The sequence below is a fragment of the Rhodoferax sp. GW821-FHT07F03 genome (assembly GCF_059418745.1).
Map to the genome: position 1 here is coordinate 226,453 of NZ_JBWKQM010000008.1, position 56,348 is coordinate 282,800.

Sequence of the window (56,348 nt, forward strand, 5' to 3'; positions counted from 1 at the left end):
GGCGCAGTTTGTAGATGTGGTGAACCGCCAGGCCTATGCCACCTTGGACCCGGCGGGCTTGGCTGCGCTGGCGGGTTGCACGCTGGACGATCTGCTGGCGCTGTGCCCCAGCTGGAATGATTTGCCGCCTGACGAATACCTGAAGGACGGCGGCCGCTACCGCCGCCGGCGCCATTCCTGCTTTGTGCTGCAGGCCGATACGCTGCAGCAGGTTCCGCACCGAGCGCACTGGCAGCCGGTGGAGTACAACGCTCTGCACGGCGGCATGGAGCGCTGGTTTGCGCCCATGCTGGACGCCGATGTGGCCCAGCCTGTGTGGTCGCAGCTGCTGTTGGCCCTGGGCCGTGCATGCACCGCCTTGCGTGGCGGGGCTCAGGCCGGTGGCCCACCGCCCTGGTATGTGGAAGCTCACCAGTTTCGCATCGACACCACCGACGGCATAGGCCGGCCCACCCCCGAAGGCGCGCACCGTGACGGCGTGGACTTTGTGGCCGTGCTGCTGGTGGGGCGTTCGGGCATCAAGGGCGGTGAAACCCGGGTCTTTGAGGCAGACGGCCCGAACGGCCAGCGCTTCACGCTGACCGAACCCTGGAGCCTGTTGTTCTTGGACGATGCGCGCGTGGTGCACGAGTCCACCCCCATCCAGCCCCTGGCACCGGGCGGCTACCGGGATACGCTGGTCCTGACCTTCAGGGCCCGCAGCTTCCAGAGTAGCTAAGAACGTGTTTACGTTCTAAGGTGCATTCCCACAACAATCAGGAGACAAAATGCAACTTCTCAACCATGACCTGGCCCATGAATACCCCCAACTGGTGGGCAAGATCCGCAGCCTGAAGCTCAGCAGTGTGCGCTTCCAGCACTTGTTTGAAGCCTATGACGAGGTGAACCATGCCGTGACCCAGCTGGAGCAGGACGGCGGTGCCATCTCCGATGTAGCCATGGAAGATATGAAGAAAAAGCGGCTGAAGATCAAGGACGACATCTACCAGATGCTGATAGCGCCCTGAGCACTGGGGCCTGCGTGGCCCTTTGAGCATGGAATATTATTGTTACAAGAGGATGGTCGCTCCGGTCCTCCTGCGGCTGTGTTGTCGCGTTTAATCGCTAGTCCTTTTTTCGAATGAGAGTCTTTTATGGCATATCCGCTTGTTGTGGTTTCCCGGTTGCTGGCTGCTAAGCAGCTGCGCAAGGCCGGTCTGGTGCTGGGTTTGTTGGGGGCTGTGGGGGCGCTTGGTACGGGTTCGGCACAGGCGCAGGAGCTGTATTTGAACGCCACCGTGGGCGGTGCCTTTGCCCCCGGGGTGTATGGCCAGATCAGCTTTGGTAGCCAGCCACCACCACCTGTGCTGTATGCCCAGCCGGTCTGGATACAGCGTGCGCCGGTACAGCCACCGCCTTTGTATCTGTATGTTCCGCCGGGGCATTCGAAACACTGGGCAAAGCATTGTGCCGAGTACAACGCCTGCGGTCGTCCGGTGTATTTCGTCAGGGTGAATGATTCCAACCGATGGTGGGAGCGTGGCCGCGATGGCGGGCGTGGCCCGGAGCGCCACGAAGAGCGCCGTGACGATCGGCGCCAGGACTTCCGCCAGAACGACCAAGGTGACCGCGGCCCAGGTCACGGCCATGGCCACGGCAATCGCAAATTCGACGATTAAGCCCTCGCCTGGCTGGGGGCACGCCTGGTGCTCCCCTTTTTTTCCTTTCTTGTCTGGCTGGTGACTGGATTTTTGCCCACTGGATCATGTAAGGTGATGAGAGCGCGTTGCTGGGCCAGTCCCTACCAAAATCAGACCATGCGGTGCAGGCCATGCAAGCTCTCTGCACACGGCTTGCTTTCAATTTGATACACGTATGCCGCGCGGTGCGATACTTGCTAATGCATTTGGGGCAGCCCTAGCCCATCGCAGGTGAAAGGCCCTCGTGGGCAGAGCTTTGTTTCACTCCTATTTCCTTGGTGGAGACGTATGCAGGCAAGGGGCACATGACAAGAGTCGAAGACTCGGTGGTTTTGGCACAAAGCGACTTGAGTACGCTTAGCGATGACGCGGGTCTGGCCTGGGTGCTATTGGGCAAGGGGCTCGACTTGTACCAGGATGGTGTGTTCATCGTGGGCGAGGAAAGGCGCTTCGTTTATGCAAACGATGCCGCCGTACGGGTCCTTGGATACGACCGCAAAACCTTACTGACCATGGGGCCGCCAGACATCGATCCGAATATTTCATGGGAGCAATGCCTGGAAATATTGCAGAAGCCGCAGGGACAGGCCTTCGTCATTGAAACCGTACACAAGACGCAAAGCGGCAACCTGATTCCGGTGCGGGTGCATGGTGTGACTTTGCGGATGGGCGAGCACTTGTTTGCCGTGTCCATCGTTCATGACATGTCGGAATCCAAGCAACTGCAAGCGGCTCTGCTGCAACGCCAGCAGTATTGGCGAACCCTGCTGGACGAGTTTCCATTTTTTGTCTGGCTCAAGGACACGCAAAGCCGTCTGCTGGCAGCCAACACAGCGTATGCCAGGGTGGCGCGCGTGGGTTCTACGGCGGAGCTGGAAGGTCGTACTGAGTTTGATTTCTTTCCGCAGGACTTGGCGGAGATCTATATTTCCGATGACAAAGCCGTCATGGCGTCCGGGCAGGCCCATTACGTGGAGGAGATCTACGTCGACGAGCATGGCCAACGGCGCTGGATGGAGGTCTGGAAGTCACCGTTGCATGAACATGGCAAGGTGGTGGGCACAGTTGGCTATTCCAGAGACATCACGGATCGCAAGCATACGGAGAGCGAGCTCCAGAAGGCGCTGGCCTTCACGCAGGGCGTCATTGATGCCATACCGGACCTGCTGTTTGAAACAGACCGAAATGGCTGTTACCTGAACGTTTGGACGCGCAGCCCCGAGCTCCTGGCGGCAAACCGGGAGAGCTTGCTGGGGCGAACATTGGGGGATGTGCTTTCGCCCGAAAGCGTTGCCATCGCCGAGCTTGCCTACATTGAGGCAGAGCAGTCGGGCGTTTCTTTGGGCCACGTCATCTCGGTCATGACTCCGCTGGGCTTGCGCCATTTTGAATTGTCGGTGTCACAGATGCGTAGCGTGGGGGACTCGGGCCCACGCTTCATTACCGTTTCACGTGATGTGACGCAGCGGCTGGAGTTACAACAGGAGTTGACCAACCGTGAGCGCGAATACCGCACCCTGGTGGAGCATTCGCCAGATGTTATTGCCCGTTTTGACCTGCAGTGCTGCTGCCGTTATGCCAACCCGGTGTTGCTCCGGGCCTTGGATCGACTCAATACGGGTGCGCTGGGGTGTTCGCCAGCGGCGCTATGGGGCGCATCGGCAGGACAGGCTTTGACGCAGCGCCTGGTGTGCGTGGTGGACAGCAAAGAGTCGCTTGAGTTTGAGCTGCACTGGTCCGACGCCCAGGGCCGTAGCATTTGTAGCCTGGTGAGCCTGACGCCCGAGGTGGGTGTCGATGGCCGGGTGGCCAGCATCTTGATGGTGGGGCGCGACATTACCGAGCTCAAAGCCTACCAGGACCAGATCCACCAGATGGCGTTTTACGATCCGCTGACGGGCATGCCAAACCGGGTTTTGTTCAACGACCGTCTGGCCCAAATGCTGAACGATGCAGCCTACCACCGCTACCAGGCCGGGGTGATGGTGGTGGACCTGGATCGCTTCAAGCAGATCAATGACAGCATGGGCCATGCCGCGGGAGACGCCTTGCTCAAAGAGGTGGCCATGCGCCTGCGTGCCAGTGTGCGCAGCTATGACACTATCGCCAGGCTGGGCGGTGATGAGTTCGGCATTCTGCTGCCAAAAATGCATGCGGGGCCAGATCTCACGCGCGTGGCGGGCAAGGTGCGGGCAGCCTTCAACCAAAGCTTTTGGTTAGAGGGGCGGGAGATATTTGTGTCCTGCAGCATGGGCATTTCGGTCTATCCGTCAGACAGTGCGGTGGCGCAAGAGCTGCTCAAATACGCGGACTCCGCGATGTACTCTGCCAAACACAGCGGGCGCAACAGCTTCCGGTTCTACTCCAAGGATTTGACGACCCGGGCCCAGGAGCGGCTGACGCTCGAATCCGATCTGCGCCACGCGTTTGAGCGCGGTGAGTTGGCGCTGCACTACCAGCCCAAGGTGCTGCTGGAGTCGTGTGCAGTCGTGGGATGCGAGGCGCTGCTGCGCTGGACACATCCTCGCCTGGGCATGGTTTCGCCCAGCCTGTTCATCCCGGTGGCGGAAGACTCTGGTTTGATCAATGAACTGGGCGCCTGGGTGTTGCGCGAATCCTGCTGCACCGCCGTTGTGTGGAATTCCCAGGCAGTCGTGCCGCGCAAGGTGGCGGTCAACCTATCGGCCCGCCAGATCCAGACACCGGGTCTGGTGGAGCAGGTGGCGGGCATTCTGTTGGAGACCGGTTGCCGGCCCCAGTGGTTGGAGCTGGAAATCACGGAAAGCCTGCTGCTCGACGAAGATGGCCCCGTGCTCAGTACCTTGCAGGCGCTGCGCGGCATGGGGGTGACGATAGCCATTGACGACTTTGGTACCGGCTATTCGGCCCTGGCCTATCTGGCCCGCTTTCCCATCGACACGCTCAAGATCGACCGTTCATTCATCCATTCTGTGACCACCGATTTTCGAACCGAACTGGTGCGGGCCATCTTGTCCATCGCCCGCTCCTTGAACCAACAAGTGGTGGCCGAAGGTGTGGAAACGCGGGAGCAGGCCGACTTTTTGGCAGCCGAGGGCTGTCAGCTGGTACAAGGCTTTCTTTTCAGCAAAGCCGTGCCTCGCGAGCAGCTCCTGGCTTTATCGGAGGTATGTCTTGCCCCCGACGGCATGGCATTCACGCTGACTTCCAAGTAGTGGATCGGTCTCCGGTGTTGCATGCCGTCCGGGTTTACATGCGCTCGAAAATCGCCGCAATCCCCTGGCCGCCGCCGATGCACATGGTCACTAGTGCATAACGGCCCTGGATGCGTTGCAGCTCGTACAAGGCCTTGACGGTGATCACCGCCCCTGTGGCGCCTATCGGGTGGCCTAGCGAGATGCCTGAACCGTTGGGGTTCACCTTGGCCGGGTCCAGCCCCAGGTCCTGGGTTACGGCGCAGGCCTGGGCGGCAAAGGCTTCGTTGGCCTCGATCACGTCCAGGTCCTGCACCGTCAGCCCGGCCAGTTTCAGCGCCTTCTGGCTCGCCGGCACCGGGCCTATGCCCATGTACTGCGGGTCGACACCGGCGTGCGCATAGGCCACCAGGCGAGCCAGCGGCTTCAGGCCACGCGCTTCGGCCTGGGACTTTTCCATCAGCAGCACGGCGGCAGCCGCGTCGTTCAGACCGGAGGCATTGCCTGCGGTGACGGTGCCGTTCTCCTTGATGAAGACAGGCTTGAGCTTGGCCATGTCGGCCAGGGTGCAGTTGGGGCGGAAATGTTCATCGTCGGCAAAAGCCACATCGCCTTTCTTGCTTTTCAGGACGATGGGCAGGATCTGCTCTTTGAAGTAGCCGGCCTGCGTGGCGCGTTCGGCGCGGTTATGGCTTTCTACCGCCAGCGCATCCTGCGTCTCGCGGCTGATGCCCCATTTCTTGGCGATGTTCTCGGCGGTCACGCCCATGTGGATGTTCTGAAATGGGTCGTGCAGCGCGCCGACCATCATGTCCACCATTTGCGTGTCGCCCATGCGTGCTCCCCAGCGGGTGTTAAGCGAGGCGTAGGGCGCGCGGCTCATGCTCTCGGCACCGCCGCCGATGGCGATGTCGGTATCGCCGAGCAAAATCGACTGGGCCGCCGACACGATGGCCTGCAGGCCGGAGCCGCACAGGCGGTTCACGTTAAAGGCCGGCGTTTCCTGGCTGCAGCCGCCCTGGATGGCCGCCACGCGCGACAAATACATGTCCTTGGGCTCGGTGTTGACCACATGGCCGAACACCACGTGGCCTACATCGGCACCGTCCACGCCGGCGCGCAGCAGCGCTTCACGCAGCACCTGGCCGCCCAAGGCGCTGGGCGCCTGGTCTTTCAGGCTGCCGCCAAAGGTACCAATGGCGGTGCGCACACCGCTGACTACAACAACTTCACGGGGCATGGGAGTCTCCTTTTTGGAAATGGAAAGCGGAGTATGGTGCCTGTTGCCCGGCACCAGGCTTACACGGTTTTGTCACATAGTTGACATGGATCAAAGCTAAGGTCTTGGGCTATACCTAGCCTAGATCCATGGATAACGCCTTGAACGCCTATACCGATGAAATGATGCAACGCGTGCACCGCGACCTGCTCGACAGCTATGACGAAGAGCTGGAGATGGAGATCGAAGACCGCCAGCTGGTCGGTCTGGACGGCATGCCGGTCGAAGAGGACAGCCCCAGCCAGAAGGAAGCGCGCCGCCAGTATTTTCGCGAGCTGTTCCGTTTGCAGGCCGAGCTGGTCAAGCTGCAGGACTGGGTGGTGGCCACCGGCCACAAGGTGGTGATTTTGTTCGAGGGCCGCGACGCGGCTGGCAAGGGTGGTGTCATCAAGCGCATTACCCAGCGCTTGAACCCGCGCGTCTGCCGCGTGGCCGCGCTGCCCGCACCGAACGACCGCGAACGCACGCAGTGGTACTTCCAGCGCTATGTATCGCACCTGCCGGCGGCCGGCGAGATCGTGCTGTTCGACCGCAGCTGGTACAACCGCGCGGGGGTGGAGCGGGTCATGGGCTTTTGCACCGACGACCAGTACGAGGAGTTCTTCCGCACCGTACCCGAGTTTGAGCGCATGCTGGTGCGCAGCGGCATCCAGCTGGTGAAGTACTGGTTCTCGATTTCCGACCAAGAGCAGCATCTGCGCTTCCTGGGCCGCATTCACGACCCGCTGAAGCAGTGGAAGCTCAGCCCCATGGACCTGGAGTCGCGCCGCCGCTGGGAGGAATACACCAAGGCCAAGGAAGTGATGCTGGACCGCACCCACATCCCCGAGGCGCCCTGGTGGGTAGTGCAGGCCGTGGACAAGAAGAAAGCCCGCCTGAACTGCATCCACCACCTGCTTCAGCAAATGCCTTACCAGGATGTACCACACCCGGCGATCCAGTTGCCCGAGCGCGAGCGGCATGACGACTACATCCGCCAGCCCGTGCCGAACGAGATCGTCGTTCCAGAAATCTATTGAACACCTTAGGGGTGTTTCAGGCCGTTGGCGCATATATATGCTGCGCAGACTGCTATTAAATAAATAGCAATCAGGCCCGTACGTCAGCTACCGGCTGGCTGCCAAAGTCGGGCCGCTCCAGATATGCCAGCACGCGGGCAGCCGCCTCCTGCGGCGAGGTCAGCTGGCCCTGGCTATACAGGCGTTCAAAAGACGTCTGGTCGGCAAAGCTGCGGGCATCTGCGCCGCGCAGCTGGGCTTGCATATCGGTATCAATGACGCCCGGCGCCAGCGAGCACAGCTTGGCGCCATTCGGCAGGCGGGCTTCTTCCAGCACCACACAGCGCGTGAAATGGTCCAGCCCGGCCTTGGCCGCGCAGTAGGCTGCCGACGAGGCCATGGCGCGCTGGCCCAGTCCGGATGAGATGTTCAGCACCCGGCGCCTGCCTGGCCAGCCGCGCGTTGCGCCCAAGAACGCGGCGGTCAGCAGCATCGGAGCTTCCAATCCCACGCGCAGTGCTTGCGCCAGGTCTGCCGACTCTGCGTCTTGCAGGGGTGTGAGCTGGGCTAGCGTGCCGGCGTTGTTGATCAGCGTGACCGATGCCCACTGCGTGCCGTCGTGCTGCTGCAGCCATTGCCCCAGGCGCGCCGCCACGGGTGCAGTGTCGCTCAGGTCGTGCTGCCACTGCGCCACCGCGGCATGTGAGGCGAGGGCCGGGTTGGCCTTGCGTGCAATGCACACCAGATGGTGGCCGGCCTGTGCCAGCTGCTGCGCCATGGCCAGGCCCATGCCGCGCGAGGCGCCCGTCAGTATGGTGAGATGTTGGGCAGATGTCTCAGGCATAAAATAGGGCTCCAGCGCAGGTGGCTGCTGCGGTAGCAGCTATGGATACTGTAGTGAACCTGTTGTGAATCGGGTCAACCGCCCAGGCCGGCGAAGATGTTTTGCACATCGTCGTTGGCGTCAATCGCGGCCAGGAAGGCCTCGACTTCCTCCAACTGCTCGGCGCTCAGGCTGGCCGGGTCGATCGGGTTCTTGGCCTTGTAGCCCAGCTTGGCCGACAGCACGGTAAAGCCCTGGGCGGGTAGGGCGCGGCTCACCAGGTCCAGGTCGGCCGGGTCGGTCAGAAACAGGGTGTTGCCTTCGTCCTCGCCGGGCTCGAAGTCTTGCGCACCGGCTTCGATGGCGGCCAGCTCGGCATCTGCGTCCTTATTGGCGGGCTCGGCTTCGATCATGCCCACGTGGTCGAAGTCCCAGGCGACGGAGCCGGAGGTGCCCAGCTGGCCCTTGCGGAACAGCACGCGCATTTCGGGGGCGGTGCGGTTCACGTTGTCCGTCAGGCATTCAACCATCAGCGGCACGCGGTGCGGTGCGAAGCCTTCGTAGATCACGTGTTCGAAGTTGACGGCCTCACCGGTCAGGCCGGCGCCTTTCTTGATCGCACGGTCTAGGGTGTCCTTGGGCATGGAGACCTTGCGGGCCTGTTCCACCAGCAGGCGCAGGCGGGCATTGGCTGCCGGGTCGGCTCCGCTGCGTGCGGCGACCATGATGTCTTTAGACAGTTTTCCGAAGGCACGGCCGCGGGCATTTGCCGCCAGTTCCTTGCCTTTTGCTTTCCACTGTGCGCCCATGTTTATTTGTCCTTGCTGTTGCTGCGCTGTTGTGCGCGGAGATTCGGGTGTGTGCTGGCATGCGCGCGGCGCCAAAGGCCGGGTACATGACCGGAGGGGCTTGGTTATACACCCATCCGTTCCCGGAGGGGAGCCTGCCTCCACTTGCATGAAAAATACGGCTTCGGCGCAGCTAGTACCTGCGCTGCCAGCTATCAATAGTGTAGTAGATCGTGCCTTGGCCCAGGCCAGGGGTACGACTGCGACGGGCGAGACCGCTAGAACGGCGCGGCATTCTCGAACAGCAGTGCCTCGCCTGTGGCTGGGTGCTGCAGCGCCAACCTGCAGGCATGTAACAGCAGGCGCGGGGCCTGGGCTTGTACGGCGGGCGGGGCGTATAGCGCGTCGCCCAGTATCGGATGGCCGATGGCCGCCAGGTGCACGCGCAGCTGGTGTGAACGGCCGGTGACGGGCTCCAGCAGTAGCCGTGTGCTGTGCTCCGTGGTGGATAGGGGCTGCCAGCGCGTGCAGCTGGGTTTGCCTTCTGCGGGGTCAATCATGCGCAGCGGCCGGTTCGGCCAGTCCACGCGGATTGCCAGGTCGATTTGGCCCCAGCCGTCGGCACTGGCCGGCGCGGGCAGCTGACCAGCCACCACGGCGGTATAGCGTTTGTCCACCGTGCGGCCGGCGAAGGCGGCGTTCAATAGGCGTTGCATCTCCGGCCCGCGCGCCATCAGCAGCAGGCCGGAGGTGGACATGTCCAGGCGGTGAACTATGAGCGCATCCGGGTACAGCTGCTGCGCGCGGGCGCTCAGGCAGTCCTGCTTGTCCTCGCCCCGGCCGGGCACGGACAGCAGGCCGCTGGGTTTGCTGAATACGAGGAGATACGGGTCGGCGTAGACCGTGTCCAGGCCGGGGCCAGGGAGGTTAGAGCCGTCCACGGCGTTGTTCACGCTGCATGAAGAGGAACAGGCTTTCGACCTTTTCGCGCGCCCAGGGCGTCTTGCGCAGGAACTTCAGGCTGGAGTTGACGCTGGGGTCGCTGGTGAAGCAGCGGATATTGATCTGCCGGCCCAGTTCGTCCCAACCGTAGGCGGCCACCAGCTGGGTGAGTATGGATTCCAGCGTGACGCCGTGCAGCGGGTTGCGGGCCTGGCTTTGGGGCGGGGTGGGGGTGAAGTCGGCAGTCATGAAGAGGCGTTGTCCAGAATCAGGCGCTGCACGGTAGCACACAGCTCTTCCACGTCGTTCGGCTTGTGGATCAGTGCCTTTACGCCCTCGGCGATGGCGCTTTGCTCGATTTCGGCGGTGATGTAGCCGGATGCCAGCGCCACCGGCAGGTCCGGGCGTATGCGCTGGGCTTCGCGCACCAGGTCCACGCCGCAGTAGCCGGGCATGTTGAAGTCGGTGACCAGCAGGTCGTATTCGGCGGCATTGGCGCGCAGCTCCGCCGCGGCCTTGTTGGGGTCGGAGAAGCCATTCACGCGCAGGCCGCGCCGGCGCAGCAGGCGCTCCACCAGGAACACCAGGGCGTGGTCGTCGTCCACATACATCACGTGCTTGCCCTGCACGCCGGCGCTGGGCGCGGCGGGTGTGGCCGGGGCGGCCGGCGGCGGAGCGGTGACAGTTTCCGAGGCCGGGAAGTACAGGGTGAAGCGGCTGCCCAGGCCGGGCGCGCTTTGCACATCGACAGCGCCCGCATGGCTGCGCATCACACCGTGCACCACGGCCAGGCCCAGGCCCGTGCCCTGGCCCACCTCTTTGGTGGTGAAGAAGGGTTCAAAAATACGCCGCAAGGTCACGTCGTCCATGCCTTTGCCGCTGTCCAGCACGGCCAGCATGGCGTGGGGACCGGGTGCCAGGCCGAGACGGGTGCACAGCCGCGCATCGGGTACCACGCCGGACAGCTCGATGCTGACCACGCCACGCGGTTCCACCGAGGCCTGGATGGCATTGGTACACAGGTTCAGCACGGCCTGCTGCACCTGCACCGGGTCGGCCAGCACCACCGGCGTGTCGGGGTTGATATGCATGTGCAGCTCTACCGCGGGCGGCAGGGTCACGCGCAGCAGGCGTTCGGTTTCCACCACCACCTCGGCCAGCGACACGGGGCTGCGCCGGGGCGCCTCGTTGCGGCTGAAGGTAAGGATCTGGCGCACCAGGTCACGCGCGCGGCGACCGGCTTTTTCTATCTCGTGCAGGCTGACCTGGGCCGGCGAATTCGGGCCGGCGTCTTCCTTGGCCAACTCCACATTGCCGAGAATGGCACTGAGGATGTTGTTGAAATCATGCGCGATGCCGCCGGCCATGGTGCCCACGGCCTGCATTTTTTGTGATTCGCGCAGCTGGGCTTCGAGTACGCCGCGCTGGGCTTCGGCGCGCTTGCGGCTGGTCAGGTCGCGGGCGAAGACGGTGGTGGTTTCGCCGGTGGGGTGGCGCTCGAACGACACGCTGACCTCGACCGACAAGGTGCGGCCGCTGGCCGTCAGGGCCTGCATTTCACCCAGAAAGGCCTGGGTGGAGATCTGGTTCAGGGCCAGGGCGTGCTCGGCGTCCGGGAAGAAGCGCGCCAGCGCACTGCCCAGCGCCTGCTCGGACGGGCACTGGAACAGGGCCGCCGCCGTGGGGTTGAAGACGGTGATGCGCTGGTCTTTGTCGATGCAGATGATGGCGTCCAGCGCGGAGTTGATCACCGCCTCCAGCCGGCTTTCGCTCATGCGCAACTGCCCGTTGCGTTGGCGCAGGGCGGTGGCGCTGAGTTGCAGGGCGCGGCGCTCGGCCAGCAGCGGGCCCTGGTCCACCACCGCGCAGATGTAGTGCACCAGGGATTCCTGGGCGCTTTCCAGGCGGGCAATGTGCAGGTCACCCGACATGGTGCCCGTGGGGCCGATGTTGAACACCACCTCCGTGGCTTCACAGTGGCCGTCCACCCGCGCTTCGCGGAAGGCCTGGCGTACCTGCTCGGTACAGCCGGGGCTGACGAAGGGCATCAAAAAGTGCAGCGGCCGGTCGCGCTCGGTGGGTTGGAACAGGCGCTGCGCCATGGCATTGCTTTGCACCACCATATCGTGGTCGTCCACCACCATCAGGGCCAGGGGCACGCCGGAGAAAAGGGTTTCAAAACGCTCGGACGCGGCTTCGGCCGCAGCCTGGCTGAAGCGCAGCACCTTGTTCTGGCTTTCCAGTTCTGCCTGGTAGGCGCGCAGGTCGCGCACAACTTGCGGCAGTGGGTGGTCCTCAGGCGAGCGGTCTTGCGGCATGGCGTTAGGGGCAATGTACACCCCGGCCGGGGTGGGCGCAGGGCGGTGGTAGCGGGCGGGTCTGCAGGGGATTTCTGTCCCACATTTTGACGACTTCCCAGCGTGAAATGTAACAAAGAAGCTGAAGTGGCTTTGCGGATTCCGCTATTTCAGGTTATTGCAAATCGATGCGGTTTATAGAGCACATCCGGTTACGATAGCGGGCAATCTATTTTCCAAGGTTATTTTGTATACGATTCATGCTGCCCTACACCAGTGACGTTGTTCTTTATTCGCTTCTGGTGAATGCAGTTGTGAACCTGACGATGGGCCTGGCTCTGCTATGGGTATGGCTGGGTCGTCGTAACCAGCTGTTCGCGCGTGACATGGGGGCCGCGCAGCTGGCCCAGTTCCTCGTACCCTGGGGTTACATCTTTGGACAAAGGGCCCAGCCTGCATGGGCCGGTGCCGGCCTGGCGCTGGTGGTCATCAGCCAGACGGCCAGCATCCTGCTGATGCTGCGCGGCAGTACCCGCTTTGTTGACTGGAAGCTCAGCCGCCGCGAGTGGCAGAGATTCCTTTCCTTATTTCTATTGGCGGACCTGGCGGTGCTGGGATTCCAGCAGCAGCTAGCCCTGGCGTGGCTGGTTCCGGCATTTCTGGTGTGGGCCGGCCTGATGGTGAGCCACGGCCTGCACCGCAGTGGCAGCACCGAACGAGCCGTCGGCCCGTTGATGCTGCTGCTGGGTGTGCTCGGTGTGGGCCAGGCGCTGCTGGCGCAGGACGGCATGGCCGTGCTGCAGACAAATCTGGCCTCGGTGCTGCGCTTGGCCCTGGGTCTGGTGCTGATGTATGTGGCGCTGGAGCGCTCCATCCTGGAGTCGCGCCGTCTGCACAACCGCTTCCAGCGCCTGGTGGAGCGTTCGCACCAGGGCATCATGGTGTGTGCCGGCCCGCATGTACTGTTTGCCAACCCAGCCTTGATGGCCATCTACGGTTTTACCGACCTGGCCAAGGTGGCCCCCGCATCGCTGCTGCAAGGCATTCCGTCGGACGAGGTGGAACAGGTGCACGGCCATCTGCGCCAGTTGAATTCCGGCCGCGCCGACCATGTGCAATGGGAAGGCCTGCGGTACCGGCAGGACGGCTCGGCCGTGTGGCTGCGCTTTTCGGCCTGGCGCACGCGCTGGGACGATGTGAAGGCCATCCAGTTTCTGGTGACGGACCAGACCCGGCGCCGTGAGGTCACGCAGGCCTTGCAGCTGCAAGCCATGTATGACGACCTGACCGGCCTGCCGAACCGGCGCGCCTTGCTGCAGGCGCTGCGTGAGCGCTGTGGCAACCAGCCGCAAGGGGGGCCCACAAGCCCTTCTTTTGGCCTGGTGCTGCTGGGCATAGACCGCTTCAAGCTGTTCAACGAAGCCCACGGCCTGACGGTGGGTGACGAGGTGTTGCAGGCCCTGGTGGCCATGCTGTTGCACGAGATGGGCGAAGGCTGCGGCCTGATGCGTCTGGGTGCAGACGAGTTCGCCTTCGTGGTGTCCTGCGACGACGACCTGGATCGCCCACAGGCCTTGGCGCGCCAGGTGCAGGCTTTGCTGCAACGCCCGTTGTTGCTGTCGCAGCATGATTTCTTCATCGACGTGTCCATGGGCATCGCACTCTTCCCGGAGCACGCGCAGGACGCCGAATCCATGCTGCGTGCCGCCAATACCGCCATGCATGTGGCCAAGCGCACACCGGGCACCTCGGTGGCGCTGGCGGAGGCGCGCTTCGAGCAGGGCTCCAGCGACGTGCTGGAGCAGGAGCAGGCCTTGCGGACGGCCATCGAGCGGCGCGAGTTCAAGCTCTTCTACCAACCCAAGGTGGACGCGCATACCGGCAGCCTGACCAGCTTCGAGGCCCTGGCCCGCTGGGACAGCCCCATGCGCGGCTGGGTCAGTCCCATGGAGTTCATTGCCGTGGCCGAGCGCACTGGGTTGATAGACGACCTGGGCCAGTTGCTGCTGATGCAGGCCTGCGAACAGGTGGCGGACTGGCGTACCCGTTTTGACGATGTGGTGCCGGTGGCCATCAATGTCTCGCCGCTGCAGATGCTGGGCGGTGGCTTTCCGGCGCTGGTGGAAGGCCTGCTGCAGCGCTACGACCTGCCGGCCAAGGCCTTGCTGCTGGAGCTGACCGAGAGTGCAGCGGTGTCCAACCAGGCCGAGGTGCGCGATCAGATCTTGCGCTTGCGTGCCTTGGGTGTTGGCGTGGGCCTAGACGACTTCGGCACCGGCTTCTCGTCGCTGAACATGCTGCGCAGCCTGCCCGTGCAGTCGGTCAAGATAGACCGTGGCCTGATCGAGCCCCTGCCGGCACCCGATGCCACGGCCGTGGTGCGCGCCGTTTGCCAACTGGCCGTGGCGCTGGACTTGAACGTGGTGGCCGAAGGCATTGAAACCGAGGCCCAGGCCGTGGTGGCGCGCGCCGCGGGCTGCCATGAGCTGCAGGGCTTTTTGTTCGCCCAGCCGCTGACGCCGGACGAAGCCAGCCAGTGGCTGGGCTACGCACCTGTTGCGGTAGAAGTCTGATGTTTATAAGAAATATGCCGCTAGCGCAGGTAGTTCCTGCGCAGGCAGCTATTTAAACTGTAGCGCCAGCCGTATCAGGCGCGGTGCGAAATCTCTACCACCACGGCGCGCGCGGCCAGGGTCTGCACCAGGTTTTCGGCGGCTGCGCGGTTGCGCGCATCCAGGTTGGCGTCCCACTCGTCCAGCAGATAGACCGGGCTGCTGGTTTTGTCGGTGATCTCCTGGAGTGCGCGCAGCTGGCGTTCGCCGGATGAAAAGCCGCTGTTGCTGGGGGCATCCTCACCATCGCCATCTTCTTCGGCATCGTCTGCTTCATTTCCCTGGGCAAATGCAAATGCCAGCTTGTCGTGCGTAGGCCAGTAAAAAGCCTGCTGGCCCAGCGCTACCTTCAGTGCCGCCAGCAGAGTGGACTTGCCCGAGCCATTGCCGCCGCGCACCATCAGTCGCCCGGCGGGTTGGGCATGCACGGCCTGCAGCACCCCGTCCAGCGCGGTACAGGGCAGGGTGGGGCCGCCCGCTGCCCATTGCAGTTTCAACTCTTCATACGCAATGCGCTGCGTGAAGGCCGCGTCGGGCGCTGGGCGCATGGCGTTGCAGGCGCCGCCTATGCGCGTCCACACGGCGGCCAGGTCGTTCCAGCCCGAGGCCAGGTCGTGCATATCGCTGGACAGGGCAATCTGCCGTGGCAGGGTGGCCGCCAGGGCCACCAGCAGGCTGGTATTGCCGGCGTTGTCTCCCGCCACCCAGGCCAGATAGGCGAACAGCGCGGCCAGCGAGACGATGCCATTGATGGTGGCCAGGCCTTCGCGCGCCAGGATGGCGCGGATCTGTGCCGCCAGCGCATCGCGCAGCCGGGTCTTGAAGCCTGTGTGCCATAGGCGAAAGTTGTAGCGGTTGCCGCTGAAGATGTTGTCCCAGGCGCTGTAGGTGTGCGCCGTCATGCGGTTGGTGCTGCGTTGGTGCGCCAGATAGGCTGCGGCCACCGGTTTGCGCAGCAGCCATTGCATTAGCAGCAAGGTGGCAAACACCGCCGCGTAGACCAGGGGCAGCCCGCCGTCTATGGCCACACCCAGCACGGCAGCGTTGAACAGCAGGCCGAACAGCAGCTTCAGGTCGGCTTCCAGTTCATAGACCAGCTCGAAGAAGATGTGGAAGGCCTCGTTGGTTAGAAACGGCTCCACCTCTTCACGCTGGTCCTTGTCGCCCAGCAGGCTGGCCTGGCCCCGGTTGTCGCGGGCGAAGCGCAGCATGTAGCGGCCAAAGGCGCCAAAGCCGGCGCGCTCGGCAAAAATCCAGCTGCTGGCGCCCAGCACATAGGACGCAGATTGCACGCCTACGATCCACACGAAGTCGGACACTAGAAACACCTTGTCCACCACGTCGCGCCCGGCTTCGATGATTAGCCACGTGGTGCTGGCCGCCAGCGCGGCCTCGGCCATCAGGAACAGCAGCATCCAGAAGAACGGAGCGCAGACCAGAAAGCGCAAAAAGTCACGGTTTTGGTAGGGCGGCAGTGCGGATCGGGGCGTCAGAAGGGCGTGCATAGAGGAGGGCGATGGTACATGGCCGGCATTTACACGGGCTTCGTCACAAAAGCCACGGGCCGTAGCCTTAGAATTCGCACCCAATAGAGGGCGTTAGGGAGGCGCAGGTTTTTTTCTAAGACTTGTCAACCGCCCGTACAGCGCTGCGTTCTAGAGGTGTCTGCAGGTAAATGTGAATTGAATGACAGACGTTTTTATTTTTTCACTCCGAAAGAAGACCATGGCAAAGAAGAAGCACAGCAAGAAACCAGCTAAGAAGTCGGTTGCCAAGTAATTCTTGGGTAGACTTTGGAAAAAACCCGCCTCTGGCGGGTTTTTTTCTGCGCGCTCATTTATCCTCTTCGGCCTATGCAAACTCTCTTGATACGCAACGCCGAGTGTCTTGCCACCATGGACGCCCAGGGCCAGGAATGGCGCAATGCCTATGTGTTCATTCGCGGCGGTTATATTGAATTGCTAGGGCCCATGGCCGACATGCCACCCGGCCTGGCGGACAGTGCCGATGAGGTGATAGACGCCAGCGGCCACCTGGTGCTGCCCGGCCTGGTCAACACCCACCACCACATGTACCAGAGCCTGACCCGGGCCATCCCCCAGGTGCAAAACGCCGAGCTGTTTGGCTGGCTGCGCGGGCTGTACCCTCTCTGGGCCGGGCTGACGCCCGAGATGGTCCATGTGTCCACCCAGATCGCCATGGCCGAGTTGCTGCTCAGCGGCTGCACCACCAGCAGCGACCATCTCTACATCTACCCCAACGGCGTGCGCCTGGACGACAGCATCCACGCGGCCCGCGAAATCGGCATGCGCTTCACTGCCGCCCGGGGCAGCATGAGCGTGGGCGCGTCCCAGGGCGGCCTGCCGCCCGACAGCGTGGTCGAGAATGAAAACGCCATCCTGCAAGATACGCAGCGCCTGGTGCAGCAGTACCACGACGCCAGCCATGGCTCCATGCTGCAGGTGGCGGTGGCCCCGTGCTCGCCGTTCAGCGTCAGCCGTGACCTGATGCGTGAGTCGGCCCGTCTCGCGCGCAGCCTGGGTGTGCGCATGCACACCCACCTGGCCGAGAACGACCACGACATCGCCTACAGCCGCGAAAAGTTCAACTGCACGCCCGCCCAGTACGCGCAAGAGCTGGGCTGGCTGGGCGACGACGTGTGGCACGCCCACTGCGTGAAGCTGGATGCCGAGGGCATCAGCCTGTACGCCGCCACACGCACCGGCGTGGCCCATTGCCCCTGCAGCAATATGCGCCTGGCCAGCGGTATTGCGCCCATCCGCAAGATGCTGGACGCCGGCGTGCCCGTCGGCCTGGGCGTGGATGGCAGCGCCAGCAACGACGGCGCCCACATGGTGGCCGAAGCGCGCCAGGCCTTGCTGCTGGCCCGCGTGGGCAAGTCGCTGGAAGCTTTCGGTTGTGATAGTGGGCCAGCCGAAATGACGGCCCGCGACGCGCTGGCCATGGCCACGCGGGGCGGCGCCCAGGTGCTGGGTCGGCAAGACATCGGCCATCTGGCGCCCGGCATGTGCGCCGACCTGGCCCTGTTCGACCTGCGCACCCTGGGCTTTGCCGGCGGTGCAGTGCACGACCCGCTGGGCAGCCTGCTGCTGTGCGCCAGCCCGCAGGCCGCCTACACCGTGGTTAATGGCCGCGTCGTGGTGCGCCAGGGCCAGCTCACCACCGTGGACCTGGGGCCGCTGGTGGAGCGGCACAACCGCCTGGCCCTGCAGCTGGCCCAGGCCTGATTTTTCATTGCTTCAATTTTGATAGCTGCTAGCGTAGGTAAATCCTGCGCCAGAACCATTTTTTTCATATAAACCTGGGCCGGTGCAGCCGCTCCGTTAAACTGTAAGCCCATACAGCCCTGCATTTGTCCACCCATGTCGCCCGAAAACCTCGCCCAGTCCGCTCTTGACGCTTTTGACCAGGTGGTGGGCGCAGCGGGCGGCTTTCGCAGCCGACCCGGCCAGCGGCTGATGGCCGAGCGCGTGGCCCAGACCTTTGCCGAGGCTACGCTGGGCAAGCTGGAGGATGAAGACGCCATACCCCAGCGCTCCATAGCGGTGATACAGGCCGGTACCGGCGTGGGCAAATCCCTGGCTTACTGCGTGCCGGCCATTGCCCTGGCGCTGTCCCGCAAGACCCGGGTGCTGATCTCCACCGCCACCGTGGCCCTGCAGGAGCAGTTGGTCAGCAAGGATCTGCCTGCACTGGCGGCCCTGATGCCCGAGCCTTTTCGCTTTGGCCTGGCCAAGGGGCGGGGCCGTTATGTGTGCAAGCTCAAGCTGGCGCGCCTGGCCGGCGAGGGCGGTGCGCTGGACGAAGATGATTTTTTCGCCGACGAGTTGGCCGCCGCCGGTGCCCCCCTGGTGCGCCACGACGAAGAGGCCCGCATGCTGCAGTACGCCGGCCTGGCACGCGATCTGGCCAGCGCCACCTGGGATGGTGACCGCGACAACCTGGCCCAGCAGCCCGATGCCGACATCTGGCAACCCATTGCCGCCGAAGCCAGCAGCTGCACCGGCAAGCACTGCCCGGTGTTCAACGGCTGCACGTATTTTGAAAAACGCAAGGAGCTGGTCGGCGCCCAGGTGATCGTGGCCAACCACGACCTGCTGCTGTCCACCCTGGGCACGCGCACCTTGCCCGAGCTGGACAACTGCCTGCTGGTGCTGGACGAGGGCCACCACCTGCCCGCCGTGGCGCTGGACAAATTCTCGTGCTCCATGGACCTGAGCCGGCTGGGCTGGATAGACACCCTGGCCAGCCGCTCCAAGCGCATAGGCTCGCTGATGGCCGTGTCCGAGGTGGCCGAAGTCGGCCGCTATGCATCCCAGCTCAAGCAGACGCTGGAGGAGATCGCCCGCAGCGTGGCCGAGCTGTATGCCCCGGTGCTGAACGAGCCGGCCGGCGCCTACGGCCCGCCGCGCGTGCGCCTACCCAAGGGCGAGCTGCCGCTGATGTTGGTTGAGCCGCTGGGCATGGTCAGCGTGCTGGCCGAGAGCTTTCTGGACGTGCTGAACGCCATCGCCAAGGCCTTGCGCGCCGAGATGAAGGACAACCCCAACGAGGCGCGTCGCCTGTCGGTGCTGTATGCGCAGCTGGGCACGCTGTCACCCCGGCTGGAGTCGGTACACGCCACGGCACAGCTGCTGTTGCAGGAGGTTCCAGCCAACCCATCGGGCCCGACCCGCGCTCCGGTGGCCAAATGGTTCACCCTGGCGAATAACGACGGCCGGGTGCAGATCAAGGCCTACGCCAGCCCCATCTTGCCCGGCTCGGCCCTGCGCGGCCAACTGTGGGCCGGTGTGCGGGCGGCGGTGGTGACATCGGCCACGCTGACCAGTTGCGGCGAGTTTGATTTCTTCCTGCGCGAAACCGGTTTGAAAGAAGACGACGCCACCACCACGCTGGAGGTAGCCAGCCCCTTTGACTACGCCAGCCAGGGCCAGTTTGTCACCGTGCAGACCCTGGCCGACCCGCGCAATGCCAGCGCATTCACCTCCGAGATGGTGCTGGCCCTGGTGCGCGACCTGGCCGATGTGCAGCATGGCGCGCTATGCCTGTTTACCTCACGCGACCAGATGCGCCGGGCCGTGCTGGCCTTGCCCGAGGCACTGCGCAGCCTGGTGCTGGTGCAGGGTGACCTGCCGCGCATGCGCCTGATGCAGCAGCACCGTGAACGCGTGCAGGCCGGCCTGGTGTCCATCATCTTTGGCATGCAAAGCTTTGGCGAAGGCCTGGACTTGCCGGGGCAGCTGTGCGAAACCGTGTTCATCGCCAAGCTGCCCTTCGCTCCGCCCGACGACCCGGTGGGCGAAGCCCGGGCCGAATGGCTGCGCGGCGTGGGCCGCGACCCGTTTTCTGAGCTGGTGGTGCCGGCCACGGCCATCAAGTTGGCCCAGTGGGCAGGCCGCGCCATCCGCACCGAAACGGACAAGTCCTTCGTCTACTGCTACGACCGGCGCCTGTCCGACACCTCGTACGGCCAGCGCTTGCTGCAAGGCCTGCCGCCGTTTGCCCGCAAGCGCCTGGACGCGCAAGGTAAAACATTGGCGTAAATTACAAAAATACCAGAGGAGACAACCATGCGTTTCGGACTCATTGCCCACCGCCTGCACCGCCAGGGCTCCGACAGTGGCTTGCTGCGCTGGCTGCGCGCCGCCGAACCCTCGGTACGCGGACTCAACCTGGGCCTGCATGCCGTCGGCGGCACCTATGACGCGGTGGAACGCTACGGCCTGCTGGACAGCTTCCCCGGCCTGGTGCGCTACCCGAATGGTTTTGAAGGCGGGCTGACGCGCCTGGTCTCGCACATCGTGGGTGGCGTGAACCCCGCGCATGCGCTGGATGGCGTGATCTTCCTGATCGACCCGGTAGACCCTTCCTCGATGTACCCTGAGGCCCTGGCCCTGAAGCGCCAGTGCGTGACCCACGGCAAGCCCTTTCTGGCCACCGAAGCCGCGGCGCTGGAATGGCTGGAGATCGAGGGCCTGCACGCCGGCCTGGCACCAGCCCAAACGTCCGGCAAGGCCCTGCTGGACGCCATGCCGTCCCAGGTGGTGGCGCTGATTGCCCACGATGCGCTGAAGACCCAGATGGTGGAGTTTGCCGGCACGCATTTCGACCTGCTGTCGCGCTACCAGGAACGTGTGGCCACTGGCACTACCGGCGGCCTGCTGAACGCTCTGGCCTGGAGCCGCGGCTGGCCCCGCGACAAAGCCTGGGCCACACCCTACCGCAGCGGCCCGCTGGGCGGTGACGCGCAGATCGCCGAGCGCGTGCTGGACGGCACCTGCCAGAAGGTCATCTTCTTCGAAGACCCGCACGTGGCCCGCCAGCACGAGGCCGACATCCAGCTGATGGAGCGCGCCGTGTGTAGCGCCGGCGAGCGCACCAGCTGCATGAACTCCCCATCCATGGCCTGGCACTGGGCACAGGCGCTGACCCGCGTGGTCTGAGTTTGAGGAAAATGGCCGCTCGCGCAGATGCAATCTGCGTAGCTAGCTCCTAAATTGCTAGCTATGATGTTGCCGCTGCCGTGTGGTTCGGTGACTGCCATGAAGCTTTGGGTGCCCCATGCTATTTAATTCGGTGGAGTTTCTGTTTTTGTTCCTGCCGGTCTTGTTGCTGGTGTTTTTTCGCATCGGCCGCTACAGCGTGCGTGCCGGTGCGGTGTGGCTGACGGCCTGCTCGCTGTTTTTCTACGCCTGGTGGAATCCGGCCTATCTGGGTCTGCTGCTGGCGTCGATTTTTTTCAACTACACCGTGGGCTACCGCCTGGCCCAGGGCGATGACATAGGTTCGCGGCGCCGCAAATGGCTGCTGGCGTTGGGCGTGGGGGCCGACCTGGCGCTGCTGGGCTACTACAAGTACGCGGACTTCAGCATCGGCATCGTGAATGCATCCCTGGGCACGGCTTACCCACTGGCAGGCATCGTGTTGCCTCTGGGTATCTCGTTTTTCACCTTTACGCAGATCGCGTTTCTGGTGGATGCGGCACAGGGCAAGGCCAAGGAATTCAACTTCATCCATTACAGCCTGTTCGTCACTTATTTCCCGCACCTGATCGCCGGGCCGGTGCTGCACCACAAGGAAATGATGCCGCAGTTCACGCGGGCCAGCACCTACCGTTTCCATTCAGAGAATTTCACCGCCGGCTTGACCATGTTTGCGCTGGGCCTGTTCAAAAAAGTGGTGCTGGCCGATGGCGTGGCACCTTACGCCAGCCTGCTGTTCAAGGCGGCGGAGCAGGGCGAGGCCCAGGGCCTGCTGCAGAGCTGGGGCGGTGTGCTGGCCTATACCCTGCAGCTGTATTTCGACTTTTCGGGCTACTGCGACATGGCGATTGGCCTGTCTTTCATGCTGGGCGTGCGGCTGCCGCTGAACTTCAATTCGCCCTACAAGGCCGCCAATATTGCCGATTTCTGGCGGCGCTGGCACATGACGTTGTCGCGCTTTCTGCGCGACTACCTCTACATCCCGCTGGGCGGCAACCGCAAGGGTGTGTCCTGGCGTTACCTGAACCTGATGGCCACCATGCTGCTGGGTGGCCTGTGGCACGGCGCGGGCTGGACCTTTGTCATCTGGGGCGGCCTGCATGGCCTGTACCTGGTGCTGCACCAGGGCTGGCAGGCGGTTTGCCGCCAGCGCGGTTGGGACGCCGGGCCCCGTACGGTGCTAGGCCATACGCTGGCCGTGCTGCTGACCTTTCTGGCGGTGGTGGTGGGCTGGGTGTTCTTCCGTGCCAGTACGCTGGATGGCGCGCTGCGCGTGCTGGGCGCCATGCTGGGGCGCGACGGCATCAGCCTGCCGGACGCGATTGGTCTGCGTCTGGGCGGGCTGGGCAACTGGCTGGCGCTGCAGGGCGTGGCCTTTACCCCGGGTGGCGGGCGTGATTTCGTGATGACTTTTGTGTGGGTGATCGCCTTGCTGCCTATCGTGTTTTTTGCGCCCAACAGCCAGCAGATCATGGGCCGCTTCAAGCCCGCGCTGGACCAGGGCGGCGACGCTGTGCAGGCCCGCTGGCTGTGGGCGCCCAACCGCCGCTGGGGCATGTTGATGGCCGTGGTGCTGGCCTGCGGCCTGCTGCTGCTGACCCGGCCTAGCGAGTTTTTGTACTTTCAGTTTTAAGGCCAGGCACCCATGAAGCGTTATCTTTTGGGTTGGCTGGGCTTAACTGTTGTTCTGGTGCTGCTGGTTGCCGTATTCAATGCGGTGGTGGACCCATATGGCCTGATCCGTGGCGTGGACCGTGCCGGGTTCAATCGCGTCAAACCTGCGGCTGGTGCCCACGGCGCCATGGCCAAGGCCTACCAGGTGCTGCGTGTGCAGCCAGGCGCGTTGGTACTGGGCAATTCGCGGGCCGAAGTCGGCTTTGACCCGCAGCATCCGGCCTGGCCTGCGGCCGCACAACCGGTGTTCAATCTGGCGCTGCCCGGTACAGACACCTCCACCAGCGTGCAGAGCTTGCAGCATGTGCTGGCCAGCCCCGGTGGCCACCCCACGGTAGTGGTCTGGGGCATTGATTTCATGGACTTTCTGGTGGACCCGCGCATGCCGCCGTCCAGCACCGCAGGGGCCGGTTCGGGCGGGCGCTGGCTGACGCAGGATGACGGCGCTGTCAACCCAACCCGCTGGCGCCAGCAGTTGCGCGACTACGCGGAATCGACCCTGACCATGGGCGCCTTGCTGGACTCAGTGCAGACCCTGGCCAGCCAGCGCAACGCCTATGCCAGCGATCTCACGCCGCTGGGCTTCAACCCCATGCAGGATTACGTGAAGATCTCGGCAGACGAGGGCTACTGGAACGTGTTTCGGCAGAAAGACGTGGCCAACCTGCAAGCCTATCTGCGCCGCCCCAAGAGCATTGTGGATGCGGGTGGACGATCCTCCTATGCGCTGGAAGACTTGCGCCGCGTCATACAGCTGTGCCAGCAGAACGGCATAGAGCTGCACCTGGTGGTCTACCCCTACCATGCCCATTTGCTGGAGATCATGCGCCTCAGCGGGCATTGGCCGGTGTTCGATGACTGGAAGCGTGCGCTGGTACGTACGGTGGAGCAGGCTTCCGTGCCGGGTCGGCCTGTGCCACTGTGGGATTTCAGCGGCTTCAACCGCTATGCGAACGAAGACATCCCTGCGCGTGGCGACCGCAAGTCCCAAATGCAGTGGTACTGGGAAGCCGGCCATTTCAAAAGCGCACTGGGCGGGCTGGTGTTGGACCGTGTGCTGGGGCATGGCGCGCCAGACCCGGCATGGGGCGTGCAATTGCAATCTGCGAACCTGGAATCGCATATCGCCACACTGCAGGCACAGGAGCGGGATTACCGGCTCAGCCATGCAGCCGATGTGCAGGCCCTGGAAGCTTTGGCCAGCCAAGCCAGGGAGCGCATGCCAAGCCGCTGAGCTACCAAGCAGGCTGGGTGTGAATACCCCTAACGTTGTGTCCAGATTGATTTAGGCGCATTCTTTGTAAGCCGGCGTTGGCTGTTTACAAGGAGTCCGCCATGTCCATCGGTACGCACTTGTTTTTAACCCGGACGCGGCGCGCTCTGGGTGTTCTTTTGCTGCTATGGAGCCCCGTATGGGCGGCGGTGGAGCAGCCGCCAGCGGCCATGCAGACGGCCGTGGCCGCGCTGACCAAGGCGAATGCGGCCGTGGTAGGTGTGCAGGTCAGCGTGGCAGAGAACGCGCGTTCGGCCCAGACCCTGGGGCAGCAGCGCGCCGGCTCCGGCGTGGTGATTGGCGACGACGGCCTGGTGCTAACCATCGGCTATTTGATGCTGGAAGCGCAGACCATCCAGATTACCACCCAGGACAACAAAACCTTGCCGGCACAGGCCGTGGCCTACGACTTGGCCACCGGCTTCGGACTGGTACGGCCGCTGGTGCCTTTACGCGGTGTGCAGCCCGTGCCGTTGGGCAGCTTGGGTGAATTGCACAACGGCGAGCCGCTGATGGCCGTGACCGGCCCACAGCCCAGCGGGGACGGCGGCGACATCACCATGGTCCAGGCGGTGAGCAAGCGGCCATTTTCCGGCTACTGGGAATACCACATTGATGCAGCCCTTTTCACCAGCCCACCCATCAGCAACCACTCAGGCGCGGCCGTGTTCAACCAGAAGGGTGAGCTCATGGGCATAGGCAGCCTGTTTGTGGGCGATGCATTTGGCAGCAGCCGCGGCGTGCCCGGCAATATGTTTGTACCGGTGGACCTGCTCAAACCCATTCTGGGCGAGATGCAAAAGACCGGCAGCAGCCAACAAAGCCACCGCCCTTGGGTGGGGCTGAGCTCCAGCGAACAAGCCGGCCGGGTGCAGATCGTGCGGGTGAACCAGGAAAGTCCGGCCCAGCAGGCCGGCCTGCAGCCCGGTGACCTGGTGCTGGCGGTGGACGGCGTCAAGGTGACGACCCTCGAGTCGTTCTATAAAAAGCTGTGGGACCACGCCGAGCCCGACGCCTCCATAGAGCTAACGGTGCTGCAGGGCGCCGACATCAAGACCATTGTGCTCAAGGCCGTGGACCGCATGAACACCATGCAGAAGCCTGCAGGCATTTAAGGCGCGTTTTAGGCTGCTAGCGCAGATAATACCTGCGCTGATAGCTATCGAATGTATAGCGTCAAGCGTGGCGGCGCACGGTCAGCAAAATGCCGCCCATGGTAGCGAACAGGCCGCCGCAGACGCGGTTGACCCAGCGGATGTGGCTGCTGGATGCCAAAAATGGCGCCACCCGTGCCGTGCCCAGCGAGCACAGGGTCAGCACCGACATTTCCATGGCCATGAAGGTGCTGGCCAGGATGGCCATTTGCGGACCCCAGGCGGCTGCCGGGTCCAGAAACTGCGGGAAGAAGGCGGCAAAGAACAGCAGCGCCTTGGGGTTGCTGGCACCCACCATCAGGCCCTGCATGTAGCAGGCGCGCAGGCTGGGCAGGGCGACGGAGCCGGCCCGTTCGGGCGTGAATGCCAGCGCTGGGCTGCGCCAAGTCTTGATGCCTAAATAGACCAGATAGGCCGCGCCGCAGACCTTGAGCACGGTAAACGCCACTTCAGACGCTGCCAGCACCGCACCCAGGCCAATCGCCGACAGCAGCATGATGCCCAGCGCCGCCGTGATGCTGCCCACACCCGACACCACGCCACGCGCCCAGCCGTGCTGCAGCGCACGGGTAATGCACATCAACATGGTCGGGCCCGGAGACAGCACGAGTACCGCCACGGCGGCAATGTAGAGCAGATAGGTGGACAGAGTCATGGTGGCACCCAGGTTTGCGCGTTGACGCGTGGTTTAAGCGGCGGCTTCGACCTGTTCGGACAGGTTCATCCAGCGTTCTTCCAGCGGGTCCAGCTCCGCCACCACCTGCTTCAGGCGCTTGCTGGCTTGGGCGATTTCGGCGGGCGGCAGCTGGGTCATCAGGCGCTGTTCCAGACCGTCTTTTTCGGTCTGCAGGGCGGCGATGGCTTTATCGAGCTTTTCCAGCTCGCGCTGCAAGGCCTTGGTATTGACCACCGGTGCGGGCGGCGGTGCAGCCACCACCACGGGGGCCGGGGCGGCACTGGCATTCTTGGCTTCTTCGCGCAGGCGCTTGGACTCTTCCAGCAGGTAGCGCTGGTAGTCGTCCAAGTCGCCGTCAAACGGTTCGACACCACCGCGCGACACCATCCAGAACTCGTCGCAGACCGAGCGCAACAGGGCTCGGTCGTGGCTGACCAGCATCACCGTGCCTTCGAATTCGTTCAGCGCCATGGCCAGCGCTTCGCGGGTGGCCAAATCCAAATGGTTGGTCGGTTCATCCAGCAGCAGCAGATTCGGGCGCTGCCAGACGATCATGCACAGCACCAGGCGGGCTTTTTCGCCGCCGCTCATGCTGCCCACGGCCTGTTTCACCATGTCGCCGCTGAAATTGAAGGTGCCCAGGAAGCTGCGCAAGTCCTGCTCGCGCGTGCCCTGGCCAGCTAGCTTGCCGGCGGCGGTGGTTTCCTTCACCAGGCGGATCATGTGTTCCAGCGGGGTGTCGGCCGGGCGCAGCACGTCGAGTTCCTGTTGGGCGAAGTAGCCAATGTTCAGTCCCTTGCCTTCGATGATCTCGCCGTGGATGGGAGCCAGCGCGCGTGCTACCGTCTTCACCAGGGTCGATTTACCCTGCCCGTTGGCGCCCAGAATGCCGATGCGCTGGCCGGCCAGCACCGATTTGCTGACCTTCTGCACGATGACCGTGGGGCCAGTGCCCTCGGGTGCGCCTTCGGGTGGCGGGTAGCCAAAGGTGGCATCCGACATGGACAGCATCGGGTTGGGCAGGTTGGCGGGCTCTTTGAATTCGAAGGTGAATTCGGCCTCGGCCAGCAGTGGCGCGATCTTCTCCATGCGGTCCAGGGCCTTGACCCGGCTTTGTGCCTGGCGCGCCTTGCTGGCCTGGGCCTTGAAGCGGCTGATGAATTTCTGCAGGTGGGCGATCTTCTCTTGCTGCTTGCTGAACGAGGCCTGTTGCTGCTCCATCTTCTCGGCGCGCATGTCCTCGAACTTGGTGTAGTTGCCGCCGTAGCGGTTCAGCTTGGCGGTTTCGATGTGTACGGTGACGTCGGTGATGGCGTCCAGGAATTCACGGTCATGGCTGATCACCAGCAGGGTGCCGGTGTAGCGCTTCAGCCAGGCTTCCAGCCAGACCAGGGCGTCCAAGTCCAAGTGGTTGGTGGGCTCGTCCAGCAGCATCAGGTCGGACGGGCACATCAGCGCGCGCGCCAGCTGCAGGCGCATGCGCCAGCCGCCGGAGAAGCTGTTCACCGGGTTGTCGAGTTCGGTGGTCTTGAAGCCCAGGCCCAGGATCAGCGCCTGGGCGCGGGCCTGTGCGTCGCCGGAGCCGGCGTCGTACAAGGCCATATAGGCATTGGCCATGCGTTCACCGTCATCAGTCGCTTCTGCAGCCGCGACTTCCTGCTGGGCGGCCAGCAGGGTCACGTCGCCTTCGATCACGAAGTCGGTGGCGCTTTGGTCGGTTTCGGGCATGTCCTGGGCCACCTGGGCCAGGCGCCATTGGGCCGGCACATTGAAGTCGCCGCCATCTTCGTGCAGCGTGCCGTTGAGCAGGGCAAACAGCGTGGATTTGCCTGCGCCGTTGCGGCCGACGAGGCCGACTTTTTCACCCGGGTTGATGGTGACGTTGGCGCTGTCGAGCAGAACTTTGGCGCTGCGGCGCAGAACTACATTTTTAAGGGTGATCATGACAATGTGGCAGCCGTCGGCGGCCGGAAGATAAGAGATGTGGCCTGGACTGCCGCAAGGTGTTGCGGCCGATGGCATACGGGGATTTTAGGCGGCTCGGCCCTGGCTGCTGCGGGAGCCCACCGCCGCGCTTTGCTATGCGAGGAGGAGGGTTTTGTCTCTGCTATTTAAATGATAGCCACTTGCGCAATTGGAATAAGCGCTGCCAGCCTTTTTCCTTAATTTTACAGGAACGCGCTGCAGGCGGGCCGCAGGTCTGTAAAAATGCCGGGCGATATTCCGCACCAGGCGTTGATAGCGCTATCCCAAGAAAGTGTTTATGAGCAGCAAGAAAAGTGATTTCGGATTGATTGGCCTGGCCGTGATGGGCCAGAACCTGGTGTTGAACGTGGAAAGCCGCGGCTTCCAGGTCAGTGTGTTCAACCGCACCGTGGACAAGACCAACGAATTCATTGCCGCCAACCCCGGCAAACAGCTGGTTGGCTGCGACACGCTGGAAGCCTTTGTGCAAAGCCTGGCATCTCCGCGCAAGATCCAGATCATGGTCAAGGCCGGCGCGCCGGTGGACCAGGTGATCGAGCAACTGATTCCCCTGCTGGACAAGGACGACATCATCATCGACGGCGGCAACAGCTTGTACACCGATACCGAGCGCCGTGACGCCTATCTGGCCGGCAAGGGCCTGCGCTTCATCGGCGCCGGCGTGTCGGGTGGCGAGGAGGGCGCACGCAAGGGCCCGGCCATCATGCCCGGTGGCCCGGCCTCCACCTGGGAGGTGATGAAGCCGATTTTCGAGAGCATCGCTGCCAAGGTGGACGGCCAGCCCTGCGTGATCCACATCGGCCCCGGCGGCGCGGGCCACTACGTGAAGATGATCCACAACGGCATCGAATACGGCGATATGCAGCTGATCTGCGAGGCCTATAGCCTGTTCAAGGCGGCCGGTTTCACCACCGACGAGATGGCCGCCATCTTCAACGAGTGGAATGAAGGCGCGCTGCAAAGCTACCTGATCCAGATCACCGGCAAAGCGCTGGAGCAAAGAGACCCGGAAACCGGCCAGCCGCTGGTGGACCTGATCCTGGACAAGGCTGGCCAGAAGGGCACCGGCCAGTGGACGCAGCTCAACGCGGCCGAGAACGCGGTGGTCATCGGCACCATCAACGCCGCCGTGGAAGCCCGTGTGCTGTCGTCGCAGAAGAAGCAGCGCGTGGCGGCCAGCGAGCATCTGCAAGGCCCCGTGGCCGACCTGAGCGCCGCCAAGAAGAACCTGGTGGCCAAGGTGCACGATGCGCTGTATGCCTCCAAGGTGATCAGCTACACCCAAGGTTTCGACCTGATCAAGACCATGGGCGAAAAGAAGCAATGGGGTCTGGACTTTGGCGGTATCGCTTCGATCTGGCGCGGCGGCTGCATCATCCGCGCGCGTTTCCTGAACCACATCACCGATGCCTACCGCACCGACCCGGCGCTGGTGAACCTGATGCTGGCGCCGTTCTTCAAGGACGTGTTGAACAACGCGCAGCAGAACTGGCGCGAAGTGGTGGCCTTGGCGGTCGGCCACGGCATCCCGGTGCCGGCCTTCAGCTCCTCACTGTCGTACTACGACAGCTACCGCTCGCACCGTCTGTCGGCGAATCTGCTGCAGGCGCAGCGCGACTTCTTTGGCGCCCACACCTACGAGCGCACCGACAAGCCCGAAGGCCAGTTCTTCCATACCGAGTGGCCGGAAGTGATCGGCTGAGTCCGGCTTAGAGGGCGTCCAGCGCCTCGCGCGTGACCAGCAGCACCTGGTCTTCGCCCGCGCTGGTTTCCAGCCAGACCACTTCGAGTGCCGGGAACGCGGCCTCGAAATATTCGCGCTCGTTGCCGATCTCCAGCACCAGTACGGCGTCGGCCGACATCTTGGCGGCGGCGTCTTGCAGCAGCTTGCGGATGAAGTCCATGCCGTCCGTGCCGCCGGCCAGGGCCAGCACCGGTTCAGCCTGGTACTCGGCCGGCAGGGCAGCCATGCTCTGGCTGTTGACGTAGGGCGGGTTACACAGAATCAAGTCGAACGGGCCGGCCAGCTGTGCCAGGCCGTCGGACTCGACCAGCTGGATGCGGCTTTGCAACTGGTGCTTGTCCACATTGATACGGGCCACGGCCAGGGCATCGGGGCTGATGTCAGCGCCGGTGACCTGTACGTCCGGGTAGACCATGGCCGCCAGCACAGCCAGGCTGCCGTTGCCGGTGCACAGGTCCAGCACCGCGTGGGTGTGCTCGTGCAGCCAGTAGTCGATGCCGCCGTCGATCAGCAGTTCGGCAATAAAGCTGCGCGGAACGATGGTGCGTTCGTCCACATAGAACGGCACACCCTGCAGCCAGGCCTCTTGCGTGAGGTAGGCGGCGGGCTTGCGGGTCTGGATGCGTGCTTCCAAAAGTGTAGCTACCAGCGCTTGTCTGTCCTGCGCTACAGGCTGATCTGCCACGGAATCCAGATCGTCCAGGGGCAGGCCCAGGCGCCACATGACCAGCCAGGCGGCTTCGTCAAAGGCGTTGGCCGTGCCGTGGCCGTAGGACACGCCGGCGGCGGTGAGCTGGGCGGCGGATTGTTCTATCAGTTCGATGACGGTCATGGTGTGCTGGCCAGGTTCTCCAGCGTGCGCCGGTAGATGTTTTTCAGCGGCTCGATGTCGGCCACCACGATGTGTTCGTCGATCTTGTGGATGGTGGCGTTGGGCGGGCCGCATTCGACCACCTGGGCGCAGATCTGGGCGATGAAACGCGCATCGCTGGTGCCGCCGGTGGTAGACAGTTCGGTCTCCAGCCCGGTCTCGGCGCGGATGGCGTTGCGCAGTGCCTCCACCAGGGTGCCGGGCGTGGTCAGGAAGGGCAGGCCACCGACGGTCCAGGCGATGTCGTAGCTCAGGCCGTGGCGGTCCAGCACCTCGTGCACACGGGCTTGCAGCCCGTCGGGCGTGGATTCGGTGCAGAAGCGGAAGTTGAAGTCCACCACCACGGTGCCGGGAATGACGTTGTTGGCGCCGGTGCCTGCGTGGATATTGCTCATCTGCCAGCTGGTGGGCTGGAAGAAGTCGTTGCCAGCATCCCAGTCCATCGCCACCAGTTCGGCCAGCGCTGGCATGGCCATATGGATGGGGTTCTTGGCCAATTGCGGGTAAGCGATATGGCCTTGCACGCCGCGGATGGTGAGTTTGCCGCTCATGGAGCCGCGCCGGCCATTCTTCACCATGTCGCCGGTGCGTTCCACCGAGGTGGGTTCGCCGACGATGCAGTAGTCGATCGTCTCGCCGCGTTCTTTCAGCAGCTTGCAAACCACTACCGTGCCATCCACCGACGGACCTTCTTCGTCGCTGGTCAGAAGCAGGGCGATGGACAGTGGAGTATCTGGCTGGGCCGCGACATATTCTTCCACCGCGACCACGAAGGCTGCGATGGAGGTTTTCATATCGCTGGCGCCCCGGCCAAACAGCTTGCCATCGCGGTGCGTGGGGCTGAAGGGCGGACTGCTCCACTGCGTCAGCGGGCCGGTAGGCACCACATCGGTATGGCCGGCAAATGCTATTAATTTAGGAGCTGCTGGCGCAGATGCTGCCTGCGCTGCAGGGGCAAAACCCTTGAAAGTACTTTTGCGAACCGCCCACAGGTTGGTGACGCGGAAGTCGTCCGGTCCGCTGACGATGGTCTCAAAAGTGAAACCCAGGGGCGCAAGGCGCTGGGAGATCAGGTCTTGGCACTGCGCATCCAGCGGTGTGATGGAGGGCAGGGCGATCAGTTGCTCTGCCAGGTACAGGGTGTGGGACATCAGGTCTTCACGTCGAGGGTGAATTCGGTAAAGGAGGGTTCGTCGTCAGGCACCTCGGGAGCCGCGGCAGGTGCGGTGGAGCCCCGGGTAAAGTCGTTCTGCAGGCGCCACATCAGGTTGGTGGCCGAGTCGGCGTGGGCCAGGCCCTCGGCGCGATCGATCAAACCGGTGGTGATCAGGCGCGCAATATCGGCTTCAAAGGTCTGCGAGCCTTCGGCGATGGATTTCTCCATGGCTTCTTTCACACCGCCGATATCGCCCTTGGAGATCATGTCGGCCACCAGCAGGCTGTTGAGCATGACTTCCACCGCTGGCACGCGCGTGCCCTTCGGGGTGCGCAGCAGGCGCTGCGAGACGATGGCTTTCAGCGCCGAAGCCAGGTCGGCCTGCATGGTGGCGCGCACTTCCACGGGGTAGAAGTTCAATATGCGGTTCAGTGCCTGGTAGCTGTTGTTGGCGTGCAGAGTCGCCATGCACAGGTGGCCGGTCTGGGCATAGGCCAGCGCAGCGGTCATGGTTTCGCGGTCGCGGATTTCGCCGATCAGGATTACGTCTGGCGCCTGGCGCAGCGCGTTCTTCAGGGCGATGGCCAGGGACGCGGTGTCGGAACCGATCTCGCGCTGGTTGATCACTGAGCGGTTGTTCTTGAACAGGAATTCGATCGGGTCTTCAATGGTCAGGATGTGGCCGCTGGCGCGCTGGTTGCGGTGCTCGATCATTGCCGCCTGGGTGGTGGTTTTACCGGCGCCGGTAGAACCCACCATCAGGATCAGGCCACGCTTTTCCATCACCAAGTCGCCCAGCACAGCGGGCACATTCAGCGAGGACAGCTGCGGCACTTCGATGTTGATGTAGCGCACCACCACCGAGTAGCTGCCGCGCTGTCGCATGGCACTTACGCGAAAGCGACCCACACTGGCCATGGAGACCGACACATTCAGCTCACCAGTGGCAGACAGCTCACGCATCTGCTCTACGGTGGTGACTTCGGCCAGCAGATTGCGCGGCGTGTCGAACTGCAGTACCTGACCGTTGATGGGCACGCACTGCCCGTTGATACGTATCATGGCCGGCGCATTGGCCGACAGATACACATCCGAGGCATTTTTTTCCTGCATTAAACGCAGAATGCGCTCCATATTGCTCATGGTTTACCTCGGTTATTGCATCAAGGGCGTTGCGTGCCGGCTGGACCTTATTTATCAGTCGCGCAGCAGGTCGTTCAGGCTGGTTTTGGAGCGGGTTTGTGCATCTACGCGCTTGACGATGATGGCCGCGTACAGGCTGTACTTGCCGCCGTCCTTGGGCAGGGTGCCACTGATGACCACCGAGCCAGATGGTATGCGGCCATAGGTCACGGTGTCGGTCGCACGGTCATAGATCGGCGTGCTTTGGCCGATGTACACGCCCATGGAGATGACTGAGTTTTCTTCGACCACCACGCCTTCAACCACTTCGGAGCGGGCGCCGACGAAGCAGTTGTCTTCGATGATGGTGGGGCCGGCCTGCAGGGGCTCCAGCACGCCGCCGATGCCGACGCCGCCGCTCAGGTGCACGTTCTTGCCAATCTGCGCGCAGGAGCCCACGGTGGCCCAGGTGTCGACCATGGTGTTCTCGCCCACGTAGGCGCCGATGTTCACGTAGGACGGCATCAGCACCGCGCCCTTGGCGATATAGCTGCCATGGCGGGCCACGGCTGGAGGCACGACGCGCACGCCGGTGGCCTTCATCTCATCCGCGCTCAGGTGGGCGAACTTGGTGGGCACCTTGTCGTAGAAACCCAGGTCGCCGGCCTTGATGATTTCGTTGTCCTTCAGGCGGAAGGACAGCAGCACCGCCTTCTTGATCCACTGGTGCACGGTCCATTGGCCGACGGCTTCGCGGGTGGCGACACGCAGGTGGCCGTTGTTCAGCTCGTTGATGACATGGGCGACAGCGTCACGCACTTCGGCCGAGGCGGCGGTGGGCGACAGATTGGCACGGTCTTCCCAGGCGGCGTCGATGGTGGCTTGGAGTTGTTGTGTCATGTTGTTCTCTGCTTCAGGTTTTGGATTGGATAAATTGTCGGATGCGTTGGGCAGCTTCGACGCACTCGGCCGTCTCGGCTACCAGGGCCATGCGGATACGCTGGCGGCCGGGGTTCTGGCCGTTGGCTTCGCGTGCCAGGTAGCTGCCAGGCAGCACCGTCACATTGTAGGCAGCCAGCAGGTCGCGGGCGAAGGCCACGTCGCTGTCCAGGCCGTCCACTTGCGCCGGACCGGGCACCTGGGCCCAGAGGTAAAAGCCAGCATCGGGTAGAGCCACGTCCATGACTTCGGACAGGATGGGCGTGACCTGGGCAAACTTGCTGCGGTACAGCGCGCGGTTCTCTACGACATGCTGCTCGTCGTTCCACGCGGCCACGCTGGCGGCCTGGACCACCGGTCCCATGGCGCTGCCATGGTAGGTGCGGTACAGCAGAAAGGGTTTGACCAAGGCGGCGTCGCCCATCACAAAGCCGCTGCGCAAACCGGGCACATTGCTGCGTTTGGACAGGCTGGTGAATGCAATAAGGTTTTTGAAATCGCTGCGGCCCAGCTTGGCGGCTGCTTCCAGGCCGCCCAGCGGTGGCTCGTCACGGAAGTAGATCTCGCTATAGCACTCGTCAGAGGCGATCACAAAGCCGTAGCGGTCGCTCAGGGCGAACAGCTTTTGCCACTCGTCCAGCGGCATTACCGCACCGGTGGGGTTGCCGGGCGAGCAGACGAACAGCAGTTGGGTTTGGGCCCAGACCTCGGCCGGCACGCTGTCCCAGTCCACCGCGTAGTTGCGCGCCGGGTCGCTGGGCGCGTAATAGGGCGTTGCGCCACCGAGCAGTGCCGCGCCTTCGTAGATTTGGTAGAACGGGTTTGGGCAGACCACGGTGGCTTGCGGCTGGGTCGGGTCGATCACGGTCTGCGCAAAGGCAAACAGCGCTTCGCGCGAGCCATTCACCGGCAGCACCTGGGTGGCCGGGTTCAGCTTCAGGCCGTAGCGGCGTTGCACCCAGGCGCAAAAGGCCTCGCGCAGGCGGGGCTCGCCGCCGGTGGCGGGGTAGCCGGCCAAGCCGGGCAGGCCGGTCACCAAGGCTTCTTCAATGAAGTGAGGCGTAGCATGCTTGGGCTCGCCAATGCCCAGGCTGATGGCGCGGTAAGCGGGGTTGGGTGTGACAGAGGCAAAAAGTTGCTTCAGCCGCTCGAAGGGGTAGGGCTGTAGTTTGGAAAGCAAGGGATTCATGGGGTGGGATTATGGAACAGCCCCAGGCCGCAGATCGTGTGGCGCCAGGTAAACGCAATTTATGATTCCAGTCCTATCCTCCAGGAATCCCAAGGAATTTGCCATGACCGTATTTACCAAAGTAGTGCTGTTCACCGACACCGATGGCTGCGCGCGTTTCCGCGATGAGGTGGTGGAGCTGGGTGAAGGCACGCCCAGCTCGCAGCTGTCGCCGTTGATGGCCAGTGGTGGTTACCAACTACGACAGAGTCCAGTCGGGTTTCGCAGCAGCTTCCACTGCACGGGCGCGCCGCAATGGGTGTTGATTCTGGGCGGGCAGATGGAGATTGGGCTGCAAGGCGGCGTGTCGCGTATCTTCAAGGCGGGGGAGCATTTTTATTCGGCCGATGTGCTGCCCGAGGGCGCTACGTTCGACCCCGCCATCCATGGCCATTGGAGTCAGCAAGTGGGCGACGAGCCACTGGTGACCATGTTTGTGCGCGGCTAAATTTGCGCAGACCTAAGGCGACGGTTTTCGGGCTTGGGCTGGCTTACACTGCGGTCCCTCTGTTTCATACCGCTTGCGCCTTTGGCGTGTGCCGCGTTTCTTTTGTTTTATATCCATTTATCAGGCTTTCGCCATGTATAACGGCAACGACTCCGACCGGGTTCCGGGCGCGCCCGTCCTGGTGCGCAAGCGCCGCAAGGGCATCTACATACTGCCCAATTTGTTCACGCTGGCTGCCTTGTTTGGCGGCTTCTATGCCATCGTGATGGCGGTAGATGGGCGCTTCGACCAGGCCGCTGTGGGCGTGTTTTGCGCCATGGTGCTGGACAGCCTGGATGGCCGTGTGGCCCGCATGACGAACACCCAGAGCGCGTTTGGTGAGCAGATGGACTCGCTGTCCGACATGGTGTCGTTTGGTGCGGCTCCGGCGCTGATCGCCTATATGTGGACCCTGAAAGGCCTGGGCCGCTGGGGCTGGATTGCGGCGTTTGTGCATTGCGCTTGCGCCGCGCTGCGTCTGGCTCGCTTCAATGTGAATACGACCGTGGTCGATAAGCGCTATTTCCAGGGCCTGCCGTCGCCTGCCGCGGCTGCGCTGATCGCCGGATTCATCTGGCTGATGAACGATTTGAATGTGTCGCCTGCGGACGTTGCGTGGGTGATGTTTGCGCTGGCCCTGTACGCTGGCCTGAGCATGGTGACGAATGCGCCGTTCTACAGCTTCAAAGATATACAGATGAAGAAGAGCGTGCCGTTTGTGGTGATCGTGCTGATCGCGCTGGGCATTGCCGTCATCACCATCCATCCGCCTATCGTGTTGTTTGGTGCGTTTGTGATCTATGGCTTCAGCGGCTACGGTGTGTACGCTTGGCGCCGCTTCAAGGGCGTGCAGACCAGCGTGATCAGCACCTCGAAGGACGAACCCGACGAGCGCGGTCTGCACAAATAAAAAAACCGCTAGAATCCGCAACTATGAACAAAATTTCGCTAGCGCTACTACTAATCCCCTACGGGCGGAGACGGTAGCGCGCGCGCAAATCCAGTCACAACGGCCCGTATGCACCAGCAACGGGCCGTTTTTCATTGGGTTGCTGGTTTTTTGAACCTTGAGAAGTACACCATGTTGAAGCAACCTGCCAGCAAATATCCAGCGTTCCAGCCCATCCGTTTGGTCGACCGTACTTGGCCCAATGTGCAGCTGACACAAGCCCCGGTCTGGCTCAGCACCGACCTGCGCGACGGCAACCAGGCGCTGATCGAGCCCATGGACATGGAACGCAAGCTGCGCATGTACAAGCACCTGCTGGAGATCGGCTTCAAGGAAATCGAAGTCGGCTTCCCGGCCGCATCGCAGATCGAGTTCGACTTTGTGCGCCGCCTGATCGACGACAACATGGTGCCCGACGATGTGACCATCCAGGTCATGACTCCGGCTAAAGAGCCGCTGATCCGTCGCACGATGGAAGCTCTGGTTGGCGCCAAGCGTGCCATCGTTCATATGTACAACGCCACCTCGCCGCTCATGCGCCGCGTGGTCTTGGGCATGGACGAAGACCAGATCGTCGAATTGGCCACCAGCCACGCCCGCCTGATCCAAGATTTGGCGCGGCAGCAGCCAGCCACGGCCTGGACCTTCCAATACTCGCCCGAGCATTTCTCCGGCACCGAGCTGGCTTTCTCCAAGCGCGTCATCGATGCGGTCACCGATGTCTGGCAGCCAACGCCGGCCCAGCCTTGCATCATCAACCTGCCGACCACGGTGGAGCATTCCACGCCCAATGTATTCGCCGACATGATCGAGTGGATGGAGCGTAATCTGGCGCGGCGCGACAGCATCGTCTTGTCGGTGCACCCGCACAACGACCGCGGCACCGGCGTGGCAGCAGCCGAATTGGCCATGATGGCCGGCGCCCAGCGGGTAGAAGGCTGCTTGTTTGGCAACGGCGAGCGCACCGGCAATGTGGACATCGTGAATATCGCGCTGAACCTCTATACCCAGGGCGTGTCGCCCCAATTGGACTTCTCGCAGATCGACGACATCCGCCGCATGGTAGAGCACTGCAACCAGTTGCCCGTGCACCCGCGTCACCCCTATGTGGGCGAGTTGGTCTACACATCGTTTTCCGGCACCCACCAAGACGCGATCAAGAAGGCATTTGCGCTGCACACCGAAGATGCTGTATGGGCCATTCCCTATTTGCCGATCGACCCGAAAGACCTGGGCCGCAGCTACGAGGCGGTGATCCGCGTCAACAGCCAGTCGGGCAAGGGCGGCATGGCGTATTTACTGGAAACCGAATACGGCCTGGAATTGCCACGCCGGCTGCAGATCGAGTTCAGCCAGATCGTGCAGGCCGTGATGGACGGAGCGAACAAGGAGCTCACGGCGCAAGACCTGTGGAATCTGTTTGATCGTGAATACGCCCTGGCCAGCACTCCCACGCCGCCATTGCCCGCCAGCGGGCAGTGCGTGGGCCCGATCGATGCATTTGTGACCCACTGGAACGCCACTTCAGCCACCCAGGTGCGGGTCTTGGATTACCACGAGCATGCGCTGGGTTCCGGTGCCCAGGCCCAGGCCGTGGCGTATCTGGAGTTGCGCATCAATGAGCAGCACACGGTGTTTGGGGTGGGCATGGACGCGAATATCGTGTCGGCTTCGCTCAAGGCCATCGCCAGCGGCTTGCAGCGCATCCAAAAGCGCGAAAATACCCAGTTGACCGAATCCGTATCCGTTTAAAAAAACGACACCCACAGGAGCCAGCCATGACCGACAAACTCATCATTTTTGACACCACCTTGCGTGACGGCGAACAGTCCCCCGGCGCGTCCATGACGCGCGACGAAAAGCTGCGTATCGCGCGCCAGCTGGAACGCCTCAAGGTAGACGTGATCGAGGCCGGTTTTCCCGCCAGCTCTGCTGGCGATTTCGAATGCGTACAGGCGATCGCCCGCGCCATCAAGGACGCCACCATCTGTGGCCTGTCGCGCGCCAATGACCGCGATATTTCGCGTGCCGCCGAAGCCCTGAGGGATGCGGCCAACGCGCGTATTCACACCTTCATCGCCACGTCGCCGCTGCACATGGAGAAGAAGCTGCGCATGACGCCCGATCAGGTGTTCGAGCAGGCCAAGCAGTCGGTGCGCTTTGCGCGCAACCTGGTAGCCGACGTGGAATTCAGTCCCGAAGACGGTTACCGCAGCGATGTGGACTTCCTGTGCCGCGTGCTGGAGGCGGTGATCCACGAGGGTGCAACCACCATCAACGTGCCCGACACCGTCGGCTACGCCATCCCCGAGCTGTACGGCAACTTCATCAAAACCCTGCGCGAACGCATTCCGAATAGCGACAAGGCGATCTGGTCCGTGCACTGCCACAACGACCTGGGCATGGCCGTGGCCAACTCCCTGGCTGGAGTGAAGATCGGCGGCGCGCGCCAGGTGGAATGCACCATCAACGGCCTGGGCGAGCGCGCTGGCAACTGCTCGCTGGAAGAAATCGTCATGGCGGTCAAAACCCGGCGCGACTATTTCGGGCTGGACATCGGCCTAGACACCAAGCACATCCTGGCCACCAGCCGTATGGTCAGCCAGACCACCGGCTTCGTGGTGCAGCCCAACAAGGCCGTGGTTGGCGCGAATGCCTTTGCCCATGCCTCCGGTATCCACCAGGATGGCGTGCTGAAGGCCCGTGACACTTACGAAATCATGCGCGCCGAAGATGTTGGCTGGAGCCACAACAAGATCGTGCTGGGCAAGCTCAGCGGCCGCAACGCCTTCAAGCAGCGCCTGCAGGACCTGGGCGTGACCATGGACAGCGAGGCCGACATCAATGCCGCCTTCGCCCGCTTCAAGGAGCTGGCTGACCGTAAGAGCGAGATCTTCGACGAAGACATCCTGGCCCTGGTCAGTGATGAGGCCGTGGCCAATGACAACGAGCAATACGCCTTCGTGTCGCTATCGCAGCACAGCGAAACCGGCGAACGCCCCAGTGCCAAGATCGTTTTCTCGGTGGACGGCAAGGAAGTCAGCAGCGAGTCTGACGGCAACGGCCCGGTGGATGCATCCCTGAAAGCCATCGAAGCCCATGTGCAGAGCGGCGCCGAGATGGTGCTGTACTCGGTCAACGCTATTAGCGGCTCGACCGAGAGCCAGGGTGAAGTGACGGTGCGCCTGCAGAACAGCGGCCGCGTGGTGAACGGCGTGGGTGCCGACCCAGACATCATCGTCGCGTCGGCCAAGGCTTATCTGAGCGCGCTGAACAAGCTGCAGAGCAAGGCGGACCGCGTCGCAGCACAGGGCTGATTCCGCTCCTAATGCGACGCGATATGTCGTTGCTCCGCCCTTGCCGTGCGGGCGCACTGTCTGCGGGCGGTGCGCCTAATCTCGCATCGCATTAGAAACGGAATCATGGAGCATTCAAATCGGTTCCAACGTATAGACGCTTTGCGTGGGCTGGCCGTCGTCTGGATGACGGCCTTCCATTTTTCTTTTGACTTGGACCACGCAGGCTTTTGGCGGCAGAACTTTTACGCCGACCCGTTCTGGACCTGGCAGCGCACGGCCATCGTCAGCCTGTTTCTGTTTTGCGCCGGCCTGGGCCAGGCGGTGGCGGCGCAGCAGTCCATACCCTGGCCGCGCTTCTGGCGGCGCTGGGCGCAGATTGCGGGCTGCGCGCTGCTGGTGACGGCCGGTTCGGCCTTTATGTTTCCGCACAGCTTCATTTATTTTGGCGTGCTGCACGGCATCGCGCTGATGCTGATCGTGGCGCGGTTGACGGCCGGCTGTGGCGTCTGGCTGTGGCCGATGGGCGCGCTGGCGATTGCTTCCAAATTTATAGCTGCTTGCGCAATAGATATAAGCGCTACAGCCGAGTTTTTCAACCAAAAATCAGTGAACTGGCTGGGCTGGATCACGCAAAAACCCATCACCGAAGACTATGTGCCCTTGTTCCCCTGGCTGGGTGTGTTGTGGTGGGGCATGGCCGCCGGATTCTGGTTGCTGAAAAACCGCCCCCTATGGTTGGACGGTACGGCGCCTAGACCTCTGGCCTGGCTGGGCCGCTGGAGCCTGCCGTATTACATGCTGCACCAGCCTGTGTTGATTGGCGCAGTGACAGCTTTCACCTGGCTGAAAACGTAAAAAAGCGGCCGAAGCCGCTTTTTGCTATGGTTTCAGGAGCTGGCCGCGCAGATAGCATAAGCGCCAACGGCCTAAAACCCTTTGACCCATCGTGTAAACACCCCTTCCAGAGATACCGCGGAACTGGCTTTGCCAGGCCGCTGGTATCGCCCCCTGCAAGGGGGGAGGAGGCCACACGAAGTGGGCAAGCCTGGGGGTTATTCCACCTTTGCTGCTGCGCGCAGTTCTTGTTGGAACGCCACCAGCTTTTGCTGTTGCAGTTGCTGGGCGATTTGTGGCTTCACTTCTTCGAACTTGGGCAACTGGGCTTGGCGCTCGTCGTCCAGGCGGATGATGTGGTAGCCGAACTGGCTCTTCACCGGGGTGTCAGTGGTCTGACCCTTCTTCAGCTGGATCAGCGCTTCGGTGAATTCCTTCACGTAGCTGCTGGGGTTGGCCCAGTCCAGATCGCCGCCCTTGGCGCCAGAACCCTTGTCGGTGCTGGACTTCTTGGCGATGGCGGCAAAGCTAGCGCCTTTTTTCAGCTGGGCAATGATGGCCTTGGCTTCAGATTCTTTTTCCACCAGGATGTGGCTGGCCTTGTATTCCTTGCCACCGTTGGCTGCCACGAACTTGTCATACTCGGCCTTCATGTCTTCTTCGCTAACGGGGTTGGCCTTTTGGTATTCGGTGAACAGCTCGCGGATCAGCAGGGTCTGGCGGGCCAGTTCCATTTGGCTCTTGAAGTTGTCGCTGGCGTCCAGGCCGCGCTTTTGGGCTTCCTGCATGAAGACTTCACGGGCGATGACTTCTTCCTTGATCTGGCCTTCCATTTCCGGCGTCACCGGGCGGCCCGACTGGGCGACCTGCTGGGCCAGCGCGTCGACGCGCGTCTTCGGAACAGCCTTGCCATTCACGATGGCAACGTTTTGTGCGGATGCCGACAGCGCCAGGCTGCCCAGCAAAGCAGCAGCGACCATGGTGGATAACAGTGTTTTCTTCATGCGTTTTCCTAGAAGGGGGTTTGCGAGCCAGCCTGGAATGGACAGCTCAAGATAAGAAGAGGTTCGGACCCGGTTTACAGCACTTCAATAGCAATCGCGTGTACGCCCTGGTCGATAAATTCTTGCAACGCATCATACACAAGCCTATGGCGCGCCACCCGGGACTGCTGGGTAAACAAGGGTGAAGCAATGCGCACGCGGAAGTGGGTACCCCAGTTGCTGCCATTGGAGCCGCTGTGCCCGGCATGGGCTGCGCTTTCGTCCAGCACCTCCAGCTGCGTGGGGGCCAGAGTGCCGCGCAGGCGCTGGGCGAGTTGGTCGGCGGTAGGGCTCATGCTTGCTTGTCGGCGGCGTCCGCCTCGGCAGCCGGCTCCGGGCCCAGGTAGCGCGAGATGTAAATGCCCTGGCCGACCATGAAGGCCAGCGGGAACACATAGCCCCAGATCTTGAAGTTGATCCACTCGTCGGTGCTGTAGTAGGCCGCTACATAGCCGTTGATGCCGGCCATGAACAGGCAGTACAGCATCCAGGCCACGTTCAGGCGCATCCACACTGCGTCGGGCAGCTCCAACTGGCTGCCCAGCATGAGCTTGAGGTAGTTCTTCTTCATGACCCACATGGCTATGCACATGGCCAGGGCCATGGCGATGTAGAGCACGGTGGGCTTCCACTTGATGAAGGTTTCGTTTTGCAGCACCAGGGTCAGGGCGCCAAAGGCCAGCACCATGCCCAAAGTCATTTTGTGCATGGTGGTGAGCTGGCGCTCGATGGCATAGGTAATGCCCATCTGAACGATGGTGGCCACCATCAGCACACCCGTGGCCACATAAATGGTGGACAGCTTGTAGGTGACGACGAACAGCAGGATGGGGAGGAAGTCGAGCAGGAGTTTCATGGTGGCATCATGGGAAGGGAGGCCGAAGGCCCACCCCTCAAGCTTAACTGGCCTTGAAGTCCAGCGACGCGGAATTCATGCAATAGCGCAAGCCGGTGGGCGCCGGGCCGTCTTCAAACACATGGCCCAGGTGGGCGCCGCACTGGGAGCAGACGGTTTCCACCCGGCGCATGCCGTGGCTGGTGTCGGTGATTTCTTCGATGGCGCCGGGCTCGGCTTCTTGCGAGAAGCTGGGCCAGCCGCAGCCAGCGTCGAATTTGGTGGCCGAGTCGAACAGCTTGGCGTCGCAGCAGATGCAGCGGTATTCACCTTTGGCCCAGTTCTGGTCGTACTTGCCGGTGTGCGGGCGCTCGGTGGCGGCGTGGCGTGTCACCTGGAAGGCCACGGGTTCCGCGCCTTTTTCGGCCAGCAAGGCCTTCCATTCGGCGTCGGTTTTTTCAATTTTGTGTGTCATGGTGGTGAGCTTACAGCGTGGGTAAAAGCCCTTCTGGGCGTGGAAACCATGTGGGGCCGCAGACCCCGGCTTACAAGCCTGGGACTTCGGGTCGGCCGGTTTGGTTCTGCTTGCCAGGTATTTTATGTGCCAAATAGGCTTCTAGCACAGGAACTGTCTGCGCCAGCTGCTATTCATTTGGAAGCAAACTGCAGGCATCCCCAAGTTGCGGGACAACACTGACGCGCGTCTGCCAAGCCCCGCCGATACTGGGTAGATAGCAAAAGGAGACAAGAAATGCTGGGTCTGATGCAAAACCAGGCGATGCTGATTTCGAACTTGATCGAATTCGCCGAGCGCCACCACGGCGATGCCGAGATCGTGTCGCGCCGGGTCGAGGGCGACATCCACCGCAGCGACTACCGCACGGTGGCGGCCCGGGCGCGCCGGGTAGCCAACGGGCTGGACGCCTGGGGCCTGGCCGCTGGCGAGCGTGTCGCCACCCTGGCCTGGAACGGCTACCGCCACATGGAGCTGTACTATGGCGTCAGCGGCTCCGGGCGGGTGCTGCATACCGTGAATCCGCGCCTGCATATCGACCAGTTGGCCTGGATCGTCAACCATGCCGAAGACCAGGTGCTGTGCTTTGACCTTAGTTTTCTGCCCATCGTCCAGTCGGTGTGCGGCCGTTGCCCCTCCGTCCGCCACTGGGTGGCGCTGTGCGATGCCGATGCCTTGCCGGCAGACACCGGCATCCCCGGCCTGTGCAGCTATGAGGCCTGGATCGCCGGCCAGTCAGACGTGTACACCTGGCCCGGCCTGAACGAAAACACCGCCTCCAGCCTCTGCTACACCAGTGGCACCACCGGCAACCCCAAGGCCGCGCTGTACAGCCACCGCTCCACCGTGCTGCACGCCTATGCCATCTCCTTGCCCGACGTGATGTGCCTGCGCGCGCGCGACGCCGTGCTGCCGGTGGTGCCCATGTTCCACGTCAATGCCTGGGGCCTGCCATACGCGGCGGCCATGGTGGGCTGCAAGCTGGTGTTTCCCGGGCCGGCGCTGGATGGCAAGTCGGTCTATGAGCTGATGGAGGCCGAACAGGTCACCATGGCCGCTGGCGTACCCACCGTGTGGCAGATGCTGCTGGGCCATCTGCAGGCCGGCGGCCTGCGCTTTTCTTCCTTGCAACGCACGGTGATTGGCGGCGCGGCCTGCCCGCCGGCCATGCTGCACTCGTTCCAGGACGACTACGGCGTGGAGGTGCTGCATGCCTGGGGCATGACCGAGCTTTCTCCGGTTGGCACGCTGTGTTCGCTCAAGCAAAAGCATCTGGCCCTGCCGCCGGATGCGCAAATGAAGATCCGCCAGAAGCAGGGCCGTGCGGTGTTTGGGGTGGACATGGAAATCGTGGACGCCAACGGCCAGGCCCTGCCGCATGACGGCCACACGGCGGGCGACCTGCTGGTCAAAGGCCCCTGGGTGGTGGCGGAGTATTTCAAAGGCGAGGGTGGCGACCCGCTGGTGCGTGACGCCAATGGCATGGCCTGGTTCCCCACCGGCGACGTGGCCACCATCTGCCCCGACGGCTTTTTGCAGATCACCGACCGCAGCAAGGACGTGATCAAGTCCGGCGGCGAATGGATCAGCTCCATCGAGCTGGAAAACATCGCCGTGGCCCACCCAGCCATCGCCATGGCGGCCTGCATAGGCGTGAAGCACCCCAAGTGGGACGAGCGGCCGGTCATCGTGGCCGTGAAAAAGCCGGGCGCGGTCGTGGACGTGGCGGATTTGCTGCAGTTCTACCAGGGTAAAACCGCCAAATGGCAGATCCCGGACGATGTGGTGTTTGTGGACGCCATCCCCATGGGCGCCACTGGCAAGATGCAAAAGATGCGGCTGCGCGAGCTGCTCAAGGACTACACGCTGCCCAGCGTCTGAGCGGGGTGCCAAAGATTTATAAAAAATAGGCCTGTAGCGCAGGATTCACCTGCGCAAGCAGCTATCAAAAAAGCAGCAAAGACACTGCCGAAAACGCCCCCATAGCGCGTATGCTTATAGCTATGTTGCGCTTGACCCAGGCCCCCAATCTCGCCATCGCCACGCTGTGGGCCGACGCCCTGGCGGTGGAGGGCATTGCCGCCAGCGTGCAGCGCCAGTACCTGGTGGGTGTGGCTGGCGAGCTGCCCCCCGACCAGTGTCTGCCCGAGGTGTGGATTCAGCACCCGGCCCAGGAGGCCCAGGCCCGCACGCTGCTGCACCACCTGCAGAATGTGCCCCAGCGCCGTTGGCAGTGCTGTTGCGGCGAGCTGGTGGAGGGCGGCTTTGAACAATGCTGGAGTTGCGGTGCCTGGATGCCACGCTAAGCTCGGTAGATGACCTCGCATTTCGAACCCCTGCACAGCCCCGCCGCCGAACGCAATCTGCCTCCCATCCTGGCCGAGTTGCAGCGCATCCTTCCCGCCCAGGGACATGCGCTGGAAATCGCCAGCGGCACCGGCCAGCACGTAGCCGGCTTTGCCCGGGGCCTGCCCGGCTGGCAGTGGCAGCCCAGCGACGCCCAGGCGGACGCCTTCGGCTCGATTGCCTACTGGTGTGCCCAGGCTGGAGTGGCCAATGTCTTGTCGCCCGTGCTGCTGGATGTGCTGGCGCCAGACTGGCCTGTACAAGCCATGGACCTGGTGTACTGCGCCAACATGCTGCACATCGCCCCCTGGGCTTGCTGTGCGGCGCTGATGGCGGGCGCGGCAAGACAATTGACGCCACAAGGCGTGCTTATCACCTATGGTCCGTATCTGGAAGCGGGTGTAACTACGTCCCCGGGCAACCTGGCCTTTGATGCCGACCTGCGCCAGCGCAACCCCGCCTGGGGCTTGCGCCAGCTGGACGATGTGGCTCAGCAGGCAAAGCTGGCGGGCCTGCAGCTGCGCGAGCGGGTGCAGATGCCGGCCAATAACCTGCTGCTGGTGTTCACGCGATGAAGGGGATACAGAAGCCATTCGGGCGTTCGATGCCATGGACACGTCATTGGCGCAAATGCCGGGCGCTGGCGCCGGCTGCCGCTATTTTCCTGTACGGATGTGCGTCCCCGGGCCGGGTGGATTCCAGCACTGACAACCTGCACAACACTCTGCAAACACTGGCGCAACAACACCATGTATGCGCCGTGGGCTTGGCGGTCATCAAGAACCGCGAGTTGGATGCCATCGAAACAGCCTCCGGTTGCACTCCGGCGGCGGCATTGGACACCCACAGCGTTTTCCAGGCGGCCTCCCTGGGCAAGCCGGTATTTGCCTACGCGGTGCTGAAGTTGGTGGAGCAGGGCCGGTTGGCACTGGATACGCCCTTGATGCACTACCTGCCCCAGGGCTATAAGCACCGGCACCAGCCTTTGAAGGCTGAGCCTTTCGACCTGGTGGCGGACCCGCGCATCGAGGCCGTGACGGCACGCATGGTGCTGACCCACACCTCCGGGCTGCCCAACTGGGCATCCGGTCCGCTGGGCTTCGATGCGGCGCCAGGTACCCGTTGGGGCTATTCCGGCGAGGGCTTTGTGCTGCTGCAGCGGGCGGTGGAAGCGCTGACCGGCGAGCCGCTGGACCGTTTCATGGCCGCCCAGGTATTCCAGCCCTTGGGTATGGAGCACAACAGCTATGTGTGGAACGATGACCTTGCACTTAAGGTCGTGCCTGGGACCAAAGCCAACGGCTCGCCCAGGACGACGCTGCAGTTGAAGCAACCGATTGCCGCTTTCTCGCTGTACACCTCGGCCGAAGACTATGGCAAGTTTCTGGCCACAGTGCTTAACGATGCGCCCTTGCTCCAGCAACTGACGGCTTCTCCCGTGCCGGTGGAGCCCCGCCTGGGCATCTCTTGGGGATTGGGCTGGGGACTGGAGACCACCCGCCAGGGGCTCTATATCTGGCACTGGGGCAATAACACCGGCTACCGCGCCTTCGTGATGGCGTCCCTTCAAACCGGGGATGGCTTTGTCATGCTAACCAACAGTGAAAACGGCCTGGAGCTGGCCGAGCCCCTTGCGCACCAGCTCGTACCGGACGAGCACAAGCTGTTCCAGTTCTCCATGCTGAGCGGCGATGTGCTGACTATGCTCTGCAAAGCAGTGCGTATTTGCCTGTAAGCTATTGAAAAGATAGCGGCAAAGCGCCTGAATATCTGCGCCAGGCACGGATTTCTAAGCCAGGCCGGCGCAGGCCGTAAGCAGCGTCTGCAGATCGGCATCGGTCAGCTCGCCGCTATGCGCCTGGCAGATGCGCCCGTCGCGCAGTGCCACGCTAAAGGGCAGGGCGCCGCTGCGGTTGCCGGCGCCGCGCATCAGCGCTGCGGGGTTGGCACTGGCGCGCAACACGGTCAGCCCGACTATGCCGCGCTGCAGCAGGAACTGCTGGGCTAGTTGCGGCGCATCGGTGGCTACCAGCAGCAGGGTCCAGCCGGCTTGGTTTTTTGCAAAGGCCTGCAGGCGCGGCAGCTCGGCCACGCAGGGCGGGCAGTCGCGGCCCCAGAAGTTGACCAGCACCGGCCCGCGCAGCTGGGATAGCTGCACAAAGCGGTCGCCTTCCAGCGTGGGCAGGGTGAAGTCCCAGGCGGCGGGCGCGGCCAGGGCCGGGCTAGCCAGCACACAGGCGGCCTGGCCCAGCAGTTGCCGCCTGGACAAAGTGGAGCGTGGCTGCATTCAGAACGTGAGCTTCACGCCCGCCGTAATGCTGCGGCCTATGTTCGGGCCCCAGATGTGGGTCACGTCGATATTGCCGTTCTGGTCCAGCCACAGAAAGCTGTCCTTCTTGGCCTGCTGGTAGTTGAAGACGTTGTTCACGCCCAGATAGGTGGAGACGTTTTTGTTCCATTGGTAGGAGGTGCGCGCATCCACCAGCCAGAAGCCGGGGCTTTTGTCGGGCTTGGGTGTGCCGTCCAGGTTGAAGCGCGGGGTGTCGGCATAGTCGTAGAACTTGGCTAGGTCCTGCGGGCCGGTGTAGGTGGCGCGCAGATTGAAGTTCCAGCCGCCTGCGTCGTGGTCCAGGCCAAAGGTGGCGCGGTAGTCGGGCCGGGCGAACAGGCTGCCCTGGAAGTCTGTGGTGTTGAACTTGTACTGGTAGCGCTCGAAGCCTGCGCTGAGCTTGTCGGCCGGCGTGGCCTGCCAGGTGCCCACCACATCCATGTTGTTCACCGTGTAGCCGCTCTTGGCCGGCTGCAGTAGGAATGCTCCGGAGTTGGCTGTGTCGTCCACGAACAGCGCCAGGTTGTTGATGCGCGTGTGGTTGACCGAGGCGGTGAAGGAGTTGCGGTCGGTCTCGATATTCCAGGCGTAGGAGATGTTGTTCGACTTCTCGGCCTTGGCCTGCGAGCGGTCCACCGCAGGCGCCGACAGGATGGCGTGCTCCAGCTCGAAAAATGAGGTCGGCAGGCGGAAGCCCTGGCCCAGCGCCAACCGGCTGGAGATGCTGTCCGTGTGGTGCCACAGCATGTCCAGGCGCGGCGTGGTGATGCCGCCGTATACGTTATTTCGGTCATAGCGCAGGCTACCAGTCACCTCCAGGTCGTCGTCAAAAAACGTGCGGTAGCCCTGCAGGAATACGCCCGGCGTGCGGTAGGTATAGGTGTCCGCATCGCTGCGCGGAATGCCGAAGGTGGGGGTGGACGGGTCTTCGCTGACCGACAGGCTGTGCAGGTCTTCATAGCGGTAGTTGATGCCGCCGGTCAGCAGCGTGGCGCCGACCCAGGACTGCAGGCTGCTCTCCAGGTAGTACTGCTTTTGCTTGCCAAAGTAGTCGGCATCGCCGCCGTACCAGGAGTCCTGTTTGTGCTCGGCATAGCCAAAGGCAAAGCGCAGCTTGGTGTCGCCAAAGTCGCGCTCGGCGGTACTGACGAACTGGTCACGGTGGGTGAAGATGATTTGCGCCAGGCCAAAGCGGCCGTCGTCATAGGCCGGCATAGTGCTGCCGTCCGACGGGTTGACCCAGCTGTTCGCTACCGGCGAGGCGTGTGGCCCCTTGCTGAAATCGAACGGATTGCCGGATGTGTCGGCGCGCACGCCGTCATAGTCGTCGCCCAGCGGGCCGCCCATACGCTTTTCTTCGATGGAGTCGAAGCGCGCCTTCAGCTTGAAGCCGCCCACATCGTCCAGAAACAGGCCCAGGCCGCCCAGCGTGCGGTGGTAGCCGGTGTATTGCGACACGCCGGTGCCTACGCCGTCCACGCTGTCGTGTTGCTGCTGGGTGGCGTTGAAGGTGATGGCGCCACCGTCAAAGGCTTTGGCGGCATAGGCCGTGGCGCGGCGCATGCCGTAGCTGCCCGCGCTCAGGTCCAGCTCGCCTTCGTCTTTGTGGGGCCGCCGGGTGACCAGGTTGACCGTGCCGGCCAGCGATTCGGGGGCGACCAGGCTGGTGCCCGCGCCGCGCGAGATGTCCACCCGCTCCAGCCCGTTCACGCCCACCATGTCCAGGCCGTAGGCATTGGAGACGGACGAGAAGATGGGTACACCGTCCAGCATCAGCGTGGTGTAGCGGCCGGGCAGGTTGTTTAGCGTGATGTTGCGCACATTGCAGACTGAGCATTCCACCTGCACGTCCACGCCGGGCCGGTGCGCCATCAACTCGGTGAGGTTGGTGGCGCCGGTCTTGGCGATTTCTTTGGCGTTGATGCTTTCGGTCTTGACGATATCGCTGCGCAGCGAGCCGGGCTGGGTGACGGTTGGGTTGGCGTTCACCACCACGGGGGTGAGTGACTTGGGTGCGGCGTCCTGGGCGTGGGCGCCATGAGCGGCCAGGGCAAGGATGCTGGCCGCCAGGGGTGTCAAAGTGAGTTGCTGCTGTGGCATGGTATGGGCGTGGGTTGTCCAGCCCCGGCGGCGGGCTCGGGGATGTCTACAAGATTTTTCGGGTTCTAGCGCAGGTAATACCTGCGCTGGTAGCTATCTAATCAATAGCAATGCTGTTCAGTTCTTCTGCATGCCTGCCAGCAGGGCGCTGACGTTGTAGCGGGCCATTTCCAGGTAGGTTGCGCCGGGCTGGCCGGGGACGGACAGGGCGTCGGCATACAGGCTGGCGCCCACGGTGGCGCCGGCGTCTTTGCTGATTTGCTCCAGCAGCTTGGGGTTGCTCATGTTTTCCAGGAACACGGCGTTGATCTTTTCGCGCTGGATCTGCTTGATCAGCTGGGCGACTTGCTTGGCGCTGGGTTCCGCGTCGGTGGAGATGCCCTGCGGCGCCAGGAAGCGGATACCGTAGTGCGCGGCAAAGTAGCCAAACGCATCGTGCGAGGTAATCACCTTGCGCTTCTCTTTGGGCAGGCTGGCGAACTGCTCTTTGGCCCAGCTGTCCAGCGTTTGCAGCTCTTTCACATAGGCTTCGCTATGGGCCTTGTAGCTGGCGGCGCCTTCGGGGTCGAGCTTGGCCAGGCCGGTGGCGATATTGCGCACATATAGCACCACGTTTTCAGGGTTTTGCCAGGCGTGGGGGTCGGTTTCCACGCCCTTGCCGTCCTCAGAAGCCATGGTGCGGGCCTTCACGCCGGTCGATGCGACCACGGTGACGCCCTTGTAGTTGGCCGACTTGGCCAGCTTCTGCGCCCAGTGCTCAAAGCCCAGGCCGTTGACCACGAAGAGCTTGGACTGGACGATGCTTTTCGCGTCCGCCGGCTTGGGTTCGAACTCGTGCGCGTCTTCGTTCGGGCCGACCAGGATGCTGACGTTCACACGGTCGCCGCCCACCACGCGCACCAGGTCGCCCAGGATGCTGAAGCTGGCGACCACGGGGATTTTGTCGGCGGCATAGCCGGTGGTGCTGAGCACGGCGGCGGCCAGGGGGACGAGCAGTTTGCGGACGATGTTGTGCATAGAGATAGACAGGGTGGAGTGGAAAAGCAGTTAAGCCACGCGATGCGTGCGTACCCAGTTACGTTGCAGCCAGCCGCCGGGCGACAGCAGCAGCGAAGCCGCGTACAAAGCCCCGGCGCACCCGATGATGGTTGGGCCGGAGGGCTTGTCAAAGTGGTAGGACAGCAGCAACCCAGCCACGCCGGCCAGCATGGCTTGCAGGCTGGCGTTGACCAACTGGGCGGGCAGGGTGTCGTGCCAGAGCCGGGCCGACACGGCTGGGATCATCATCAGGCCGACGGCCATCAGCGTGCCCAGGGTCTGGAAGCCAGCCACCAGGTTGATGACCACCAGCATCAAAAAGCCCTGCTGCCATACCCAGGTACCCCAGCTGCGCTTGCCGGCAGCGCTGAGGAATACCGGGTCGAAACTCTCCAGCACCAGGCCGCGGTAGGCCGCCGCCAGGGCCAGCACACTGACGCTGGCCACCGACGCCACCAGCTGCAGGCCCGGCCCGTCCACCCCCAGGGCGCTGCCGAATAGGATGTGCAGCAGATCCAACTGCGTGCCGTGGCGCGATATCAAGGTGACGCCCAGCGCCAGCGACACCAGGTAGATGGCGGCCAGGCTGGCGTCTTCTTTCAGCGCGGTGGCGCGGCTGATCCAGCCGGCCAGCGCCGCCACCAGCATGCCGGCGACGACGCCGCCCAGGGCCATGGCCGTCAGCGACAGGCCGCAGAGCATGAAGCCGATGGCCACGCCGGGCAGGATGGCGTGGCTGAGCGCATCGCCCAGCAGGCTCATGCGGCGCAGTGTCAAAAACACGCCCAGCGGCGCTGCGCTGAGCGACAGGGCCAGCGTGGCCACCAGCGCGCGGCGCATGAAGGCGAAGTCGGCGAACGGGGCCAAAGCGATGTCCCACAGGCTGTGCAGCAGGTCCATCATGCGGGTACTTTCTGGGCGGATGGTGCGCGCATGGCTTGTACCTGGTCCAAGTTGTCGATGGAGCAGACTTCGGCGGTCTCATCCCAGGCCTCGGCCATGGCGCGGGCGCGGCGCAGGTTGGCCTCGGTCATCACCTGCGCGGTTGGCCCCCAGGCCACCAGTTCGCGTGCCAGCAGCAGGGTCTGCGGAAAATGCTCGCGCACCTGCGCGTCGTCGTGCAGCACGGCAATCACCGTGCGCTGCTGGCCGTGCCATTGGCGGATCAGGCCCAGTAGGGCAGCGGTGGTTTTGCTGTCCATGGCGTTGAAAGGCTCGTCCAGCAGGATCAGATCCGCGTCTTGCACCACCATGCGGGCAAACAACACGCGTTGTAGTTGCCCACTGGACAAGGAGCCGATGGACCGCCGGCCAAAGTCGCCCAGCCCCACGGCCTGCAGGGCGGTATCGGCGCGGGCCAGTTGCGCCGCATCTACACCGCCCCAGGCGCCCTGGCGCGGCCAGCAGCCCAGCAGCACGCAGTCACGCACATCCATGGGAAAGCCGCGGTCTATCTCGGCCAGCTGTGGCAGGTAGGCAATGCGCTGGCGCGGCACGGCCAGGTCCACCCGGCCACCGCCCAAGGGCAACAGGCCCATGATGCTTTTCAGCAGCGTGCTTTTGCCCGAACCATTCGGTCCCACCACGGCTGTCAGCGAGCCCGGAGCAAACTGACCGCTGATGTGGTGCAGGGCAGGGTGTTGGCGGTAGCTGACCGTCAGGTTGTACAACGTGAGGTCATTCACCATGGCGCCACATCCATATTGGCCCAGTCCACGGCCAGCCATAGCAGCGCCACCACGGGCAACAGAGTCAGTACCCGCAACCAGGCGGGCCAGGCCAGCACACTGCGCTGGAAGAGTTTTTGTAGGAATAAGGTGAACATGGCTTTACATAATGAGATGGCATAAAGCCACCCGGTTGCGGTAATAATGCAACCTGATTGCGGTTAATATAATGCAACTTTGTTGCGTTATTAAATTTTTCGTCAAGATTTACAAAGCACCACGCCATGGCTTCCTCGTTGCCCCCCACTGCTGCCGACCCGATTGACGCGCTGTTGTCGGCCCACGGCCTGCGCCGCACCAGTGCCGCGCGCCTGGTGCTGGGCTGGCTGCTGGCCCACCCGGACACCAGCTACACCCATGCGCAGCTGCAGGCGGCCCTGGCCAGCGACAGCAGCGAGGCACAGGACCCCGTAAGCCTCGACCGTGTGACCCTGTACCGCCTGATCGACCGACTGACCCAGGTCGGCCTGCTGCTTTGCCGTGTCGACGCCAACCGCGTGCGCCGCTACCAGGCCATGCCGGCCAGCGTGCACGCCATCCCCCATTTCGAATGCCAAAGCTGCCACCGCGACAGCCCGCTGGCCGGCGCCCTGAAAGCCAATGCCAGCGACCTGGAGCGTGCCGCCCAGTCCGCCATTGCGGCCCTGCAGGCCCTGGGCTACCAGGACATGAGCATGGACTTTGCCGTGCGCGGCGTATGCATAGACTGCGCCGCCGGGGCCAGCGCGTGATCCGTACGGCGGGCCTGGCCTACCGGTACGGCAAAGGTAGCGAACTCGTTTTCCCCGATATCGATGTGGCCCAGGGCGGCACGCTGCTGCTTAAAGGACCGTCTGGCGCGGGTAAATCCACTTGGCTGGCACTGGCGGCTGGCCTGCTGCGGGCCAGCGGTGGCCACATTGAGATCGCCGGGCAGAACCTGAATGCTATTCAAAAGCTAGCTACCGACGCATGGCGGGCGGGCGCCATCGGCTTTTTACCCCAGCGTTTGCATTTGAGTGAGGCGCTGACCGTGCGCGGCAACCTGGCCATGGCGCAGTGGGCAGCCGGCGTGGTCGACGACCCGCAGGCAGTGCAATCCACGCTGGACGTGCTGGGCCTGGCCGGGCTGGCCCAGCGCAAACCCAGCCAGCTGTCCGGCGGCCAGGCCCAGCGTGTGGCCCTGGCCCGGGCCGTGCTGCTGCAGCCCAAGGTGATACTGGCCGACGAGCCCACCGCCAGCCTGGACGAAGATGCGGCCCAAGCGGCCCTGGCCTTGCTGCAAAGCAGTGCCGCCCGTTGCCAGGCCACCTTGGTCATCGCCACGCACGACGCGCGGGTGGCAGCCGCTTTACCCCATGCAGTTACATGCCAAATTGGCCTGCAACGCACGGATAAGCTGCGCGAGAAGCTATGAAAATAGTAGCAATATCCTTCAAATACCTGTGGTCGCGTCCTTTAGCAGCGTCCCTCAACCTGCTGCTGCTGGCGCTGGGCCTGGCGTCCATCACCTTTGTATGGCTAACCAGCGAGCAAATGGACCGCGCTTTTGACCGCGACCTGGCTGGCATAGACGCGGTGGTCGGGGCCAAGGGCAGCCCCATGCAGCTGATACTGGCCGGCGTGTTCCATATCGACGTGCCACCGGGCAATATCCCGCTCACCGCCGTGCAAGAGCTGGAAAAAGACAAGCGCGTGGCCAAGCTGATCCCCATCAGCCTGGGCGACACCTTTCGGGGTTTCCGCATTGTCGGCACCACCACCGCCTACGCCGAGCATTACGACGCCAAGCTGGCCACCGGCAGCATGTGGACCCAGCCCATGCAGGCCGTGGTGGGCGCCCAGGTGGCGCAGAACACCGGTTTGGCGATGGGCAATAAGTTCTACGGCTCGCACGGTCTGGGCGGCGGTGGCCATATCCACGGCGACTTTCCGTACTTGGTGACCGGCGTACTCGCCCCCTGCGGCTGCGTGCTGGACCGGCTGGTGCTGACGGCCACCGAATCGGTCTGGAAGGTGCATGAAAAAGCCACCGCCGTGGACGACGAGGACCAGAAGATCATGGAAGCCGAGCGCGAGATCACGCTGGCGCTGATCACCTACAAAAGCCCACTGGCCGCCGTGACCTTCCCGCGCTACATCAACACCGCAACCGAGATGCAGGCCGCCGCGCCGGCGGTAGAAATCACCCGCCTGCTGCGTATGGTGGGTGTGGGTACCGACGTGCTGCGCGGCTTCGGCGCCGTGCTGCTGCTGACCGCCGGCCTGAGCGTTTTCATCGCCCTGTGGAACGCCGTGCGCGAGCGCCGCGCCGACCTGGCCATGCTACGCATGCTGGGCGCGTCACCCTACAAGGTGGCCGGCCTGGTGCTGTGTGAGGCGCTGCTGCTGGCCGCCATGGCCACGGCTTTGGGTCTGCTGGGCGGCCATCTGCTGGCCCAACTGGTGGGCAACTGGCTGCAGGCCGAACGCTCGCTGCCGTTGACTGGCTGGATCTGGTTGCCGTCCGAATGGTGGGTGCCACTGCTGGGCGGCGTGGTGGCCACCTTGGCCGCAGCCTTGCCGGCGCTGGAAGCCTACCGGCTGGATGTCACTACCTTATTGAACAGCCGTTAAATTTTTGAATCGGAGCTTTGCCATGACCAAAACCGCCACCGCCTTGCTGCTGTCCCTGCTGACTGCCAGCGCCTTTGCCGCCGAAGACATGAGCCAGGCCAAGGAAGACATTGCCCGCCACCGCGCCATGGCGGCGGCACATGAAGCTGCCGCGCAATGCCGCGAAGCTGGCAAGGGCGAAGACGTGTGCTTCAAGGAATTGCAAGCTGCCTGCAAGGGCATTGCCATTGGCAAATTCTGCGGCATGAAGCACGAGCATTAAACTTGCAATTCACAGAGAAGCCACCGGAGCACGCCATGAAACTCGCCGCCATCTCCCTGCTGAGTGCCTTCACGCTGGGCTCCGCGCTGGCGCAGACACCGCCTCTGGGCTCCATCGACCTGCCGGCCGGCTCTGGCCCCGGCTACCACAGCCCCAACAGCCCGTTTGCACCGCTGCAGGAGCGTGCAGACGTGGTGCCCTGGTCGGTGCTGACCGCCGTGAAGACCCGGGCCGAGAAAAACCGCATCCTGCCCAATTTCGGCCTGCCCCAGCTCGCCTTGCACCAGAAGGTGCAGCGCGTGCAGGGCTTCATGATGCCGTTGGAGCCGGGCGAGAAGCAAAAACATTTCCTGCTGACCTCGGTGCCTCTGACCTGCGCCTTCTGCCTGCCAGGTGGGCCAGAGAGCATGGTCGAAATAAAAACCAAGACTCCCGTGAAATACAGCATGGAACCCGTGGTTGTGGAAGGGCGTTTTGCCGTTCTGAACGATGATCCCTACGGTTTGTATTACCGTATGGTGGACGCAAACGCGGTGAAGTAGCCTCCTAATTCACCTCTGCCGGTAACGGTGTGAATGCGTCTATAGAATGACAGCATGGCCACCAAAATTCCCAAAAAGCCACCGCCGCCCGTGAACCAGCCGTCGAAATCCGACGACGGCGATTCGGTCGTGCTTGAGCGTCGCACCGAAAAGATCAAGCCGCCGCACATGTACCAGGTGCTGCTGCTCAATGACGATTACACCCCCATGGAGTTCGTGGTGGTGGTAATCCAAGAGTTTTTCAACAAAGACCGCGAAACCGCCACCCAGATCATGCTCAAGATCCATCTGGATGGAAAAGCCGTGTGCGGCGTGTATTCCAAGGACGTGGCAGCCACCAAGGTAGACCAGGTTCTGGAAGCCGCCAAACAGTCTGGACACCCGCTACAGTGTGTCAGCGAGCCGTTGGAATAACGGCTGCTTGAATAAGTCAAATTGCATCCCAAGTAGAGTGCGTCATCAGAGTGTTGTAACAGCAAGGCAAAAAAGGAATTCACATGATTGCCCAAGAATTGGAAGTCAGTTTGCACA

53 protein-coding genes (2 of these 53 only partly in view) are annotated in these 56,348 nt (G+C 63.1%); 29 read left to right on the top strand and 24 right to left on the bottom strand.

Annotated features, from left to right (window positions below; genetic code table 11):
- The 4 genes from AC07R0_RS14230 to AC07R0_RS14245 all read left to right on the top strand — a co-directional run.
- Positions 1-718: the 3' portion of a 2OG-Fe dioxygenase family protein gene (locus AC07R0_RS14230; RefSeq protein ID WP_495105297.1), read on the top strand. Its footprint begins 38 nt before the window's first position; only the last 718 of its 756 coding nucleotides appear in the window; the start codon falls outside the window, past its left edge; the stop codon is at positions 716-718.
- 49 nt (positions 719-767) lie between these two features.
- Entirely contained in the window at positions 768-1,007 is a 240-nt protein-coding gene (locus AC07R0_RS14235) for an HP1242/YdcH family protein (protein ID WP_495074347.1), read from the top strand.
- A gap of 126 nt (positions 1,008-1,133) precedes the next feature.
- On the top strand, positions 1,134-1,658 hold the full coding sequence (locus AC07R0_RS14240) for a hypothetical protein (protein ID WP_495105298.1): 525 nt from the start codon (positions 1,134-1,136) through the stop codon (positions 1,656-1,658).
- Between the two features lie 326 nt (positions 1,659-1,984).
- Complete coding sequence (locus AC07R0_RS14245; RefSeq protein ID WP_495105299.1) at positions 1,985-4,873, top strand: sensor domain-containing protein; 2,889 nt, start codon at positions 1,985-1,987, stop codon at positions 4,871-4,873.
- A gap of 34 nt (positions 4,874-4,907) precedes the next feature.
- Here AC07R0_RS14245 and bktB read toward each other — a convergent pair whose 3' ends face one another.
- Entirely contained in the window at positions 4,908-6,092 is a 1,185-nt protein-coding gene (bktB, locus tag AC07R0_RS14250) for a beta-ketothiolase BktB (RefSeq protein ID WP_495105300.1), read from the bottom strand.
- A gap of 128 nt (positions 6,093-6,220) precedes the next feature.
- Between bktB and ppk2 the strand changes: the two genes are divergently transcribed.
- Positions 6,221-7,150 (top strand): polyphosphate kinase 2, encoded by a 930-nt coding sequence (gene ppk2 / locus AC07R0_RS14255; RefSeq protein ID WP_495105301.1) that lies wholly within the window; start codon positions 6,221-6,223, stop codon positions 7,148-7,150.
- A 70-nt stretch (positions 7,151-7,220) separates the two neighbouring features.
- Here ppk2 and AC07R0_RS14260 read toward each other — a convergent pair whose 3' ends face one another.
- The 5 genes from AC07R0_RS14260 to AC07R0_RS14280 all read right to left on the bottom strand — a co-directional run bounded on the left by AC07R0_RS14260 (position 7,221) and on the right by AC07R0_RS14280 (position 12,000).
- Complete coding sequence (locus AC07R0_RS14260; RefSeq protein WP_495105302.1) at positions 7,221-7,973, bottom strand: SDR family NAD(P)-dependent oxidoreductase; 753 nt, start codon at positions 7,971-7,973, stop codon at positions 7,221-7,223.
- 74 nt (positions 7,974-8,047) lie between these two features.
- Entirely contained in the window at positions 8,048-8,761 is a 714-nt protein-coding gene (locus AC07R0_RS14265) for a YebC/PmpR family DNA-binding transcriptional regulator (RefSeq protein WP_495105303.1), read from the bottom strand.
- Positions 8,762-9,018: 257 nt separating this feature from the next.
- Positions 9,019-9,681, bottom strand: coding sequence for an RluA family pseudouridine synthase (locus tag AC07R0_RS14270; protein ID WP_495105304.1), 663 nt, complete (start codon positions 9,679-9,681; stop codon positions 9,019-9,021).
- The gene (locus tag AC07R0_RS14275; protein WP_495098156.1) at positions 9,668-9,931 is read right to left on the bottom strand and encodes a VF530 family protein; all 264 of its coding nucleotides are present in this window, start codon (positions 9,929-9,931) and stop codon (positions 9,668-9,670) included. Before AC07R0_RS14275 ends, AC07R0_RS14270 begins: the two co-directional genes overlap by 14 nt.
- Positions 9,928-12,000, bottom strand: a complete 2,073-nt coding sequence (locus AC07R0_RS14280; protein WP_495074337.1) for a PAS domain-containing hybrid sensor histidine kinase/response regulator — start codon at positions 11,998-12,000, stop codon at positions 9,928-9,930. The genes AC07R0_RS14275 and AC07R0_RS14280 overlap by 4 nt, the downstream gene beginning before the upstream one ends.
- Before the next feature lie 293 nt (positions 12,001-12,293).
- On the opposite strand from AC07R0_RS14280, the gene AC07R0_RS14285 reads away from it, so the two are divergent.
- Positions 12,294-14,552: a putative bifunctional diguanylate cyclase/phosphodiesterase gene (locus AC07R0_RS14285; RefSeq protein WP_495105305.1), complete on the top strand. Its 2,259-nt coding sequence runs from the start codon at positions 12,294-12,296 to the stop codon at positions 14,550-14,552.
- 74 nt (positions 14,553-14,626) lie between these two features.
- Here the strand turns inward: AC07R0_RS14285 and AC07R0_RS14290 are convergent, their stop codons facing one another.
- Complete coding sequence (locus AC07R0_RS14290) at positions 14,627-16,096, bottom strand: hypothetical protein (protein WP_495105306.1); 1,470 nt, start codon at positions 16,094-16,096, stop codon at positions 14,627-14,629.
- Positions 16,097-16,444: 348 nt separating this feature from the next.
- On the opposite strand from AC07R0_RS14290, the gene AC07R0_RS14295 reads away from it, so the two are divergent.
- The 6 genes from AC07R0_RS14295 (at position 16,445) to AC07R0_RS14320 (ending at position 25,156) form a co-directional block, all read left to right on the top strand.
- The gene (locus AC07R0_RS14295; RefSeq protein WP_495105307.1) at positions 16,445-17,839 is read left to right on the top strand and encodes an 8-oxoguanine deaminase; all 1,395 of its coding nucleotides are present in this window, start codon (positions 16,445-16,447) and stop codon (positions 17,837-17,839) included.
- Positions 17,840-17,974: 135 nt separating this feature from the next.
- Entirely contained in the window at positions 17,975-20,155 is a 2,181-nt protein-coding gene (gene dinG, locus AC07R0_RS14300) for an ATP-dependent DNA helicase DinG (protein WP_495105308.1), read from the top strand.
- Between the two features lie 27 nt (positions 20,156-20,182).
- Positions 20,183-21,055 (top strand): methylglyoxal synthase, encoded by an 873-nt coding sequence (locus tag AC07R0_RS14305; protein WP_495074332.1) that lies wholly within the window; start codon positions 20,183-20,185, stop codon positions 21,053-21,055.
- 118 nt (positions 21,056-21,173) lie between these two features.
- Positions 21,174-22,727, top strand: coding sequence for an MBOAT family O-acyltransferase (locus tag AC07R0_RS14310; protein WP_495105309.1), 1,554 nt, complete (start codon positions 21,174-21,176; stop codon positions 22,725-22,727).
- A gap of 12 nt (positions 22,728-22,739) precedes the next feature.
- Positions 22,740-24,002 (top strand): hypothetical protein, encoded by a 1,263-nt coding sequence (locus AC07R0_RS14315; protein ID WP_495105310.1) that lies wholly within the window; start codon positions 22,740-22,742, stop codon positions 24,000-24,002.
- Positions 24,003-24,103: 101 nt separating this feature from the next.
- A complete protein-coding gene (locus tag AC07R0_RS14320) occupies positions 24,104-25,156 on the top strand; it encodes a S1C family serine protease (protein WP_495105311.1) in 1,053 nt (350 codons plus the stop codon).
- 61 nt (positions 25,157-25,217) lie between these two features.
- On the opposite strand, the gene AC07R0_RS14325 is transcribed toward AC07R0_RS14320, so the two are convergent.
- Both AC07R0_RS14325 and AC07R0_RS14330 read right to left on the bottom strand, forming a co-directional pair.
- A complete protein-coding gene (locus AC07R0_RS14325; RefSeq protein WP_495105312.1) occupies positions 25,218-25,850 on the bottom strand; it encodes a LysE family translocator in 633 nt (210 codons plus the stop codon).
- Positions 25,851-25,883: 33 nt separating this feature from the next.
- On the bottom strand, positions 25,884-27,815 hold the full coding sequence (locus AC07R0_RS14330; protein ID WP_495105313.1) for an ABC-F family ATP-binding cassette domain-containing protein: 1,932 nt from the start codon (positions 27,813-27,815) through the stop codon (positions 25,884-25,886).
- A 319-nt stretch (positions 27,816-28,134) separates the two neighbouring features.
- Here AC07R0_RS14330 and gnd point away from each other — a divergent pair, with 319 nt between their 5' ends.
- Positions 28,135-29,559, top strand: coding sequence for a decarboxylating NADP(+)-dependent phosphogluconate dehydrogenase (gene gnd / locus AC07R0_RS14335; protein WP_495105314.1), 1,425 nt, complete (start codon positions 28,135-28,137; stop codon positions 29,557-29,559).
- 7 nt (positions 29,560-29,566) lie between these two features.
- Here gnd and prmB read toward each other — a convergent pair whose 3' ends face one another.
- Genes prmB through dapC form a run of 5 tightly spaced genes read right to left on the bottom strand, consistent with a single transcriptional unit; the run spans position 29,567 to position 34,878 of the window.
- The gene (gene prmB / locus AC07R0_RS14340) at positions 29,567-30,433 is read right to left on the bottom strand and encodes a 50S ribosomal protein L3 N(5)-glutamine methyltransferase (protein WP_495105315.1); all 867 of its coding nucleotides are present in this window, start codon (positions 30,431-30,433) and stop codon (positions 29,567-29,569) included.
- Positions 30,430-31,623 (bottom strand): succinyl-diaminopimelate desuccinylase, encoded by a 1,194-nt coding sequence (gene dapE, locus AC07R0_RS14345; protein ID WP_495105316.1) that lies wholly within the window; start codon positions 31,621-31,623, stop codon positions 30,430-30,432. Before dapE ends, prmB begins: the two co-directional genes overlap by 4 nt.
- Positions 31,623-32,771: a PilT/PilU family type 4a pilus ATPase gene (locus tag AC07R0_RS14350; protein WP_495074323.1), complete on the bottom strand. Its 1,149-nt coding sequence runs from the start codon at positions 32,769-32,771 to the stop codon at positions 31,623-31,625. The genes dapE and AC07R0_RS14350 overlap by 1 nt, the downstream gene beginning before the upstream one ends.
- Before the next feature lie 54 nt (positions 32,772-32,825).
- Positions 32,826-33,650: a 2,3,4,5-tetrahydropyridine-2,6-dicarboxylate N-succinyltransferase gene (dapD, locus tag AC07R0_RS14355; RefSeq protein WP_116608554.1), complete on the bottom strand. Its 825-nt coding sequence runs from the start codon at positions 33,648-33,650 to the stop codon at positions 32,826-32,828.
- 13 nt (positions 33,651-33,663) lie between these two features.
- A complete protein-coding gene (dapC, locus tag AC07R0_RS14360; protein ID WP_495105317.1) occupies positions 33,664-34,878 on the bottom strand; it encodes a succinyldiaminopimelate transaminase in 1,215 nt (404 codons plus the stop codon).
- Between the two features lie 103 nt (positions 34,879-34,981).
- Between dapC and AC07R0_RS14365 the strand changes: the two genes are divergently transcribed.
- From AC07R0_RS14365 to AC07R0_RS14385, 5 genes are all read left to right on the top strand, one after another.
- Entirely contained in the window at positions 34,982-35,365 is a 384-nt protein-coding gene (locus AC07R0_RS14365; RefSeq protein ID WP_495105318.1) for a cupin domain-containing protein, read from the top strand.
- Between the two features lie 133 nt (positions 35,366-35,498).
- Positions 35,499-36,314: a CDP-diacylglycerol--serine O-phosphatidyltransferase gene (pssA, locus tag AC07R0_RS14370; RefSeq protein WP_495105319.1), complete on the top strand. Its 816-nt coding sequence runs from the start codon at positions 35,499-35,501 to the stop codon at positions 36,312-36,314.
- A gap of 171 nt (positions 36,315-36,485) precedes the next feature.
- Positions 36,486-38,105 carry a 2-isopropylmalate synthase gene (locus AC07R0_RS14375; protein WP_495105320.1) on the top strand — a complete coding sequence of 540 codons (1,620 nt, stop codon included), beginning with the start codon at positions 36,486-36,488 and terminating at the stop codon, positions 38,103-38,105.
- 26 nt (positions 38,106-38,131) lie between these two features.
- Positions 38,132-39,670, top strand: a complete 1,539-nt coding sequence (locus tag AC07R0_RS14380; RefSeq protein ID WP_495105321.1) for a 2-isopropylmalate synthase — start codon at positions 38,132-38,134, stop codon at positions 39,668-39,670.
- 105 nt (positions 39,671-39,775) lie between these two features.
- On the top strand, positions 39,776-40,507 hold the full coding sequence (locus tag AC07R0_RS14385) for an acetyltransferase domain-containing protein (protein WP_495105322.1): 732 nt from the start codon (positions 39,776-39,778) through the stop codon (positions 40,505-40,507).
- Between the two features lie 197 nt (positions 40,508-40,704).
- On the opposite strand, the gene AC07R0_RS14390 is transcribed toward AC07R0_RS14385, so the two are convergent.
- From AC07R0_RS14390 to msrB, 4 genes are all read right to left on the bottom strand, one after another.
- A complete protein-coding gene (locus AC07R0_RS14390; protein WP_495074316.1) occupies positions 40,705-41,490 on the bottom strand; it encodes a peptidylprolyl isomerase in 786 nt (261 codons plus the stop codon).
- A gap of 74 nt (positions 41,491-41,564) precedes the next feature.
- Positions 41,565-41,825 (bottom strand): BolA family protein, encoded by a 261-nt coding sequence (locus AC07R0_RS14395; protein WP_495074315.1) that lies wholly within the window; start codon positions 41,823-41,825, stop codon positions 41,565-41,567.
- Positions 41,822-42,385, bottom strand: a complete 564-nt coding sequence (locus AC07R0_RS14400) for a septation protein A (RefSeq protein ID WP_495074314.1) — start codon at positions 42,383-42,385, stop codon at positions 41,822-41,824. The genes AC07R0_RS14395 and AC07R0_RS14400 overlap by 4 nt, the downstream gene beginning before the upstream one ends.
- Positions 42,386-42,428: 43 nt before the next feature.
- On the bottom strand, positions 42,429-42,839 hold the full coding sequence (gene msrB, locus AC07R0_RS14405) for a peptide-methionine (R)-S-oxide reductase MsrB (RefSeq protein ID WP_495074313.1): 411 nt from the start codon (positions 42,837-42,839) through the stop codon (positions 42,429-42,431).
- Between the two features lie 276 nt (positions 42,840-43,115).
- Between msrB and AC07R0_RS14410 the strand changes: the two genes are divergently transcribed.
- The 4 genes from AC07R0_RS14410 to AC07R0_RS14425 all read left to right on the top strand — a co-directional run bounded on the left by AC07R0_RS14410 (position 43,116) and on the right by AC07R0_RS14425 (position 46,959).
- Positions 43,116-44,759 carry a 3-(methylthio)propionyl-CoA ligase gene (locus AC07R0_RS14410; RefSeq protein WP_495105323.1) on the top strand — a complete coding sequence of 548 codons (1,644 nt, stop codon included), beginning with the start codon at positions 43,116-43,118 and terminating at the stop codon, positions 44,757-44,759.
- Positions 44,760-44,881: 122 nt separating this feature from the next.
- The gene (locus AC07R0_RS14415; RefSeq protein WP_495074311.1) at positions 44,882-45,184 is read left to right on the top strand and encodes a DUF2007 domain-containing protein; all 303 of its coding nucleotides are present in this window, start codon (positions 44,882-44,884) and stop codon (positions 45,182-45,184) included.
- Between the two features lie 9 nt (positions 45,185-45,193).
- Positions 45,194-45,799, top strand: coding sequence for a DUF938 domain-containing protein (locus AC07R0_RS14420; protein WP_495105324.1), 606 nt, complete (start codon positions 45,194-45,196; stop codon positions 45,797-45,799).
- 29 nt (positions 45,800-45,828) lie between these two features.
- A complete protein-coding gene (locus AC07R0_RS14425) occupies positions 45,829-46,959 on the top strand; it encodes a serine hydrolase domain-containing protein (protein WP_495105325.1) in 1,131 nt (376 codons plus the stop codon).
- 54 nt (positions 46,960-47,013) lie between these two features.
- Here the strand turns inward: AC07R0_RS14425 and AC07R0_RS14430 are convergent, their stop codons facing one another.
- From AC07R0_RS14430 to AC07R0_RS14455, 6 genes are all read right to left on the bottom strand, one after another.
- Entirely contained in the window at positions 47,014-47,511 is a 498-nt protein-coding gene (locus AC07R0_RS14430) for a TlpA family protein disulfide reductase (protein ID WP_495105326.1), read from the bottom strand.
- Positions 47,512-49,653, bottom strand: a complete 2,142-nt coding sequence (locus AC07R0_RS14435; protein ID WP_495105327.1) for a TonB-dependent receptor plug domain-containing protein — start codon at positions 49,651-49,653, stop codon at positions 47,512-47,514.
- A 117-nt stretch (positions 49,654-49,770) separates the two neighbouring features.
- Positions 49,771-50,670 carry a metal ABC transporter substrate-binding protein gene (locus AC07R0_RS14440; protein WP_495105328.1) on the bottom strand — a complete coding sequence of 300 codons (900 nt, stop codon included), beginning with the start codon at positions 50,668-50,670 and terminating at the stop codon, positions 49,771-49,773.
- Between the two features lie 30 nt (positions 50,671-50,700).
- Complete coding sequence (locus AC07R0_RS14445; protein ID WP_495105358.1) at positions 50,701-51,591, bottom strand: metal ABC transporter permease; 891 nt, start codon at positions 51,589-51,591, stop codon at positions 50,701-50,703.
- Positions 51,591-52,379 carry a metal ABC transporter ATP-binding protein gene (locus AC07R0_RS14450; RefSeq protein ID WP_495105329.1) on the bottom strand — a complete coding sequence of 263 codons (789 nt, stop codon included), beginning with the start codon at positions 52,377-52,379 and terminating at the stop codon, positions 51,591-51,593. The genes AC07R0_RS14445 and AC07R0_RS14450 overlap by 1 nt, the downstream gene beginning before the upstream one ends.
- The gene (locus tag AC07R0_RS14455; protein WP_495105330.1) at positions 52,373-52,516 is read right to left on the bottom strand and encodes a hypothetical protein; all 144 of its coding nucleotides are present in this window, start codon (positions 52,514-52,516) and stop codon (positions 52,373-52,375) included. Before AC07R0_RS14455 ends, AC07R0_RS14450 begins: the two co-directional genes overlap by 7 nt.
- 126 nt (positions 52,517-52,642) lie before the next feature.
- Here AC07R0_RS14455 and AC07R0_RS14460 point away from each other — a divergent pair, with 126 nt between their 5' ends.
- The 7 genes from AC07R0_RS14460 to clpA form a co-directional block, all read left to right on the top strand.
- Positions 52,643-53,149, top strand: a complete 507-nt coding sequence (locus AC07R0_RS14460) for a Fur family transcriptional regulator (protein ID WP_495074302.1) — start codon at positions 52,643-52,645, stop codon at positions 53,147-53,149.
- The gene (locus AC07R0_RS14465) at positions 53,146-53,814 is read left to right on the top strand and encodes an ATP-binding cassette domain-containing protein (RefSeq protein ID WP_495105359.1); all 669 of its coding nucleotides are present in this window, start codon (positions 53,146-53,148) and stop codon (positions 53,812-53,814) included. Before AC07R0_RS14460 ends, AC07R0_RS14465 begins: the two co-directional genes overlap by 4 nt.
- Complete coding sequence (locus tag AC07R0_RS14470; protein WP_495105331.1) at positions 53,811-55,013, top strand: FtsX-like permease family protein; 1,203 nt, start codon at positions 53,811-53,813, stop codon at positions 55,011-55,013. Before AC07R0_RS14465 ends, AC07R0_RS14470 begins: the two co-directional genes overlap by 4 nt.
- A 22-nt stretch (positions 55,014-55,035) precedes the next feature.
- Positions 55,036-55,275 carry a hypothetical protein gene (locus tag AC07R0_RS14475; RefSeq protein WP_495074300.1) on the top strand — a complete coding sequence of 80 codons (240 nt, stop codon included), beginning with the start codon at positions 55,036-55,038 and terminating at the stop codon, positions 55,273-55,275.
- Positions 55,276-55,310: 35 nt separating this feature from the next.
- Positions 55,311-55,817, top strand: coding sequence for a DUF3299 domain-containing protein (locus AC07R0_RS14480; protein WP_495105332.1), 507 nt, complete (start codon positions 55,311-55,313; stop codon positions 55,815-55,817).
- Between the two features lie 54 nt (positions 55,818-55,871).
- Positions 55,872-56,231 (top strand): ATP-dependent Clp protease adapter ClpS, encoded by a 360-nt coding sequence (clpS, locus tag AC07R0_RS14485; protein WP_495074298.1) that lies wholly within the window; start codon positions 55,872-55,874, stop codon positions 56,229-56,231.
- An 83-nt stretch (positions 56,232-56,314) separates the two neighbouring features.
- On the top strand, positions 56,315-56,348 hold the 5' portion of the coding sequence (clpA, locus tag AC07R0_RS14490) for an ATP-dependent Clp protease ATP-binding subunit ClpA (protein ID WP_495074297.1). The gene runs 2,306 nt beyond the window's last position; the window shows 34 of its 2,340 coding nt (coding positions 1-34); its start codon is at positions 56,315-56,317; the stop codon falls past the right edge of the window.

Coding starts and splice junctions, on each gene's coding strand:
- AC07R0_RS14235 (WP_495074347.1), top strand. CDS start 768: ATGCAACTTCTCAACCATGACCTGGCCCATGAATACCCCCAACTGGTG.
- AC07R0_RS14240 (WP_495105298.1), top strand. CDS start 1,134: ATGGCATATCCGCTTGTTGTGGTTTCCCGGTTGCTGGCTGCTAAGCAG.
- AC07R0_RS14245 (WP_495105299.1), top strand. CDS start 1,985: ATGACAAGAGTCGAAGACTCGGTGGTTTTGGCACAAAGCGACTTGAGT.
- bktB (WP_495105300.1), bottom strand. CDS start 6,092: ATGCCCCGTGAAGTTGTTGTAGTCAGCGGTGTGCGCACCGCCATTGGT.
- ppk2 (WP_495105301.1), top strand. CDS start 6,221: ATGGATAACGCCTTGAACGCCTATACCGATGAAATGATGCAACGCGTG.
- AC07R0_RS14260 (WP_495105302.1), bottom strand. CDS start 7,973: ATGCCTGAGACATCTGCCCAACATCTCACCATACTGACGGGCGCCTCG.
- AC07R0_RS14265 (WP_495105303.1), bottom strand. CDS start 8,761: ATGGGCGCACAGTGGAAAGCAAAAGGCAAGGAACTGGCGGCAAATGCC.
- AC07R0_RS14275 (WP_495098156.1), bottom strand. CDS start 9,931: ATGACTGCCGACTTCACCCCCACCCCGCCCCAAAGCCAGGCCCGCAAC.
- AC07R0_RS14280 (WP_495074337.1), bottom strand. CDS start 12,000: ATGCCGCAAGACCGCTCGCCTGAGGACCACCCACTGCCGCAAGTTGTG.
- AC07R0_RS14290 (WP_495105306.1), bottom strand. CDS start 16,096: ATGCACGCCCTTCTGACGCCCCGATCCGCACTGCCGCCCTACCAAAAC.
- AC07R0_RS14295 (WP_495105307.1), top strand. CDS start 16,445: ATGCAAACTCTCTTGATACGCAACGCCGAGTGTCTTGCCACCATGGAC.
- dinG (WP_495105308.1), top strand. CDS start 17,975: ATGTCGCCCGAAAACCTCGCCCAGTCCGCTCTTGACGCTTTTGACCAG.
- AC07R0_RS14305 (WP_495074332.1), top strand. CDS start 20,183: ATGCGTTTCGGACTCATTGCCCACCGCCTGCACCGCCAGGGCTCCGAC.
- AC07R0_RS14310 (WP_495105309.1), top strand. CDS start 21,174: ATGCTATTTAATTCGGTGGAGTTTCTGTTTTTGTTCCTGCCGGTCTTG.
- AC07R0_RS14315 (WP_495105310.1), top strand. CDS start 22,740: ATGAAGCGTTATCTTTTGGGTTGGCTGGGCTTAACTGTTGTTCTGGTG.
- AC07R0_RS14320 (WP_495105311.1), top strand. CDS start 24,104: ATGTCCATCGGTACGCACTTGTTTTTAACCCGGACGCGGCGCGCTCTG.
- AC07R0_RS14325 (WP_495105312.1), bottom strand. CDS start 25,850: ATGACTCTGTCCACCTATCTGCTCTACATTGCCGCCGTGGCGGTACTC.
- AC07R0_RS14330 (WP_495105313.1), bottom strand. CDS start 27,815: ATGATCACCCTTAAAAATGTAGTTCTGCGCCGCAGCGCCAAAGTTCTG.
- gnd (WP_495105314.1), top strand. CDS start 28,135: ATGAGCAGCAAGAAAAGTGATTTCGGATTGATTGGCCTGGCCGTGATG.
- prmB (WP_495105315.1), bottom strand. CDS start 30,433: ATGACCGTCATCGAACTGATAGAACAATCCGCCGCCCAGCTCACCGCC.
- dapE (WP_495105316.1), bottom strand. CDS start 31,623: ATGTCCCACACCCTGTACCTGGCAGAGCAACTGATCGCCCTGCCCTCC.
- AC07R0_RS14350 (WP_495074323.1), bottom strand. CDS start 32,771: ATGAGCAATATGGAGCGCATTCTGCGTTTAATGCAGGAAAAAAATGCC.
- dapD (WP_116608554.1), bottom strand. CDS start 33,650: ATGACACAACAACTCCAAGCCACCATCGACGCCGCCTGGGAAGACCGT.
- dapC (WP_495105317.1), bottom strand. CDS start 34,878: ATGAATCCCTTGCTTTCCAAACTACAGCCCTACCCCTTCGAGCGGCTG.
- AC07R0_RS14365 (WP_495105318.1), top strand. CDS start 34,982: ATGACCGTATTTACCAAAGTAGTGCTGTTCACCGACACCGATGGCTGC.
- pssA (WP_495105319.1), top strand. CDS start 35,499: ATGTATAACGGCAACGACTCCGACCGGGTTCCGGGCGCGCCCGTCCTG.
- AC07R0_RS14375 (WP_495105320.1), top strand. CDS start 36,486: ATGTTGAAGCAACCTGCCAGCAAATATCCAGCGTTCCAGCCCATCCGT.
- AC07R0_RS14380 (WP_495105321.1), top strand. CDS start 38,132: ATGACCGACAAACTCATCATTTTTGACACCACCTTGCGTGACGGCGAA.
- AC07R0_RS14385 (WP_495105322.1), top strand. CDS start 39,776: ATGGAGCATTCAAATCGGTTCCAACGTATAGACGCTTTGCGTGGGCTG.
- AC07R0_RS14390 (WP_495074316.1), bottom strand. CDS start 41,490: ATGAAGAAAACACTGTTATCCACCATGGTCGCTGCTGCTTTGCTGGGC.
- AC07R0_RS14395 (WP_495074315.1), bottom strand. CDS start 41,825: ATGAGCCCTACCGCCGACCAACTCGCCCAGCGCCTGCGCGGCACTCTG.
- AC07R0_RS14400 (WP_495074314.1), bottom strand. CDS start 42,385: ATGAAACTCCTGCTCGACTTCCTCCCCATCCTGCTGTTCGTCGTCACC.
- msrB (WP_495074313.1), bottom strand. CDS start 42,839: ATGACACACAAAATTGAAAAAACCGACGCCGAATGGAAGGCCTTGCTG.
- AC07R0_RS14410 (WP_495105323.1), top strand. CDS start 43,116: ATGCTGGGTCTGATGCAAAACCAGGCGATGCTGATTTCGAACTTGATC.
- AC07R0_RS14415 (WP_495074311.1), top strand. CDS start 44,882: ATGTTGCGCTTGACCCAGGCCCCCAATCTCGCCATCGCCACGCTGTGG.
- AC07R0_RS14420 (WP_495105324.1), top strand. CDS start 45,194: ATGACCTCGCATTTCGAACCCCTGCACAGCCCCGCCGCCGAACGCAAT.
- AC07R0_RS14425 (WP_495105325.1), top strand. CDS start 45,829: ATGCCATGGACACGTCATTGGCGCAAATGCCGGGCGCTGGCGCCGGCT.
- AC07R0_RS14430 (WP_495105326.1), bottom strand. CDS start 47,511: ATGCAGCCACGCTCCACTTTGTCCAGGCGGCAACTGCTGGGCCAGGCC.
- AC07R0_RS14435 (WP_495105327.1), bottom strand. CDS start 49,653: ATGCCACAGCAGCAACTCACTTTGACACCCCTGGCGGCCAGCATCCTT.
- AC07R0_RS14440 (WP_495105328.1), bottom strand. CDS start 50,670: ATGCACAACATCGTCCGCAAACTGCTCGTCCCCCTGGCCGCCGCCGTG.
- AC07R0_RS14445 (WP_495105358.1), bottom strand. CDS start 51,591: ATGGACCTGCTGCACAGCCTGTGGGACATCGCTTTGGCCCCGTTCGCC.
- AC07R0_RS14450 (WP_495105329.1), bottom strand. CDS start 52,379: ATGGTGAATGACCTCACGTTGTACAACCTGACGGTCAGCTACCGCCAA.
- AC07R0_RS14455 (WP_495105330.1), bottom strand. CDS start 52,516: ATGTTCACCTTATTCCTACAAAAACTCTTCCAGCGCAGTGTGCTGGCC.
- AC07R0_RS14460 (WP_495074302.1), top strand. CDS start 52,643: ATGGCTTCCTCGTTGCCCCCCACTGCTGCCGACCCGATTGACGCGCTG.
- AC07R0_RS14470 (WP_495105331.1), top strand. CDS start 53,811: ATGAAAATAGTAGCAATATCCTTCAAATACCTGTGGTCGCGTCCTTTA.
- AC07R0_RS14475 (WP_495074300.1), top strand. CDS start 55,036: ATGACCAAAACCGCCACCGCCTTGCTGCTGTCCCTGCTGACTGCCAGC.
- AC07R0_RS14480 (WP_495105332.1), top strand. CDS start 55,311: ATGAAACTCGCCGCCATCTCCCTGCTGAGTGCCTTCACGCTGGGCTCC.
- clpS (WP_495074298.1), top strand. CDS start 55,872: ATGGCCACCAAAATTCCCAAAAAGCCACCGCCGCCCGTGAACCAGCCG.